This is a genomic window from Kitasatospora sp. NPDC036993, assembly GCF_055607525.1.
In genome coordinates this window covers 132910-188863 of sequence record NZ_JBVJRP010000016.1, presented here as the reverse complement: position 1 = coordinate 188863, position 55954 = coordinate 132910, and the positions used below count along the sequence as shown (strand labels likewise).

Genomic DNA, 55954 nt, shown 5'->3' with positions numbered 1-55954 from the left:
CAAGCTCCGGAGTGCCACCTCGTAGAAGCCAATGTAGATATCGGCGCGGCCTCCCATTGTGGAGCACACGCTACGGTAGGCCTCCATCCGGCCGTCGGGGACATCCTCCAGCCTGATATAGGGGGGATTGCCGACGACGAAGTCCGCACGGTGCTCGGCATCAGGCTGGAGAAGGAAATCGCCCTGTTTCACCCAGCACGAGGCAACCTTCCGAGCCTCAGTACGCCCCCAGCCGTCACCCTGGAGCCGTTGTTCGACGACTCCTCGACTCTCGGCCACGTTACGCCCGAGCAGGTCGAACGCCTGGACGGCATGCACCGCGTCGGTGATCGGACGGCCGTGGGCTCTACATGAGGCACTGATCCGTGAAGCGATCACGCCGAGGAACGCCCCTGCACCACAAGCAGGCTCGACGACCTTCAGCTGCGCGAGGTCCTTGTCCGGCGTGTAGCCGAGCAGATCGAGGATGAGCTCGACGACCCAACGGCGGGTGAAGACCTCTCCGTGCTCGACTGCTTCCGCGGGAACCTCAGGCAGTACCTGCTTGTCAATGTCGAAGAGCGCCAGAGTTGCCACGACTCGACCCTACAGCGGGCGTCTCGGCGACCGCCTTAAGCCCGACCACGATCAATTAACGTTGAGCATCGAGGCCGTCACTTTTTGTGCTCACCTGCCTCGAACCAAGGCCACCTGCCGCGTGCTACAGGCGAAGGTGGTCAATCGGGCGGCAGGCGGTTCGACGTTGTCCCAGCAGCTGTCGCCCGTCGTGCGTCCGGATGCCCGGTGCCATGCCATCCCGCAGCGCATCCAGGACGCGGATCGCATAGACCTCGGCCATGCGGTCGGAGACCCCGGCCGGGGTCAGCCAGTCGACTTCGACCGACTCGTCCGAGACCTGCTCCGCCCCACTCTCCGGCCGACAGCGGAATACGAGAGCGACGATCCCTCGGCTCACGTTCTTGTAGACACCGGTCAGCCGCTCCACGCCGACGTTGATGCCGGTCTCCTCGTAGACCTCGCGGCGCACGCCGTCCTCGACGGTTTCGTCCAGCTCCAGCACTCCACCCGGAGGCTCCCAGGTCCCGTTGTCAGCCCGGCAAATTGCCAGCACCCGGCCGTCCTCGCGCACCACCACCCCCGCGACGGACACCGAGTGGAGCGGCAGCGGCATCCCCACCTCCCGTGGATCTCGCCTCCCGGTATCGCCGGTCACGTGGCCGGCCTTGAACGGCTGCCGAGGGTGGGACGAAGCACGTCCAGGACATGGGTCCAGTTGTACTCGTCGCGTGCTCCGCCGGACTTGGGCCGGTGGGGAACGGAGTCACCGAGCAGGACGCCCATCGAGCGCAGTCGGGCCAGGCTCTCCGAATAGGCCGGGTGGGCCGCCAGGGCGGAGTTGACATAGGGCTGGACGACGACGGGAATGCCCAACCCGTACGTCTCGCAGAGGATGCCCAACGCCAGCGTGTCAGCGATTCCGAGGGCCCACTTGTTGATGGTGTTGAAGGTGGCGGAGACGACCGCGACGGCATCGGCCTCCGGCAGTGGCCGGGAACTGCCGGGCGCACGCCAGGCCGAGCGGATCGGATAGCCGGTATGGGCCTCTATGGCTTCTTGATCCAGGAAACGGAGTGCGTTGGGAGTGGCGATCACCCCGACCTTCCATCCCTCCGCGTGGGCGGCAGTGATCAGTTCGCTCACGCCGTCAGCGATTCCCGAGGCACAGACGATGACATAGAGGAACGGATCATGATGCCCGGTCAAACCTGAACTCCTGTTCCAAGGAACGCATCCCGCCACTTGTACGCGCAGCTGCGGGAGCGGGGGCTGGGTGATCTGCTGGACAACTCTGCAATGATCGTCAGCGAGTTGGTCACCAACTCCTTCAAGACGGGCTGCCAGACCCGCATGCTCGTCGCCGTCCGCCGTCCGCCGTCCGTCCGGACCGTCCGCATCCTTGCCGGTGACGGCTCCCGCTCGATGCCCGTGATGGTCCAAGCGCATCGCCGCCGGGCCGGCGGCGCAGACGGGAGCCGCTCTGCCCCCTTCGCTGCCCCTGGCGTCACCAGGCCTCCGCTCCGTCACGCAGATACCGTGCTCGGCCGTCTGCGATTGCCCTGACAGCGGCGTCCAGCCGGTTCCGCTGGCGAAGCCGCAGTCGGTTGGCGACCTCCGATACGGGGAGGAAGACGGCCTCGGACAGTTCGTCGTCGTGTGGGCGAACCCTCGCGGCCCGAGCGGGTGAGAGGGTTCCCGCGTCGAAGATGAACGCGATCTGGTCGTCCCAGGGGCCGTGCGGCGCAACCCAGTCCACCACCAACAGGCGATGGATCCTGATCTCCAGGCCCAGTTCCTCGCGCAGTTCCCGCACTGCGGCCTCGTCCGGTGGCTCGTTGGCCTCAGCCATCCCGCCGGGGAGGTCCCAGCCCTCCTTGTAGGTAGGGTTGACGGTCAGGATGCGACCGGCCCGGTCACGCAGGATCACGTCCGCTGAGACACGCTTACGGGCTTGCCTGGCATTGCCCTCGGCAAGGTGGGCGTTCCAGGCTTCGGTATCGGTGGAAACGGGCCTCACGTTGAACCTCCCCGGGGCAACGGGACGATGTCAGCGAGCAAGAGCTGCCGGGCTCTGCACGCCTCGTCGAATCGTGCCAGGTACTCACCGACCGGGCCGTAGTCGCGGTGCCTCCCGAGGAATTCACGGAAGGCATCCAGCTCGGCTCACCCACGGCCACTGGGGCGTCACGCTCCTCCCGTTCAGGAAGATCGTCCATGCCGACCTGACGACGCCCGCACCGATCAAGCCCTCCCCCAGAACCCTTCCCGTCCGCCAAGCAGGCCCGCTTGATCCACGGATCGGCACAGCACGGATGGCCGCTGGGCCCGCCGGGTCGGCGGGCCCAGCGGCCAGGTCACGCAAACACCCTGCCCGCACCACGATGGGGGCCTTCGCCGTTTGTCACAGCAGCTGTCGCCCGTCGTGGGTCCGGATACTCGGTGCCGTGTCGTCCCGCAGCGCGGCCCGGAATCTCACGCTCGCGCCACCGGACGGGCCAGATCGAGCAGCATCACATCGTGCCGAGCCGCGCCCTCCCACGGTATCGCCGACCCGACGCGCGTGTAGCCCCACGCCCGGTAGGACGCCTGGGCCGCAGTCGCCTCCGGTCGGGCATTCAGCATCACCCGGGCGTTGTCGATTCCGTCGATGAGGACGCGATGCATGCGAGTGGCGATCCCCTGGCGGCACCACCGGGGCCGGACTGCCAGCTCGAAAAGACCGAACGTTCGCCTTCCGTCCTCATCCCTGAGATCTCCGGGCACTGGATCGACCAGGGTGTCCCACCATCCGGTGTTGGCCGACAGCGGGTAGCCGTACGCCATGCCCACAGCGGAGTCACCGTCGAAGGCGATCACGGCCCGGAACCCCCGCCGACGCACCTGCGACCGGAACCGACGAAACGCCCGCTCCACGTCGCTCGGCCCCTCGCCGTACGGAGGCTCCGCGAACGCCTCCGCGAACACTTCCTTCAACTGGCCTTCCAGCTCGGCCGTCTGCCTGCCATCCAAGAGCCGAATCACCGGCACCCGGCCGTCCTCGCGCACCACCACCCCCGCGACGGACTCCGAGTGGAGCGGCGGCGGCATCCCCACCTCCTGTGGGTCTCGCCTCGCGGTATCGCTGGTCACACAGCCGGCTTCGAACGGCTGCCGAGGGTAGGACGAAGCACGTCGAGGACATGGATCCAATTGAAGCTCCTCAACGCAGCAGACCGAGGAACGGGATCGTTCATCCGAGCGGAACCTGGGCGAACGACTGCCACTCGTACATCCGCTCATCGCGGCCGAGGACGATGAGCTCGGCGGACGCGACGCGAGCGGTCGCCGGGTAGGAGGTGACTCCCGCCAGAGCGTCGATGGCGGGCTGAGCGACTCCCGTGGCGTTGGAGTAGGCGACGGAGACGTGCGGCCGGAACCCGTCCGCCGCCTCCGGGACCTGCGGCCAGACGTCGGCAATGGCGGCGCGGATGGCCGAACGGACAGCGCGGACCGGATCGGCGGGAGCAACGGTGAGCAGCAGAGCCTCGGGGGTGACCATCGCGGGACCGAGAGCAAGCTCGAAGGCGGGGATCTCGGCCAGCCGGCGGCCGACGGCGTCGGCGATGGCTCGGGCGTCGTCCTCCTCCACCTCGTCGACGAAGCCCAGGCCTTGCATGGTGAGGTGGAGCCAACGGTCAGGGACCGGATCGAGGCCGGGCACATCCGCCAGAGCCCGGCGGTAGTCGGCTGCGAGGCGGTGGAGGTCGCGTGCGCCGTCGAAGGTGAGGTGCCAGGTGTAGAAACGGCGGCCCTCGGCCCAGCCAGGCCGCCACCACCAGTGGTTCGCCATCCGTTCGGGGGTGTCAGTCATGGTCGTTGATCCAAGCACTGGTTGCGGTCCCCGGGGAGAGGGCGCGTGCGGCTTCGCGAACGGCGGTCTGAACCGCATCCTGGAGACGCAGACCGGCGGCGCTGTCTCCCATGGGGGAGGCAGCGGTGTCGCGTGCGAGGTCGCGCAGGCGTCGGCGGACGGGAGCAGTGCGGTGTTCGATCGGCATGGCCAGCACCGGGGCGATGGCATCGAGGACGCCCTCAGGGTCGCGGGCGAGTAGGTTCGCACCGGCCCGGGTGATGTGCAGCTGGGCCTCCGTGCCGTAGGCGCGCACGCGCTGCTGCTGAAGTGCGGCGAGTCCACGGTCAGCGTGGCTGAGGGCGTCACGGGCGGACCCGGCACGCAGGTACACCGCCGCACTGTAGTTCGCGTGACGCCCGGTCTGGCAGCTGAAGAGTCCGCCGACCTGGTCGTTGAGCACGCTGGAGCGGTCGAGGGATGCCGCGTCCTCGGCATCACCGATCGCGATCAATGCCTGGGCGCGGGCACCGGCCTCCGCCCAGGCATCGGCAAGCTGGCACTGGAGAAGAACGGCAACCGTCCCAGCGGCCCGGTAGTCGACACCGCGCTGGGCCTGCTGGACGGCCTGACGGAACTCGCCGTCCCAGAAGGCGAGTTTGCTGCGGGTGGAGCAGACCCACGCGTGCAGGGCGAGGTCGTCGGCGTTGTCGGCGCACAGCAGGGCGGCGCGCGCGTGGGTCTCGGCCTGGGCACGGTGTCCGAAGTCGCTGGTCATCCAGGCGAGCATCGCGAAGAGGTAGCCGGCGATGGTGAACAATTCGCGTCGCTGCTGCGGGCGTTGGTGCCCGTAAAGCAGGTCCCAGACGCGGTTGAGCTGGAGCTTGGTCTGCCGGAAGACACACAGTGGATCGTCGGCCATCAGATACGCGGCCGCGAGGTACTGGGTGTCGGCGGTGAACTGTTCGAGGGCGACGGGCCCACAGTTGGTGACCTCCGCCCATTGCGCCCACTGCGCGGATTCCCGAGCGGCGGCCCGGACGAGGTCCGCGCCCGTGAGTTCGGCCGGCGGTTCCGGCGGCGGCGCCGGCTGTGCGGCCTGGCGAGCGACGATGGCGGCCGTAGGGGTGGGCTCGGCTTGGTGACGCAGGATCCGCAGATCGGATTCGGTGAAGGACTGACGATCGTCCAGGTCGAGAAGATCGTTCGCCGTCGCCCCGTAGAGGTCCGCGAGGACGGTGAGCACACGCGGGGTGACCCGGCGTCCGGACGGCGCCGGCCACTTCTCCCACTTGCCGAGCAGGGAGGCATCGGCGCTGGGGCCTGCGTCACCGGCGAGGTCATTGAACCGGTCGGCGGCCTCTTGAGTCGTCCAGCCGTGTGCATGCCGCCATGCCTCGCGAGGCCGCACGCCGAAACGGGCGCGCATCTCGGCGGCGATGACGGAGACGGGGGCGTTGGTGGCGATGAGCGCCGAGCGAACAGCATCGCGATCCTGCTTGGAGCCCGGCTTGGGACGTGGGGGCATTCTGGCCTCCCGAAGGTGCGGGGTGCATGGGCGTGATCACCTCACGGTAGCGACCCGTTCACGCCATAGGGGTCACAGCGCGCGATTCCGATAAGCCGCGCTGTCCGGAACCAGGTCGGATCTCCGCCGCTCGGGCAGGTCAGGAAGGTAGCTGCATGTCCGGAATTGTCGGACGCTGCCGCCCGTGACCAGGGTGACTCGTGAGCGGGACCGTAGAACCTGCCAACGACGAGCACTCTCCAGGCAGGCCATGATGACGCCCGATCTCGCTCACCCGGTCCCGTACTCCCCCGAAGCGGGACGGCACCTCCCCCGGCGACCGGGAGACGCTGCGGAAACCTGTCGTCCCCGCACGTTCGTCGCGCGCCTCGACTCCCGCACCGAGTCCACGCCCCTGGCCCGCTACCTGCTCCGGGCCTACCTCGCCGGGCTGCCCTCCGGCGACCGCTACCGCGACACCGCCGAACTCCTCCTCACCGAACTCTTCGCCAACGCCGTCCAGCACTCCGACGCCCCCGACGACTGCCACATCGAGATCCACATGTCCCTGGCCGACTCCCGCCTGCGGCTGGAGGTCCACGACGCCGACACCAACCACCCCGTCCTCCGCACCCCGACCCCCGCCGACGAGCACGGGCGCGGCCTCTTCCTCGTCGACGAACTCGCCGAACGCTGGGGCTGCGCCCACCGTCCCGGCGGCATCGGCAAGTTCATCTGGGCCCTCATCGCCCCCGTCCCCGCCTCCACCCTCGCCTGAAAGCCACCCCACCCATGAACCTCGCCACCCTGGCCCGGCACGCCCTCTCGCGCGGCCGCACCCCCGCCGACACCTACGCGCTCCTCGCCCGCCGCACCCGCAAGCCCCTCCCCTCGGCCCGCGCCGTCTGCCTCGCCCTCACCATCCCCCTCGCCGAGACCACCCGCCGCCTCACCGACTGCTACCACGCCCTCCTCGCCGACCCCCGCCCGAACTCCGAGACCGACACCGGCGAACTCCTCGAAGCCCTCGGCGTCTTCGACGTCCCCAAGTCCCTCACCGACACCGAACTCACCATCGTCGACCACCTCCTCACCGCCATCGACGCCCACGGCAGCCTCCGCCCCGGCCACCACCACGGCCTCCACCGCTGGTTCACCACCGGCAACCTCACCACCGCCTACCTCTCCCTCACCACCACCCACCCCCTCCCCCGCACCGGCAACCCCACCACCTACTGGACCACCCTCACCACCGCCGGCGAACTCCTCACCACCACCCCCAACCCCGACCCCCGCACCACCTACGCCCTCACCCACTGCCGCACCCAAGCCGCCAAGCACCAGAAGTCGACCCCGCCGACTTCCAGCGCGCCCATCCCGTAGCCGGGGTGCGTCAGTGCCCTACTTACAGCGGCGCCACAGGGCGGCCAGGTCATGCGGACGGGTTCGGGCTCCCTGCCCGCACACGCCGACGGCCCGGTTCCCCCGCACGGGGGAACCGGGCCGTTCGTGACACCGGGATGCCGGTCAGATCTGGATGCCGGCCATCCGCTTCCACTCGTACGCGCCGGTCTTCACCTTGAGGCCCAGCTCGCCCTCGAAGTCCTCGTGCAGGGTCAGCCCGGCGAGTTCGGCGGCGCGCTTGCCCACGGCGTAGCTGGGGGCCACCTGGTCGCCCCAGGCGCCGTCCGCCCCGACCACAACGATCCGGGTGGCCACGGAGCCGACGTACTCGACGACGGCGTCGCCGCCCCCGTGCTGCCGGGCGAAGCTGGTCAGGTGCTTGGCGATGCGCTTGGCACGGCGCTCGGCACGGGCGTCCGGCGCGGCGGCGGTGACGGTCTCTGCGCTGCTCATGCCCCGCATGCTACCCACCGGTAGAGCCGCTGGCGACGGGAGCGCCCTGTGCACCGGGCCACATACTGGGAAGGTGACCTTCAACGGCTGGCCGGCCGAGGCGCTCGACTTCTACGAGCACCTGGAAGCCGACAACTCGAAGACCTTCTGGCAGGCCCACAAGGAGCAGTACGACGACGCCGTACGGGCCCCGATGGAGCTGCTGCTCGCCGAGCTGGAGCCGGAGTTCGGGCCGGGGAGGATCTTCCGCCCCAACCGCGACGTTCGCTTCAGTGCCGACAAGTCCCCGTACAAGACGCACATCGGCGCGCACCTGGAGGCCGGCGGCTACATCCAGCTCTCCGCCGACGGCCTGGCCTGCGGCAACGGCATGTACCAGCTCGCCCCCGACCAGCTGGACCGCTACCGGGCCGCCGTCGCCGAGGACGTCGGCGGCGCCGAGCTGGAGCGGGTGATCGCCCGGGTGGAGCGGGCCGGCCCGCGGGTGGCCGGCCGGGACTCCCTCAAGTCGGCCCCGCGCGGCTACCCCAGGGACCACCCCAGGATCGGGCTGCTGCGCCACAAGGGCCTGGTGGCCTGGCAGGAGTGGGAGCCGGAGAAGTGGCTGGGCACCCGCGCCGCCCGCACCCGGATCACCGGCTTCCTGCGCGCCTCCCAGCCGCTCAGGGACTGGCTGGACGACCACGTCGGCCCCTCCGAGCTGCCCGCCCGGTAGAGCCCGCCGGCGCCCGGAACGCGGAAGAGCCCCGGTCCGCCTGGACCGGGGCTCTTCGCGTAAGCCTCTACTTGACGAACGGGTCGACCGCGCAGACCACCATCAGCAGCGACAGGTAGGTGATCGACCAGTGGAACAGCCGCATCTCCTTGAGCTTCGCGCCCACGATGCCCGCCTTGGCCCGCCCGTACAGCGCGTGCGCCTCGCGCAGCCAGAACCCGCCGAGCAGCACCGCGGCGACGGGGTACAGCCAGCTCATGTGCCCCACCGGCCAGAGCGCCAGCGAGACCGCCACCATCACCCAGGAGTAGATGACGACCTGCTTGCCGACCGCCACGTTGCCCTTGACCACCGGCAGCATCGGCACGCCGGCCCGCTCGTAGTCGTCGCGGACCTTCATCGACAGCACCCAGGTGTGCGGCGGCGTCCAGAAGAACACCACCAGGAACAGCAGCACCGCGGCCCAGGACACCGTGTTGGTCACCGAGGACCAGCCGACCAGCACCGGCATGCAGCCGGCGATGCCGCCCCAGACGATGTTCTGCGAGGTGCGCCGCTTGAGCCCCAGCGTGTAGACGAACACGTAGAACAGCAGCGCGCCCAGCGCCAGCCAGGCGGACAGCCAGTTGACCCCGAAGCCCAGCAGCAGGGTCGAGACGACCGCGAGCACGATGCCGAACACCAGCGCCTCGCGCGGCGACACCATCCCGGTGACGATCGGCCGGCGCTCGGTGCGCGACATGACCGCGTCGATGTCCCGGTCGATGTACATGTTGAGGGCGTTGGCGCCGCCCGCCGAGAGGTAGCCGCCGACGACGACCTTCAGCACCAGCAGCATGTTCGGCACGCCCTGCTGGGCCAGGAACATCACCGGCACGGTGCTCATCAGCAGCAGCTCGATGATCCGCGGCTTGGTCAGTGCGACGAACGCGCCGACACGGGCCCCGAGCGGCCGGTGCGCAGGAGTCGCCCCGGTGACCCCGGCGGGACGGGTTTCGACGGCGGTCACTAACACCCCAACTGAAGATGAATCCTCGCAGGCGTCCACAGGAACGAAGGGTCCCGAATCGTCCGCTCTGCGCGTACCACGACACCATAGACGTTCCATATATCCCATCCGGCTCCGGGGTCCCCCGGCGAGGCGGAACGCACACCCCCGGGTGAACCGGGTCGGACGAGGCCCCGAACGGCTCCGGCCGGGCCCGGCTAGCCCGTCCTGGCCACCGGAGCGGCGCGATGCCGCAAATCGGGAGAGTCTGGACAAAAGCGGCCAGACAGCCCTAGCGGGAATCACCCTGCGGAAATGCCGGTTGTCTCAGCACGGAGGGTGAGCCGCGGCCCGGACGGTAGGCTCGCACGCAGAAGCGGGATCTACCCTCCGTGACCGGCACCACCCAGCGTCGGGACCACAGCGCCGTGGCCGACCCGGTCCCCATTCACGGGGTCACTCTTCACAACGGAAGGAGCCCTGAGACAGGGTGAGCACTGCGCCGACGAACGCATTCGAGTGGACCGATCTGGATGAGCGCACGGTTGACACTGCGCGGGTCCTGGCCATGGACGCCGTCCAGAAGGTCGGCAACGGACACCCCGGGACGGCCATGTCGCTGGCCCCGGCGGCGTACCTGATCTTCCAGCGGTTCCTGCGCCACGACCCGACGGACCCGTCCTGGGTCGGACGCGACCGCTTCGTCCTCTCCCCCGGGCACACCAGCCTGACGCTCTACACCCAGCTCTACTTCTCCGGCTACGGCCTGGAGCTGGACGACCTCAAGGCCTTCCGGGTCGGCGGCAGCCGCACCCCCGGCCACCCCGAGCACGGCCACACCGCCGGCGTGGAGACCACCACCGGGCCGCTCGGCCAGGGCATCGCCAACGCGGTCGGCATGGCGATGGCCGCCCGCTACGAGCGCGGCCTGTTCGACCCGGAGGCCCCGGCCGGCGAGTCTCCCTTCGACCACACCATCTGGGCCATCGTCTCCGACGGCGACCTGGAGGAGGGCATCTCCGCCGAGGCATCGTCGCTGGCCGGCCACCAGAAGCTGGGCAACCTGGTCGCCCTCTACGACGACAACCACATCTCGATCGAGGGCGACACCGAGACCGCCTTCTCCGAGGACGTCCTCAAGCGCTACGAGGCGTACGGCTGGCACGTCCAGCGGGTGACCCCGAAGTCCAACGGCGACATCGACGTGGCCGCCCTGGCCGAGGCGCTGGCCGCGGCCAAGGCCGAGACCGCCCGCCCGTCGATCATCTCGATGCGCACGATCATCGCCTGGCCGGCCCCGGACGCCCAGAACACCGCCAAGGCGCACGGCTCCGCGCTCGGCGCCGCCGAGATCGCCGCCACCAAGAAGGTCCTGGGCTTCGACCCGGAGAAGACCTTCGAGGTCAGTGACCAGGTCATCGAGCACGCCCGGCTGGTCATCAAGCGCGGCAAGGCCGCCCGCGACCAGTGGCAGCAGGGCTTCGACGCCTGGCGCGCCGCCGCCCCGCAGCGCGCCGCCGAGTTCGACCGGATCCGGGCCGGCGAGCTGCCCGAGGGCTGGAAGAAGGCCGTTCCCGCCTTCCCGGCCGGCAAGGACGTCGCCACCCGCAAGGCCTCCGGCGACACCCTCAAGGCGCTCGGCGCGGTGATCCCCGAGCTGTGGGGCGGCTCGGCCGACCTCGCGGAGTCGAACCTCACCACCATCGACGAGGACAGCTCCTTCCTCCCCGAGGGCAACCCGCTGAAGTCTGCGAGCCCGTACGGCCGCACGATCCACTTCGGCATCCGCGAGCACGCCATGGGCTCGACCATGAACGGCATCGCCCTGCACGGCGGGACCCGGGTGTACGGCGGCACCTTCCTGGTGTTCGCCGACTACATGCGCCCGGCCGTCCGCCTGGCCGCGCTGATGAAGCTGCCGGTCACCTACGTGTGGACGCACGACTCGATCGGCCTCGGCGAGGACGGCCCGACCCACCAGCCGGTCGAGCACATGGCGTCGCTGCGCGCCATCCCCGGCCTGTCCATGGTCCGCCCGGCCGACGCCAACGAGACCGCCGTCGCCTGGCGCACCGTCATCGAGCGCCAGACCAGCCACCCCGGCCCGGTCGGCCTGGCCCTGACCCGTCAGGGCGTCCCGACCTTCGACCGCGAGGTCTTCGGCTCCGCCGAGGGCACCGCGAAGGGCGGCTACATCCTGGCCGAGGCCTCCACCGGCGACCCGCAGCTGATCCTGCTCGGCACCGGCTCCGAGGTCCAGCTGGCCGTCCGGGCCCGCGAGGTGCTGGAGGCCGAGGGCATCGCCACCCGCGTGGTCTCGCTGCCGTCCTTCGAGTGGTTCCAGGAGCAGGACCAGGCCTACCGCGACAGCGTGCTGCCGCCGTCGGTCAAGGCCCGGGTGTCGGTCGAGGCCGGCATCGCCCAGGGCTGGCGCGAACTGGTCGGCGACCACGGCCGGATCGTCTCGCTGGAGCACTTCGGTGCCTCCGCCGACTACAAGGTGCTCTTCGAGGAGTTCGGCATCACCGCCGAGCGCGTGGTGGCCGAGGCCCACAACGCCCTGCGCTCCCTCGAAGCCGTCAACCGCTAGCGGCACCCGGCCGGGGCCGCCGACCGCACATCGGCGCCCCGGCCCCTTCGACTACCCCACGAAGCAGAAGAACAAGGGACTGAAGCACCATGACTGACGCACTGAAGCGCCTCAGCGACGAAGGCGTTGCGATCTGGCTGGACGACCTCAGCCGCACCCGGCTGAACTCCGGCAACCTGGCCGAACTGGTGCAGAACAAGCACGTGGTGGGCGTCACCACCAACCCGACCATCTTCCAGAAGGCCATCGCCGGCGCCGGCGACGACTCCTACGACGGCCAGCTGCGCGACCTCGCCGTCCGCAAGGTCACCACCGACGAGGCGATCCGCATGATCACCACCTCGGACGTGCGCGACGCGGCCGACGTGCTGCGCCCGGTCTACGACGCCTCCAACGGCCGCGACGGCCGGGTCTCCATCGAGGTCGACCCGCGCCTGGCGCACGAGACCGCCGCCACCGTGGCCGAGGCCAAGCAGCTGTGGTGGCTGGTCGACCGCCCGAACGTCTTCATCAAGATCCCCGCCACCAAGGCCGGCCTGCCCGCGATCGGCGAGGTCATCGGCCGGGGCATCAGCGTCAACGTCACGCTGATCTTCTCGCTGGAGCGCTACAAGGCCGTCATCGACGCCTACCTGACCGGCCTGGAGGCCGCCAAGGCCAAGGGCCTGGACCTCTCGCAGATCGAGTCGGTCGCCTCCTTCTTCGTCTCCCGCGTGGACAGCGAGATCGACAAGCGCCTGGACAAGATCGGCGGCGGGGCCAGGGACCTGCGCTCCAAGGCCGCGCTGGCCAACGCCCGCCTCGCCTACCAGGCGTACGAGGAGGTCTTCGGCAGCGTCGACGGCAGGACCGCGGGCAGCTCCCGCTGGCTCGCCCTGGAGGCCGCCGGCGCCAAGCCGCAGCGCCCGCTGTGGGCCTCCACCGGCGTCAAGGACCCGGCCCTGCCGGACACCCTGTACGTCACCGAGCTGGTCGCCCCCGGCACCGTCAACACGATGCCCGAGGCCACCCTGGACGCCACCGCCGACCACGGCGTGGTCACCGGCAACACCATCGTCCCCAACTACGCCGACGCCAAGGCCGTGCTGGACGCGATCGCCGCCGCCGGCGTGGACTACGACGACGTCGTCCAGCTCCTGGAGGACGAGGGCGTCGAGAAGTTCGAGCAGTCCTGGAACGAGCTGCTCGACACCGTCACCGCCTCGCTCGCCTCCTTCGCCGACGAGAAGTGACCCCTGCTCACAGCCAGCGCACGAAAGCGGAGCCCATCAAGTGAGCACTGATTTCCCCGAGCTGACGCCGGAGTCGGACGCGGACGACCTCCCGCCCGCCCCCGTCAACCCGCTCCGTGACCCCTCCGACCGACGGCTCCCGCGCATCGCGGGGCCGTCCGGTCTGGTCATCTTCGGGGTCACCGGCGACCTGTCCCGCAAGAAGCTGATGCCGGCCATCTACGACCTGGCCAACCGCGGTCTGCTTCCGCCGGGCTTCTCCCTCGTCGGCTTCGCCCGCCGCGAGTGGGACGACGAGGACTTCGCCAAGGAGGTCCACGACGCCGTCCGGGACCACGCCCGCACTCCCTTCCGGGAGGAGGTCTGGCAGCAACTCGCCAAGGGCATGCGGTTCGTCCACGGAACCTTCGACGACGACGACGCCTTCGACAAGCTGCGCGCCACCATCGAGGAGCTGGACAAGGCCCAGGGCACCGGCGGCAACTTCGCCTTCTACCTGTCCGTCCCGCCGAAGTTCTTCCCGACGGTCGTCCAGCAGCTCAAGAAGCACGGCCTGGCCGACCCCCCGCAGGGGTCCTGGCGCCGCGCCGTCATCGAGAAGCCCTTCGGTCACGACCTGGAGAGCGCTCAGGAGCTCAACAAGGTCGTCCACGAGGTCTTCCCCCGGGACGAGGTCTTCCGGATCGACCACTACCTGGGCAAGGAGACGGTCCAGAACATCCTGGCGCTGCGCTTCGCCAACCAGATGTTCGAGCCGATCTGGAACCGGTCGTACGTCGACCACGTGCAGATCACGATGGCCGAGGACATCGGCATCGGCGGCCGGGCCGGCTACTACGACGGCATCGGCTCCGCCCGTGACGTCATCCAGAACCACCTGCTCCAGCTGATGGCGCTCACCGCCATCGAGGAGCCCGCCTCCTTCCACCCGAAGGCGCTGGTGGCCGAGAAGCTCAAGGTGCTCAGCGCCGTCAAGCTCCCGGCCGACCTCGGCCGGCACACCGTGCGCGGCCAGTACGCCACCGGCTGGCAGGGCGGCGAGGAGGTCGTCGGCTACCTGGACGAGGACGGGATCGACCCCGCCTCCAAGACCGACACCTACGCGGCCATCAAGCTGGAGATCAACAACCGCCGCTGGGCGGGCGTCCCGTTCTACCTGCGCACCGGCAAGCGCCTGGGCCGCCGGGTCACCGAGATCGCGGTCGTCTTCCAGCGTGCCCCGTACCTGCCCTTCGACTCCTACGCGACCGAGGAGCTGGGGCAGAACGCCCTGGTCATCCGGGTCCAGCCGGACGAGGGCGTGACGGTGCGGTTCGGCTCCAAGGTGCCGGGCACCTCCTTCGAGGTCCGGGACGTCACGATGGACTTCGCCTACGGCGAGTCCTTCACCGAGTCCAGCCCGGAGGCGTACGAGCGGCTCATCCTCGACGTGCTGCTCGGCGACGCCAACCTGTTCCCGCGTCACCAGGAGGTCGAACTCTCCTGGCAGATCCTCGACCCGATCGAGAAGTACTGGGACACCCACGGCAAGCCCGCCCAGTACGCGGCGGGGACCTGGGGCCCGGTCGAGGCGGACGAGATGCTCGCACGAGACGGCAGGAGCTGGCGCCGCCCATGAAGATCGACCTCACCAACACGACGTCCAGCAAGATCAACGGCGCGCTCATGGAGGCCCGCCGGGCCCGGGGCTCCGGCGCCGCCGGCATGGTGCTCACCCTGGTGATCGTGACCGACGAGGGCAGCGCCTACGACGCCCTCAAGGCCGCCAACGACGCCTCCCGCGAGCACCCGATGCGCACCCTCGCGGTGATCAAGCGCGCCGGACGCTCGCCCCGGGCCCGCGCCGAGACCCGGCTGGACGCCGAGATCCTGGTCGGCTCGGACGCCGGGTCCGGCGAAACGGTTGTCCTGCGGATGCACGGCGAACTCGCCGCGCACGCCCAGTCGGTGGTCCTGCCGCTGCTGCTGCCGGACGCCCCGACCGTCGTCTGGTGGCCGGACAAGGCGCCGCTGCACCCGGCGCAGGACCCGCTGGGCTCGCTCGCCCAGCGCCGGATCACCGACGCCGTCACCGCCGAGTCCCCGGTGGGCCAGCTCGCCCAGCGCGCCCAGAGCTACTCCCCCGGCGACACCGACCTGGCCTGGACCCGGATCACCGGCTGGCGCTCGATGCTGGCCGCCGCGCTGGACCAGCGGCCGTCCACGGTCGTCTCCGCGGCGGTCGAGGGCGAGTCCTACAACCCCAGCGTCGAGCTGCTCGGCCTCTGGCTGACCAACCGGCTCCAGGTGCCGGTCGAGCGGGTCGTCACCGGCGGCCCCGGCATCACCGCGGTGCACCTGCGCACCAAGGACGGGGACATCACCCTGGACCGCCCGGACGGCCTGATGGGCACCCTGTCCATGCCCGGCTCGCCGGACCGCCAGGTGGCGCTCAAGCGGCGCGAGACCTCGGAGCTGATCGCCGAGGAGCTGCGCCGGCTGGACCCGGACGACATCTACGCGACGGCGGTGCGCACGCCCGTCGACCGGCTGCACGAGCCGGTCAACGACGAGACCGCGGCGGCCGAGAAGATCGCCCGGGAGGTCGCCGAGGAGGCCGTCGAGGAAGCCGCCGAGGCGGCCGTGGCCAACCCGGACCGGGTGACCGCCGAGGCGGGCGTGAAGAAGCCCGCCAGGAAGGCCGCGGCCAAGCGCACCGGCAAGGAAGGCGCATGACCAACGCGACCCCGCAGCTGGTCGTCCACCGGGACAAGGAGCTGATGGCCCAGGCCGCGGCGGCCCGGCTGATCACCCGGATCGTGGACGCCCAGGCCGCCCGCGGCATCGCCTCGGTGGTGCTCACCGGCGGCCGCAACGGCAACGCCCTGCTGGCCGCGATCGCCGCCTCCCCGGCGCGCGACGCGGTCGACTGGGGCCGGCTGGACCTCTGGTGGGGCGACGAGCGCTTCGTGCCCGCCGCCGACCCGGACCGCAACGCCGTCCAGGCCCGCGCCGAACTGCTGGACGCCGTCCCGCTCGACCCGGCGCGGGTGCACGAGATGCCCGCCGCGGACGGGGTGGACGGCTCGGGCGTGGAGGCCGCCGCGGCCCGCTACGCCGAGGAGCTGGCGGAGGCGGCCGGCCCGGGCGAGCGCAACGGCGTCCCGGCCTTCGACGTGCTGCTGCTCGGCGTCGGCCCGGACACCCACGTCGCCTCGCTCTTCCCCGAGCACCCGGGCGTGCGGGAGACCGAGCTGACCGTGGTCGGCGTGCGCGGGGCCCCCAAGCCCCCGCCGACCCGGATCTCGCTCACCCTCCCGGCGATCCGCTCGGCCCGCGAGGTCTGGCTGCTGGCCGCCGGCGAGGACAAGGCGGGCGCGGTCGCGCTGGCCCTGTCCGGCCCCGGCGAGATCCAGGCGCCCGCCTCCGGCGCGTACGGCCTCAGCCGCACCCTGTGGCTGCTGGACCGCGCCGCCGCGGAGCGGATCCCGCCGCAGCTCTACCCGCCGGCCTCGGCCTGACCGGCCCCGGCAGCGCCGAAGGGCGCCACCGTCACTCGACGGTGGCGCCCTTCTCGCTGTTCTGCCGGGGCGGGCCCGGGACCCTTCCGCTCAGATCTCACCGCGGAGCTTCGCCAGCGCCTCGGCCAGGATCGCCTCGCCGTCGGCGTCGGTGCGCCGCTCACGCACGTAGGCGAGGTGGGTCTTGTACGGCTCGTTGCGCGAGGGCGCCGGCGGGTTGTGCTGGTCCTGCCCGGCCGGGAAGCCACAGCGCGGGCAGTCCCACGTCTCCGGGATCGCCGCCTCGGCGGCGAAGCTGGGACGGGTCTCGTGCTTGTTCGCGCACCAGAAGGAGATCCGGTTGCGCGGAGCGGACTCGCCGCGCTCCGCCTCGCCCATCGGGCCGGCCCCGACCCTGCTGCCACGGATGGCATTGCCACTTGCCACGGTCTGACTCCCTGCGTACTGGTGCGCCGACCCGCCGCGGTGCGCGTCGGTGGCGAAAGTCGTCCTAGTGTAAGCAGGTGTTAAGCATCCGCCACCATCGCCTCCGCACCCGACCGTCCCAGGATAGGCGCTCGGGCGACGGGGCGTCAGGGATACGTCAGCTCTGGTACTTCAGCACCAGGCCCAGGACGATGATGCTGGCGAACCAGCCCAGGCCGACCACGATGGTGATGCGGTCCAGGTTGCGCTCGGCCACCGCCGAGCCGCCGCCGGTGGACATCGCGCCACCGCCGAACATGTCGGACAGGCCGCCGCCCTTCCCCTTGTGCAGCAGCACCAGCAGGATCATCAGCAGACTGAAGATGATCAGGGCAATCGAGAACCCGAGAACCACGACGGGACCAACTCTCTCGTATCTTCGGCGAAGGGGCCGGGCCGCGTACGGCGGTCCGGCCCCAAAGCGTACGTTGCGGCGGCGGCGTTAGCCTACTGCCTGCTCACGGTAGCGCACGATCTTGACGAACTCGTCGGCGTCCAGCGAGGCACCGCCGACCAGGCCGCCGTCGATGTCGGGCTTGGCCATCAGACCGGCCGCGCTCGACGACTTCACCGAACCGCCGTACAGCACGCGGACCTTGCCGGCCAGCTCGGCGTCGTACAGCTCGGCGATCCGGGCTCGGATGGCGGCGCAGACCTCCTGCGCGTCCTCCGGGGTGGCCACCTCGCCGGTGCCGATCGCCCAGACCGGCTCGTAGGCGACCACGATCGACTCGGCCTGGTGAGCCGGGACGCCGTCCAGGCCGCCGTCCAGCTGCGCCAGGGTGTGCTCGACGTGGGTGCCCGCCTTGCGGATCTCCAGCGGCTCACCGACGCACAGGATCGGGGTGACCCCGGCGCGGTAGGCGGCCTTCACCTTGGCGTTGACGATCTCCTCGTCCTCACCGTGGTACTGGCGGCGCTCGGAGTGCCCGATCACCGCGTAGGTGCACTGGAGCTTGGCCAGCATCGGTCCCGAGACCTCGCCGGTGTAGGCCCCGCCGTCGTGCTGCGAGATGTCCTGCGAGCCGTACTTGATCTTCAGCTTGTCGCCGGAGACCAGGGTCTGCACCGAGCGCAGGTCGGTGAACGGCACCAGGACGGCGACCTCGACGGCCTCGTAGTCCTTGTCGGCCAGCGCGAACGCCAGCTTCTGGGTGTGCTGGATGGCCTCGAGGTGGTTGAGGTTCATCTTCCAGTTGCCCGCCATCAGCGGGAGACGGTCGGTCATGTGTTTCAGTCCTCCAGAGCGGCGAGTCCGGGGAGGGTCTTGCCCTCCAGGTATTCGAGGCTGGCACCGCCGCCGGTCGAGATGTGTCCGAAGGCGTTCTCGTCGAAGCCCAGGATGCGGACGGCCGCGGCGGAGTCGCCGCCGCCGACGACGGTGAACGCGTCGCTGTCGAGCAGGGCCTTCGCGACGGCGCTGGTGCCGCCCGCGTAGTCCGGGTGCTCGAAGACGCCCATCGGGCCGTTCCAGAACACCGTGCCGGCGTCGGCCAGCTTGGCCGCGTACAGCTCGCGGGTCTTCGGGCCGATGTCCAGGCCCTCCTGGTCGGCCGGGATGGCGTCGGCGGCGACGGTCGAGAAGTCGGCCGGAGCCTTGGTCTTGAGGTCCGGGAACTCCGTGGAGACCAGGACGTCCGTCGGCAGCACGAACTCGACGCCGCGCTGCTCGGCCCGGGCCAGGTACTCCTGGACGGTCGGGACCTGGTCCTCCTGGAGCAGCGAGATGCCGACCTCGTGGCCCTTGGCCTTGAGGAAGGTGTACGCCATGCCGCCGCCGATCAGGATCCGGTCGGCCTTCTCCAGCAGGTTGTCGATCACACCGAGCTTGTCGGAGACCTTGGCGCCGCCGAGCACCACCACGTACGGACGGGCGACGTCCTCGGTGAGCTTCTTCAGCACGCCGACCTCGGTGGCGATCAGGTCGCCCGCGGCGTGCGGCAGCAGGGCCGGCAGGTCGTAGACCGAGGCGTGCTTGCGGTGCACGGCGCCGAAGCCGTCGCCCACGTACAGGTCGGCCAGCGCGGCCAGCTGCTCGGCGAAGGCCTTGCGCTCGGCGTCGTCCTTGCTGGTCTCGCCCGCGTTGAAGCGCAGGTTCTCCAGCAGCGCGACCTCGCCGTTCGCCAGCGCGGCGACGGTGGCCCTGGCGCTGTCACCGACGGTGTCGGTGGCGAAGGCGACGTTCCTGCCGAGGATCTCGCCGAGGCGCTCGGCCGCCGGGGCGAGCGAGAACCGCGGGTCCGGGGCGCCCTTGGGGCGGCCGAGGTGCGAGGCGACGACCACCTTCGCGCCGGCCGCGGCCAGCTTGGCGATGGTCGGCGCGACGGCGCGGATGCGGCCGTCGTCGGTGATCGTGCTGCCGTCCAGCGGCACGTTCAGGTCGGCGCGCACGAAGACGCGCTTGCCTTCGACACCGGCTTCGAGGAGCTCTTCGATGGTCTTCACGGGGATTCGGATTCTCCTGGGGAGATGGTTGATGCGCAGTGAGGCGGCACGGCGCAGGGGCCGCCTGAGAAGTCCTTGAGCGCGGAACGAGGGCCCGGTCGGCACCGTACGCCGGCCGGGCCCTCGTCCCTACATCACGTCAGCTCCCGCGAGGTCAGAGCCGCCCACCGACGAGGGTGACCAGGTCGACCACGCGGTTCGAGTAGCCCCACTCGTTGTCGTACCAGCCGAGCACCTTGACCTGGTTGCCCTGGACCATGGTGAGCTGGCTGTCGAAGATGCAGGACGCCGGGTCGTTGACGATGTCCGAGGAGACGATCGGGTCCTCGGTGTAGGCCAGGATGCCCTTGAGCGGGCCCTCCTGAGCGGCCTTCTGGAAGGCCGCGTTGACCTCGTCCTTGGTGACCTCGCGCTCCAGGGTGACGACCAGGTCGGTGATGGAGCCGGTCGGGACCGGGACGCGCAGCGAGGTGCCGTCCAGCTTGCCCTTCAGCTCCGGCAGGACCAGGGCGGTCGCCTTGGCGGCACCGGTCGAGGTCGGGATGATGTTCTGCGAGGCCGCACGAGCACGGCGCAGGTCCTTGTGCGGGAAGTCCAGGGTCACCTGGTCGTTGGTGAACGCGTGGACGGTGGTCATCAGACCCTTGACGATGCCGAAGCTCTCGTTCAGCACCTTGGCCATCGGCGCCACACAGTTGGTGGTGCAGGAGGCGTTGGAGATGATGTGGTGGTTGGCCGCGTCGTACTTCTCGTCGTTGACGCCCAGCACGATGGTGACGTCCTCGTCGCTGGCGGGCGCCGAGATGATGACCTTCTTCGCGCCGGCGGCGAGGTGCTTCTTCGCGGCCTCGGCCTTGGTGAAGATGCCGGTGGACTCGACGACGATGTCGGCGCCCAGGGCGGCCCACGGAAGGTTCGCGGGGTCACGCTCGGCGGTCACCTTGAAGGTGTGGCCGTCGACGGTGATGCTGTCCTCGGTGTGCGAGACCTCGCCCGGGAAGGTACCCAGGGTGGTGTCGTACTTGAGCAGGTGAGCCAGGGTCTTCGTGTCGGTGAGGTCGTTGACACCGACGACCTCGATGTCCGCGCCCTGAGCCTTGACCGCGCGGAAGAAGTTGCGGCCGATGCGGCCGAAGCCGTTGATGCCTACCCGGATCGTCACGAACCGATCTCCTCGTTAGGTACGCCGGGGCGGAGCCCCGACGGGGATGAGATTTGGGAAGTCCCCGACCGCCTATGACCCTACCCCTCCCGGGCACGGGACGGCACATCGCGCCGCGTGCTGAGACCGGGCGTGGCGCGGTCGAAAGCCGACTTCAGGCCGTCCGGCCTTGCTCGGCCGGGCAGTTGGTCCCGGGCCAGTGGTCTCTACCAATTCGGGAGTGTCGGCGGGTCCGGAAGCCCGCCCGGAGGACCGTCCGCGGGTGCCCCCGGAGACGGCCGCGGCCGGTGCCCCGTCATCGGGACACCGGCCGCGTTTCGGTCACTGAGCGTGATCGTCAGTTCATCGCCATCTCGTCGGTGAGGCTGGCCTCGGTGCTCGGCAGGCCGAGTTCGGAGGCGCGCTTGTCGGCCATCGCCAGCAGCCGGCGGATCCGGCCGGCCACCGCGTCCTTGGTCAGCGGCGGATCGGCGAGCGCGCCCAGCTCCTCCAGCGAGGCCTGCTTGTGCTGCATCCGCAGCTGGCCGGCCGCCGCCAGGTGCTCGGGCACCTCGTCGCCGAGGATCTCCAGCGCGCGCTGCACCCGGGCACCGGCCGCCACCGCGGCGCGGGCCGAGCGGCGCAGGTTGGCGTCGTCGAAGTTGGCGAGCCGGTTGGCGGTGGCGCGCACCTCGCGCCGCATCCGGCGCTCCTCCCAGGCGAGCACCGACTCGTGGGCGCCGAGCCTGGTCAGCAGGGCGCCGATCGCGTCGCCGTCGCGGATGACCACCCGGTCCACGCCGCGCACCTCGCGGGCCTTGGCCGGGATGCCGAGCCGACGGGCGGCGCCGACCAGGGCGAGGGCGGCCTCGGAACCGGGGCAGGTGATCTCCAGCGAGGACGAACGGCCCGGCTCGGTGAGCGAACCGTGCGCCAGGAAGGCCCCGCGCCAGGCGGCCTCCGCGTCGCAGGTGGCCCCGGAGACGACCGCCGGCGGCAGCCCCCGGATCGGACGTCCGCGGCCGTCCACGAGTCCGGTCTGGCGGGCGAGCAGCTCGCCGTCCTTGACCACCCGGACCACGAAGCGGCTGCCGCGACGCAGCCCGCCGGGGGCCATCACCACGAGGTCCGAGGAGTGCCCGAAGATCTCCAGCAGGTCCTTGCGCAGCCGTCGTGCCGCCGCCCCGGTGTCCAGCTCCGCCTCGATCACGATGCGGCCGCTCACGATGTGCAGTCCGCCCGCGAACCGCAGGATCGCCGACACCTCCGCCTTGCGACAGCAGGCCCGGGTGACCGGGAGCCGGCTGATCTCGTCCTTCACCGCTGGAGTCATCGCCATGGCCCGATCCTTCCATGTGTCCGGAAAATCCGGTCGTACGCTGCCGCCAACAGCTCGGGGTCGTGTCGCGGCGTCCCGTCGGTGCGGGCCACCGAGCCGAGCACCAGAGCGGCGCCCATCCGCTCGGCGGCCTTCTCCAGGCCGTCCAGGTCGGCCTGGCCGAAGGCCCCGCCGGTGACGGCGCGCTCGTCCACCAGGATCGCATCCACCGCGAGGTCCGGAGCGTGGTCGGCGATGACCTCCAGGTGACGCTGCGGGGTGAAGCCCTCGGTCTCCCCGGGCTGGGGGGCCAGGTTCAGGGTGAGCAGGCGGCGGGCGCGGGTCCCGGTGAGCGCCTGGGCCAGCTCGGGCACCAGCAGGTGCGGCAGCACGCTGGTGAACCAGGAGCCGGGGCCGAGCACCACCCAGTCCGCCTCCCGGACGGCGGTGACCGCCTCGGGGACGGCCGGCGGCCCGTCCGGCAGCAGCCGGATCGACTGCACGGTGCCCGGGGTCACCGCGACGTCGGCCTGGCCGCGCACCGCCGTGACCTCGGCGGGGCGGGCCGGGTCGTGGCCGCGCACGGTCGCCTCGATGTCCAGCGGCACCGCCGACATCGGCAGCACCCGGCCCTGGACGTTGAGCAGCCGGCCGACCCAGTCCAGCGCCGCCACCGGGTCGCCCAGCTTCTCCCAGAGCGCGACGATCAGCAGGTTGCCGACCGCGTGGCCGCCGAGTTCGCCGGTGCCGGTGAAGCGCTGCTGGATGACCTCGGACCAGGTGCGGCCCCAGTCGTCGTCCCCGCACAGCGCGGCCAGCGCCTTGCGCAGGTCGCCCGGGGGCAGCACACCCAGCTCGGTGCGCAGCCGTCCGCTGGAGCCGCCGTCGTCGGCGACGGTGACCACGGCGGTGAGGTCGCTGGTGAGCCGGCGCAGCGCGGACAGCGAGGCCGACAGGCCCTGCCCGCCACCGAGCGCGGTGATCCTCGGGGCCGGATTGGTCCGGGCGGGACTACTGCGCGGACGGCTCGGCGCCGTGGGCCGGGCCGGGCTGAACGCCCGGTCACCGGTCCTGCTCTGCGGCTGCCGCCCGGGCACGTATCCCGCCACACATCACCTCGCGTTCCTCGGCCCGCCGACCGCTCCGCCGACGGGCCCGGCAGGGAGGCGGCGGTTACTCCCGTCCCATGTCACGGTGGACGAGCACCGTCTCGACTCCGTCGGCGATGAGACGCTTGGTCAGACGCTCGGACATGGCGACGCTGCGGTGCTTGCCACCGGTGCAGCCTACGGCAAGCGTCATGTAGCGCTTCCCCTCGCGTCGGTATCCCTCGGTGATGATGCGCAGCAGCTGGGCGTAGCCGTCCAGGAACTCGTTGGCTCCGGGCTGCTGGAAGACGTAGTCGGCGACGTCCGCGTCGGTGCCGGTGCGGGCGCGCAGTTCGGGCACCCAGTGCGGGTTGGGCAGGAAGCGGCAGTCCACCACGAGGTCGGCGTCGACCGGCAGGCCGTACTTGAAGCCGAAGGACATCACGGTGGCGCGCAGCTCGGGCTCGTCGTGGTCGGCGAACTGGGCGTCCAGCTTGGCGCGCAGCTGGTGCACGTTGAGGTTGGAGGTGTCGATCACCAGGTCGGCCTCGCCGCGCAGGTCGCGCAGCAGGTCGCGCTCCAGGGCGATGCCGTCCACGATCCGGCCGTCGGCCTGGAGCGGGTGCGGGCGGCGGACGCTCTCGAAGCGGCGCACCAGCGCCTCGTCGGAGGAGTCCAGGAAGACGACCCGCAGCCGGACGCCGCGCTTCTCCAGCTCGTCCAGCGAGGTGAGCAGGTCGTCGAAGAACTGCCGGCCGCGGACGTCCACGACCACGCCGATCCGGGCGACGTTGCCCTGGGACCGGGCTCCCAGGTCGACCATGGTCGGGATCAGGGCCGGCGGCAGGTTGTCCACCACGAACCAGCCGAGGTCTTCAAGGCACTTGGCGGCGGTGGAGCGGCCGGCTCCGGACATGCCGGAGATGATCACCAGCTCCGGCGCGTTCTCGGCCACGTCTGACACGGTCACTTCGGTTCCCCGCTCTCGGTCTTTCTGCTGGGGAGAACGCGCACGGCGCGGCCGCCCTTCCCCGGCCCGGGCAGGCGGGCGGGGCCGGGGCGCACCGGCTGACGGGCGGCGTCGGCCGTCATGGCGTCTCCTGGGATGGTGCGGTCCGGTGCGCTGCTGCCACCGGCTCGGCGGCCTGCTCGGCCCCGTCCTCGATGATCTCGCCGGTCGCGGTGTTGACCGCGGGTGCGGCGGGTGTACGGGACGACAACGCCGCCGCAACGGTCTGCGCGGTGCGGCGTCCGATGCCGGGTACCTCGCAGAGCTCGTCGATGGTGGCGGCCCTGAGCTTCTTCAGCGAGCCGAAGTGCTTGAGCAGCGCCTGGCGGCGAGTCTCGCCGAGGCCCGGGACGGAGTCCAGTTCCCCGGCGGTGAGTCGCTTGGAACGCTTGTTGCGCTGATAGCTGATCGCGAAGCGGTGCGCCTCGTCGCGGACCCGCTGGAGCAGGTAGAGGCCCTCGCTGGAGCGCGGCAGCACCACCGGGTCGTCCTCGCCGGGCAGCCAGACCTCCTCCAGGCGCTTGGCCAGGCCGCACAGCGCGACGTCGTCGATGCCGAGTTCGTCCAGGGCCCGTCTGGCGGCGGCGACCTGGGGCTGTCCGCCGTCGACGACCAGCAGCTGGGGCGGGTAGGCGAAGCGCTTGGGGCGGCCCTCGTCGTCCCGGCCGACGGGGCCGGTGTCCGTGCCGGTGTCCGTACCGCTGCCGGGCTCGTCCTCCTCGGGGACGGCCCACTCGCCGGTCTGCTCGCGCTCCCTGAGGTAGCGGCGGAAGCGCCGGCTGATCACCTCGTGCATCGAGCGGACGTCGTCCTGGCCCTCGAAGCCCTTGATCTGGAAGCGCCGGTACTCGCTCTTGCGGGCCAGGCCGTCCTCGAAGACGACCATGGAGGCGACCACGTCCTCGCCCTGGAGGTGGGAGATGTCGTAGCACTCGATGCGCAGCGGGACGGAGTCCAGTTCCAGCGCGTCGGCGATCTCCTGGAGGGCGCGGCTGCGGGTGGTGAGGTCGGAGGCGCGCTTGGTCTTGTGCAGCGCCAGCGCCTGCTGGGCGTTGCGCTGCACGGTGGCCATCAGGTCCTTCTTGTCGCCGCGCTGGGGGATGCGCAGGTCGACCTGGCTGCCGCGCAGGCCGCCGAGCCACTCGCGCACCGGCTCCGCCGGGTCGGGCAGGGCGGGCACGAGGACCTCGCGCGGGACGGACTCGCCGCCGCCGTAGAGCTGCTGGAGGGCGTGCTCGACCAGGCCGGCGGTGTCCACGTCCTCGACCTTGTCGGTGACCCAGCCGCGCTGGCCGCGCACCCGGCCGCCGCGGACGTGGAAGATCTGCACGGCGGCCTCGAGTTCGTCCTCGGCGAGGGCCAGCAGGTCGGCGTCGGTGGCGTCGGCGAGCACGATGGCGTTCTTCTCCATCGCGCGCTTGAGGGCGCCGATGTCGTCCCGCAGCCGGGCCGCCTTCTCGTACTCCAGCTCGGCCGCGGCCTCCTGCATCTCCGTCTCCAGCCGGCGCAGGTAGTTGCCGGTGCGCCCGGCCATGAAGTCGCAGAAGTCCTCGGCGAGCGCGCGGTGTTCGTCCGCCGAGACCTTGCCGACGCAGGGCGCGGCGCACTTGCCGATGTAGCCGAGCAGGCAGGGCCGGCCGACCTGGCGGGCGCGCTTGAAGACGCCGTTGGAGCAGGTGCGGACGGGGAAGACGCGCAGCAGCAGGTCGACCGTCTCGCGGATCGCCCAGGCGTGTCCGTACGGGCCGAAGTAGCGCACGCCCTTCTTGTGCGCCCCGCGCATCACCTGGACCCTCGGGTACTCCTCGTCGAGGGTGACGGCGAGTTCCGGATAGCTCTTGTCGTCGCGGTACTTGACGTTGAACCGGGGGTCGTACTCCTTGATCCAGGAGTACTCCAGCTGGAGGGCCTCGACCTCGGTGCCGACCACGGTCCACTCCACCGAGGCGGCGGTGGTGACCATGGTCGCGGTGCGCGGGTGCAGGCCCGCCAGGTCCTGGAAGTAGGACGACAGGCGCGGCCGCAGGCTCTTGGCCTTGCCGACGTAGATGACCCGGCCGTGGGCGTCGCGGAACCTGTAGACACCGGGGGAGGTCGGGATCGCACCGGGCGCGGGGCGGTAGGTGCTCGGGTCAGCCATGAGTCCACCGTACCGAGTGGGGCCGGGGCCGCGGGGAGGAGATCGTCAGGGGGGACCGTGGAGGTCGGGAGGCGGTCAACTGCGTCAGCTCGGGGTCACCTTGAGGTTGCCGCCCTCGACCGTGACGGTGTAGGCGGGCAGCGGGGAGGGGGCCGGGCCGTCCTGCACGGCGCCGTCCGCGACGGCGAACCGGCTGCCGTGGCAGGGGCACTGGATCTGGGCGTTCTTCACCTGGTCCACGATGCAGCCGGCGTGGGTGCACTTGGCGCTGAACGCCTTGTACTGGCCGGCGGCGGGCTGGGTCACCACGATCTTCTGCTCGCGGAAGACCTTGCCGCCGCCCTCGGGCACGGCCGAGGCCGGACCGAGGTCCACCGGGCCCTTGGCGGCGCCGCTGCCGCCGGAGGCGGAGGAGCCGCATCCGGTGACCGCCACCGTGCCGCCGGCCGCCAGCACGGCCGCGGCTCCGCAGAGCAGGGTGCGGCGGGAGGCGGTGGGGCTGCTCTCGGGGGCCTCGGACATCGGTGTGCTCCTACGGTGTGCTGCTGCTGCGAGGGACCACGGAAGTCTATGCCGCACGCACCCCGCCGCTCCCTGGCCACCCGCACGGTGGCGGGGGCGTCGGGAGCGGCGGGGTAGGCGCGCGGGGCTACTTCTTCGCGGCGGCCGCGCGCTTGCGCGGTGCCTTCTTCGCCGGGGCGGCCACCGGGGCGTCCGCGAAGCCACCCGGAAGGATGTCCCGCAGGAACTTGCCGGTGTGGCTCTCCGAGACGGCGGCGATCTGCTCCGGGGTGCCCTCGGCGACCACGCTGCCGCCGCCGGAGCCGCCCTCGGGGCCCATGTCGACGACCCAGTCGGCGGTCTTGATCACATCGAGGTTGTGCTCGATGACGATCACCGTGTTGCCCTTCTCCACCAGCCCGCTGAGCACCTTGATCAGCTTGCTGATGTCCTCGAAGTGCAGACCGGTGGTGGGCTCGTCCAGCACGTAGACCGTCCGCCCGGTGGAGCGCTTCTGGAGCTCCGAGGCGAGCTTGACGCGCTGCGCCTCGCCACCGGAGAGGGTGGGCGCGGACTGGCCGAGCCGGACGTAGCCGAGGCCGACGTCGTTGAGCGTCCGCAGGTGCCGGGCGATCGCCGGGACGGCCTCGAAGAAGGCCAGCGCCTCCTCGATCGGCATGTCCAGCACCTCGGCGATGGACTTGCCCTTGTAGTGCACCTCCAGCGTCTCCCGGTTGTACCGGGCGCCGTGGCAGACCTCGCACGGCACGTAGACGTCCGGCAGGAAGTTCATCTCGATCTTGATGGTGCCGTCGCCGGAGCAGTTCTCGCAGCGGCCGCCCTTGACGTTGAAGGAGAACCGGCCGGGCAGGTAGCCGCGGACCTTGGCCTCCTGCGTCTCCGCGAAGAGCCGGCGGACGTGGTCGAACACCCCGGTGTAGGTGGCCGGGTTGGAGCGCGGCGTGCGGCCGATCGGCGACTGGTCGACGTGCACCACCTTGTCCACCAGGTCGGTGCCGGTGATCCGGGTGTGCCGGCCCGGCACGCTGCGGGCGCCGTTCAGCTCCCGGGCGAGGTGGGTGTACAGGATGTCGTTGACCAGCGTCGACTTGCCGGAGCCGGAGACGCCGGTGATCGCGGTGAAGGTGCCGAGCGGGAAACCGACCGTGACGTCCTTGAGGTTGTGCTCGCGGGCTCCGTGGACGGTCAGCTGGCGCTTCTTGTCCCGCTCGCGGCGGGTGTCCGGGATCGGGATGGACCGCTTGCCGGAGAGGTACTGGCCGGTCAGCGACTCCTTGTTGGTGAGCAGCTGCTTCAGCGAGCCGGAGTGCACCACCTTGCCGCCGTGCTCGCCGGCGCCCGGGCCGATGTCGACCACCCAGTCCGCGGTCTTGATGGTGTCCTCGTCGTGCTCGACCACGATCAGGGTGTTGCCGATGTCGCGCAGCCGCACCAGCGTCTCGATCAGCCGGTGGTTGTCCCGCTGGTGCAGGCCGATCGACGGCTCGTCCAGCACGTACAGCACGCCGACCAGGCCGGAGCCGATCTGGGTGGCCAGCCGGATGCGCTGGGCCTCGCCGCCGGACAGGGTGCCGGCCGCGCGGTCGAGCGAGAGGTAGTCCAGGCCGACGTCGACCAGGAAGCGCAGCCGCTCGTTGACCTCCTTGAGGACCCGCTCGGCGATCTGCTTGTCCCGGGCGTTGAGCTTCATCGCGCCCAGGAACTCGGAGCAGTCGCTGATCGACATCGAGGAGACGTCGGCGATCGACCTGTCCTCGACGGTGACCGCGAGCACCACCGGCTTGAGCCTGGTACCCCGGCACGTCGGGCAGGGCACCTCGCGCATGTAGCCCTCGAAGCGCTCGCGGCTGCTGTCGCTCTCCGCCTCGGTGTGCCGGCGCTGGATGAACGGGATCGCGCCCTCGAAGCCGGTGCTGTACGAGCGTTCGCGGCCGAAGCGGTTGCGGTAGCGGACCTCCACCTGGTGCTTGTGCCCGTACAGCAGCGCCTTCCTGGCGCGGGCGGGCAGCCCGGCCCAGGGGATGTCGGTGCGGAAGCCGAGCTCCCCGGCCAGCGCGTCGATCAGGCGCTGGAAGTACTCCTTGGCGTGCCCGGCGGACCACGGGTGGATCGCGCCCTCGTCCAGCGAGCGCTCCGGGTCGGGGACGACCAGCTCGGCGTCGACCTCCATCCGGTTGCCCAGGCCCGAGCAGTCCGGGCAGGCGCCGAACGGCGAGTTGAAGGAGAACGAGCGCGGCTCCAGCTCCTCGAACGACACGTCGTCGTACGGGCAGTAGAGGTGCTCGGAGTACATCCGCTCGCGCTCGGGGTCGTCCTCGGGGAGGTCGACGAAGTCGAGCACGACCATGCCGCCGGAGAGCCGCAGGGCCGTCTCCACCGAGTCGGTGAGCCGCCGCTTGGCGCTGTCCTTGACGGTCAGGCGGTCGATCACCACCTCGACGGTGTGCTTCTCCTGCTTCTTGAGCTTCGGCGGCTCGGCGAGCTGGATCGTCTCGCCGTCGACGCGGGCGCGGGAGTAGCCCTTGGACTGGAGGTCGGCGAAGAGGTCGACGAACTCGCCCTTGCGCTCGCGCACCACCGGGCTCAGCACCTGGAAGCGGGTGCCCTCGGCGAGCTCCAGCACCTTGTCCACGATCGCCTGCGGGGACTGCTTGGCGATCGGGCGGCCGCAGTGCGGACAGTGGGGCTTGCCGATCCGGGCGAACAGCAGGCGCAGGTAGTCGTAGACCTCGGTGATGGTGCCGACGGTCGAACGGGGGTTGCGGTTGGTGGACTTCTGGTCGATCGAGACGGCCGGGGAGAGGCCTTCGATGAAGTCGACGTCGGGCTTGTCCATCTGCCCGAGGAACTGGCGGGCGTACGAGGACAGCGACTCCACGTAGCGGCGCTGGCCCTCGGCGAAGATCGTGTCGAAGGCGAGCGAGGACTTGCCGGAGCCGGAGAGGCCCGTGAAGACGATGAGGGAGTCGCGGGGCAGGTCGAGCGAAACGTTCTTGAGGTTGTGCTCGCGAGCACCGCGGACGATGAGGCGGTCGGCCACTGCTTCTGGCGCCTTTCTCCGGGGCGAGAGGGCTTGCGTCGGGATGTGCTGCTTCTTCCAGGATGCGGCAGCCAGCCTATAGCTCAGACGTTCGAATATCGACCTTGTCCAGCCGGGCCCACCCGAACGAGTGAAGCCGACCTCCGGACCGTCCGTACCCGGACCGAAAAAGGCCCTGCTCAGGGCCGGGATTCGGCGATAGCGTCACCTGGTCAACGAGCGAAGCCCCGGGCGGGCAACGCCCCGCCCCCACCGAAGGCAGATGTGATGACCGACCCGCAGTCCGCCGCCACCCGGTCCCTGGCCCAGGTCGAGGAGAGCACCCGGCACCTGCTGCACACCGTGGCCGAACTGAAGCCCGCGGCCCTCGCCGAGCCCTCCGCGCTGCCCGGCTGGACCCGCGGCCACGTGCTGGCCCACCTCGCCCGCAACGCCGACTCCCTGGTCAACCTGCTCACCGGAGCCCGCACCGGCACCGACATCCCGCAGTACACGAGCGGCGAGGCCCGCGACCGGGACATCGAGCGCGACGCGCCCCGCCCGCTGGAGGTCCAGCTCGACGACCTGCGCGCGTCGCACGAGCGCTTCGCCGAGGCCGCCGCGCTGCTGGCCCCCGAGGACTGGGCGGCGTCCGTCAGGCACCGCTTCGGCTACGTCTTCCCGGCCCACGGGATCCCGGCCAAGCGCGTGGTGGAGCTGGAGTTCCACCACGTCGACCTCGACGCCGGCTACACCCCCGCGCACTGGCCGGAGTCCTTCGCCGTCGCCCAGTTCCGCAGGCTCGCCGCGAACCTGGCCGACGACGCCGGGCTGCCCGCCGTCTCCCTCGCGGCCGAGGACACCGGGGACCGCGCCGTGATCGGCTCGGGCACCCCGGCCCTGACCGTCGAGGGCCCCGTCCGCGCCCTCACCGCCTGGCTCTCCGGCCGCTCCGACGGCACCGGTCTGCGCCGCACCCCCGACACCGCCCTCCCCCCGCTTCCCCCGATGGGCTGACGGCGCGAGGATGATCCCAGGAGCCACTGGAGAGGGAGCGAACGGATGACGTACCACGGAGCGGTCAAGGTCGGCGGACCGCCGGACGTACGGGAGCTGGCCCACCTGATCATCACCAAGGTGGCGGTCGGCCCGTACGACAACAACGCCTACCTGCTGCGCTGCCGGGCCACCGACGAGCAACTGCTGATCGACGCCGCCGCGGACGCCCCGGCACTGCTGGAGACCGTCGGCGACGAACTGGGCACCGTGGTCACCACCCACCGGCACCACGACCACTGGGGCGCGCTGGCCGAGGTGGTCGCCACCACCGGCGCCCGCACCGCGGCCGGCGAGCACGACGCCGAGGGCATCGAGGTCCCCACCGAGCTGCTGCTCGCGGACGGGGACACGCTGCGGGTCGGCGAGGTCGGGCTCACCGTCCGGCACCTGGTCGGCCACACCCCCGGCGCGATCGTGCTCGTCTACGACGACCCGCAGGGCCACCCCCACGTCTTCACCGGCGACTGCCTCTTCCCCGGCGGCGTGGGCAACACCTGGGGCGACCCGGAGGCCTTCAGGACGCTCTACCGCGACGTCACCGAGAAGGTCTTCGACGTCCTGCCGGACGAGGCCTGGGTCTACCCCGGCCACGGCAACGACACCACTCTCGGGGCGGAGCGCCCGCACCTGGCGGAGTGGCGCGAGCGCGGCTGGTAGCCCGCCCCGCCGAACGGCCGAGGTCCCCGCGACCGGATGGCGGTCACGGGGGCCTCGGCGCGTGCGCGGCGGGTCAGGCGTCGAGCTTCTCGCGCTCGGCCTGCTCGGCCTGCTTCGAGGCCCGCAGGCTGGTGAAGGTGGTGATCGCCAGCACGACCACGATGAAGCCCAGCGAGAACGGGATGCCGATCTCCGGGGCCCACGTCGCGCCCGCCTCGTGCGCCGCGTGCAGCACCAGCTTCACGCCGATGAAGCCGAGGATCACCGACAGGCCGTACGACAGGTGGACCAGCTTCTTCAGCAGGCCGCCGATCAGGAAGTACAGCTGGCGCAGGCCCATCAGGGCGAAGGCGTTGGCGGTGAAGACGATGTACGGGTCCTGGGTCAGGCCGAAGATGGCCGGGATCGAGTCCAGCGCGAACAGCACGTCCGTGGTGCCGATCGCCAGCATCACGATCAGCATCGGGGTGATCAGCCGGCGGCCGTTCTCCCGGACGAACAGCCTGGTGCCGCGGTAGTCCTCGGTGGCCGGGAAGCGCCGCGTGATCGACTTGAGCACGCGGTTCTCCTCGAACTCCTCGTCCTCCTCCTCGGCGCGGGCCTCCTTGACCAGCTTCCAGGCCGTCCAGATCAGGAAGCCGCCGAAGATGAAGAACACCCAGGAGAACTCGGAGACCAGCGCGGCACCGCCGGCGATGAACACCGCCCGGAGCACCAGCGCGATGATCACACCGAACATCAGCACACGCTGCTGGTAGATCCTGGGCACCGCGAACTTGCCCATGATCAGGATGAACACGAAGAGGTTGTCGACACTGAGCGACTTCTCGGTGATGTAGCCGGCGAAGAACTCGCCCGCCGGCTTCCCCCCGGAGTGCCACCAGAGGAAGCCGCCGAAGAGCACCGCCAGGGCGACCCAGACGGCCGTCCAGATCCCGGCCTCCTTGATCGAGACCTCGTGCGGCTTGCGCCCTCCGATGAAGAAGTCCGCCACGATCAGTGCGATCAGCACCAGGATCGTGGAAACCCACATGGTTACGGAAACGTCCACTACTGCTCCTCCGGCAGGTAGGCGAGACAGTCATCGTCACTGCCGGAGGTCTCTTCCGCCCATCGGGCCAGCGCCCCGGGGTGCCACGACGGGCACCCGTGATGACGGGGTCGGCTGTCGAGGAATACTCCCCTCCGCTGTCGTCGAGAGTAACAGGGAAGGCAAGGAAAGGTAAAGAAGGTAAAGAACCGTCAGAGGTACGGCTCGATCGCCGGCAGCAGGTCCTGGAAGGTCCGCCCCTTCGCGGGCGCGCCGATCGCCTGCATCTCCCAGCCGCCGTTGCCGTCCCTGACCACCTTGGCCATGATCTGCCCGGTGTGCGGCCCGCCGCCCGCCAGCTCGTAGCGCGCCAGCTCCAGCCCGGTGGTCTCGTCCAGCAGCCGGCAGTGCGCCCGCTCGACCTCGGCGAAGGTCTGCCCGGTGTACGAGCTCACCGTGAACACCACCTGGGTGATGTTCACGGGCACGTGCACCAGGTCGACCAGGATCGCCTCGTCGTCCTCGGCCCCCGAGCCGCCCTCCAGGTTGTCCCCGGTGTGCCGGACGGAGCCGTCGTTGCTCTCCAGGTGCGAGAAGAACACCACGTCGGACGGGGTCTTCTCGGCGTACAGCAGCGCCGAGGCGTCCAGGTCGATCTTCCGGGTACGGCTGCCGAACAGCCCGCGCTTGGGGGCGGCCTGCCAGCCGAGGCCCATCCGGACCACGGTCAGGGCGCTGCCCGGCCCCTTCTGGAGGCTGACCCGCTGCCCCTTGGCGAGGTTCACCGACACGACGTTGTCCTCTCTGCCGGCCGCACGGTCGCGCCGCGCGGCTCCACGATGGAACACCCCGTCGCCGTCCCCCGGCTGAGGCCCCCTCTGCGTACGGCCCGCCACCCCGTCCCGAGGGCACGATGCCGCAGGCCAGCCTAGGGCCTGCGAGGCCCCCGGCTCCCCAGGGTCTCCCCGTTTGTGGCAAGCCTGAGACACCTCCGGGCTTGACCGGTGTCATTCCGGCCAAGCCCGGCCGGCCCGCCGGGTGCGCCCCGGCGGGCCGGCTACGCCACCCCGGCCTCGCGCATCTGCCGCAGCTCCCTCTTCAGTTCCTTCACCTCGTCGCGCAGCCGGGCCGCGACCTCGAACTGGAGGTCGGCGGCTGCCGTGTGCATCCGGTCGGTCATCTCCTGGATCAGGTCCGCCAGTTCGGCGGCCGGCAGGGACTTGGCCGGCTTGCGGTCCGCGCCCAGCGACGGCACCGGCGCCTTGCCCTTGCCCTGGTTCCGGTAGCCGGTGGAGAGCAGCTCGTCGGTGTCCACGTCCTCGCGGGCGAGGGTGTCCAGGATGTCGCCGATCTTCTTGCGCAGCGGCTGCGGGTCGATCCCGTGCTTCTTGTTGTAGGCCTGCTGCACGACCCGGCGACGGTTGGTCTCGTCGATGGCCTTCTCCATCGACGGGGTGATCCTGTCCGCGTACATGTGGACCTGGCCGGAGACGTTGCGGGCGGCGCGGCCGATCGTCTGGATCAGCGAGGTGCCGGAGCGCAGGAAGCCCTCCTTGTCCGCGTCCAGGATCGCCACCAGCGACACCTCGGGCAGGTCGAGGCCCTCGCGCAGCAGGTTGATGCCGACCAGTACGTCGAACCGGCCCGCCCGCAGCTCGCGCAGCAGTTCCACCCGGCGCAGGGTGTCCACGTCGCTGTGCAGGTACCGGACCCTGATGTCCAGCCCGAGCATGTAGTCGGTGAGGTCCTCGGCCATCTTCTTGGTCAGCGTGGTGACCAGCACGCGCTCGTCCCGCTCGACCCGCCGGCGGACCTCGTGCACCAGGTCGTCGATCTGGCCCTCGGTCGGCTTGACGATCACCTCGGGGTCGATCAGGCCGGTCGGCCGGATGATCTGCTCGACCTGGCCGTCGCCGCGCGACAGCTCGTACGGGCCGGGCGTCGCCGAGAGGTAGACCGTCTGGTCGATCCGCTCCAGGAACTCCTCCCACTTCAGCGGGCGGTTGTCCATCGCGGACGGCAGCCGGAAGCCGTGCTCGACCAGCGTGCGCTTGCGCGAGGCGTCGCCCTCGTACATCGCGCCGATCTGCGGGACGGTGACGTGCGACTCGTCGATGACCAGGAGGAAGTCCTCCGGGAAGTAGTCGAGCAGGGTGTTCGGCGGGGAGCCGGGCTCGCGGCCGTCGAAGTGCATCGAGTAGTTCTCGACGCCCGAGCAGGTGCCGATCTGGCGCAGCATCTCGATGTCGTAGGTGGTGCGCATCCGCAGCCGCTGGGCCTCCAGCAGCTTGCCCTGCTTCTCCATCCGGGCGAGCGTCTGCTCCAGCTCCGTCTCGATGCCGGTGATCGCGCGCTCCATGCGCTCGGGGCCGGCCACGTAGTGCGAGGCGGGGAAGACGTAGACGGACTCGTCCTGGCTGATGATCTCGCCGGTGAGCGGGTGCAGCGTGTACAGCGCCTCGATCTCGTCGCCGAACATCTCGATCCGGACGGCGAGCTCCTCGTAGACCGGGAAGATCTCGATGGTGTCGCCGCGGACCCGGAAGGTGCCGCGGGTGAAGGCCACGTCGTTGCGGGCGTACTGGATGTCCACGAAGCGGCGCAGCAGCTCGTCCCGGTCGACCTCCTGGCCGATCCTGAGCGGCACCATCCGGTCCACGTACTCCTGCGGGGTGCCGAGGCCGTAGATGCAGGAGACGGAGGCGACCACGATCACGTCCCTGCGGGTGAGCAGCGAGTTGGTCGCCGAGTGGCGCAGCCGCTCGACCTCCTCGTTGATCGAGGAGTCCTTCTCGATGTAGGTGTCCGTCTGCGGGACGTACGCCTCCGGCTGGTAGTAGTCGTAGTACGAGACGAAGTACTCGACCGCGTTGTTCGGCAGCAGCTCGCGGAACTCGTTCGCCAGCTGCGCGGCCAGCGTCTTGTTCGGCGCCATGACCAGGGTGGGCCGTTGCAGCTTCTCGATCATCCACGCCGTGGTCGCCGACTTGCCGGTGCCGGTGGCACCGAGCAGCACGACGTCCTTCTCCCCTCCCCTGATCCGCCGTTCCAGCTCGGCGATCGCCGCCGGCTGGTCGCCGTTCGGCTGGAAGGGGCTGACGACCTCGAAGGGCGCCACGGACCGCTCAATACTCGTGATGGGACGCACCACTCCACGGTACGACCCACCACTGACAGGCGGGGCGGCTCCGGTCAGGCCGCGTGCGCCTCGAACCGGATGGCCGGCTCACGGGCGGGGTCGATCCGCACGGCGGAGTCGAAGGCGGCGGCAAGCCGCTCGATCAGCGGAAGTGTCGGATCGACCCCGCTCTCCTCGATGCTCTCGACCGTCTCCTCGTCCAGCCCGGCCCGCTCGGCGAGTTCGGCGACGGTCCAGCCGAGCGCGGACCGGCGGGCGTACACGGCCTCGGCCAGCGCCATCCGCCGCCCGGCCGCCCGGTACTCCTCGCTCTCGCGGTGCTCCGGCGGTACGACCCAGCGGGTGTGGTAGCCGCTGCTCATCGCTCCTCCTCGTCCCTGTCGTACACCTCGTGGTCGTCGGCCGGCGCGTGCTCGGCCTCGCATTCCTTCTGGGCGCGACGGGCCCGCTCGACCTCGTCGCTCTCGCGGTTCCTAGTCTTGCGGAAGACGGTCAGCAGCACAGCCCGTCGACCGGGGGCGAGCCAGTAGGTGATCCGCATCGGCCCGATCCGCAGCTCCCGCAGCGGTCCGCCGAGGTGGCTGGCCAGTGGGAAGGGCAGCAGTTCCCCGTCCTCGGCGAGACGGTCCGCGGCACGCTCGGCCGCCCGGTACTCCGCGAGTGCGCAGCTGCGCAGCCAGGTGCGCACTTCGGGCTCGATCTCGATCGTGTAGCCCACCCGCGCCCCGTCCATGGCTCCCCCTCTGTTCCGGGAGGGACAACGCCCGACCGGGAGCGCGGGTTACGGGCGGAACCTACTTGGCGCTGTCGCGGGCCAGGGCGACCAGGCGGGAGACGGCGCGCAGGTACTTCTTGCGGTAGCCGCCGCGCAGCATCTCCTCCGGGAACACCTCGTCGAAGGGGAGGCCGGAGGCGGTGATCGGCAGCTCGCGGTCGTACATCCGGTCCGCCAGCACGACCAGGCGCAGCGCGGTGGACTGGTCGTCGACCTGCTTGACGCCGCGCAGGCAGACCGCGGTGACGTCGTCCAGCAGCGCGCCGTAGCGGCTGGGGTGGACGGCGGAGAGGTGGGCGAGCAGGGTGTCGAAGTCGTCCAGCGAGGCGCCGGGGGTGCGGGCCGCGACGTCCTCGACGGCCTCGTCGGTGTACGGCGGCGGGGCGTCCGGCAGGCCGCGGTGGCGGTAGTCCTGGCCGTCGATCCGCATCGGGCGGAAGTGCGCGGACAGGCCCTGGATCTCGCGCAGGAAGTCGGCGGCGGCGAAGCGGCCCTCGCCGAGCTTCTCCGGCAGGGTGTTCGAGGTGGCGCACAGCTTGACGCCGTTGTCGACCAGCCGGCCGAGCAGGGTGGAGACCAGCACGGTGTCGCCCGGGTCGTCCAGCTCGAACTCGTCGATGCAGAGCAGCCGGTGCCCGGAGAGGGTCCGCACGGCCTGCTGGAAGCCAAGCGCGCCGACCAGGTTGGTCAGCTCGACGAAGGTGCCGAAGGCCTTGGGGCCGGGGGCGGCGTGCCAGAGGGAGGCGAGCAGATGGGTCTTGCCGACGCCGTACCCTCCGTCGAGGTAGACGCCGGCCGGGCCGCTGGGCGCGGGGGCGGAGCGGAGGAACCAGCTGCGCTTGGGCGCGGAACCGTTTCCTCCCGTGAGGGTGGCCGCGAACTGCTCCAGGACCTGGACGGCCTCGTACTGGCTCGGCTGGGTCGGGTCCGGGATGTACGTCCCGAAGCTCACCTCGGCGAACCGGGGCGGCGGGACCATCTCGGCGACGAGCCGCTCGGCGGGGACGACGGGGCGGCGGTCGGTGAGCGCGATCGGGGAGCCGGACGCGTGTGCGGCGGCTATCGGCTCGGTCGTGGTGGCGGAGTGGGAGGCTGCGGGCACATCAGTAGAGGGTACGCCTGCTCCGTACGCCGTCCGAACGACCCTCGGTCTCCGGTGGAAGACTGAGAACATGCAACAGTTGATCAGCCCGCCGGGTGAACGCTTCGACGATCCGGCCGCACTGGAATCGCTCGCCGCCGTCTACGCGTACCCCGAACAGGTGAATCAGGGGCGCCCGTGGCTGCGCGCCAACATGGTGTCCGGCCTGGACGGCGGGGCCAGGCTGGACGGGCTGTCCGAGGGGCTCTCCGGCGACGCGGACAAGCGGATCTTCGGGGTGCTGCGGGCGCTGTCCGACGTGGTACTGGTGGGTGCCGAGACCGTCCGCGCCGAGGGCTACCGGCCGGCCAGGGCGCGCCGGGAGTTCGCGGCGGCCCGGGCGGCCGCGGGGCAGGCACCGGCCCCGGCGATCGCCGTCGTGAGCCGCTCCCTTCGGCTGGACCTGACCGCGCCGCTGTTCACCGAGCCGCTGGTCAGGACGGTGGTGATCACCACCGAGGACGCCCCGGCGGAGCGCCGCGGGGCGGTCGCCGAGGTGGCCGACCTGGTGGTCGCCGGCACCGGCGCGGTGGACCTGCGGGCGGGTGTGGCGGCACTGGCCGAGCGGGGCTGGACCAGGCTGCTGACCGAAGGCGGCCCGCGCCTGCTGGGCCGGCTGGCGGGGGCCGGCCTGCTGGACGAGCTGTGCCTGTCGCTGGCCCCGCTGCTCACCGGCGGCGACGCGCCGCGCATCCTGCACGATGCGCGAATGCCGGACGTGCAGCGGATGCGACTGGTCTCATTGATCGAGCAGAAAGGATTCCTCTTCACCCGTTACCTGCGTCACCCCGGTTCGGATGACCCCGTGACCCCCCGATCGTGATGCCGTTATGCGATGCCGGGGCCCGGGGGCCGGCCACTGGAAGGGACTCACGTGTTCAAGACGGTACTGATGATCGAAAAGGCTCTCTCCGACGCGGACGTGGAGCTCGTCACCACGCTCCACGGCGATGAGGAGGTGTCCTTCGTCGTCCTGATGCAGCCGCGCGGCAAGCAGGACGAACTGCTGCGGGCGCTCGACGACGTCGCCCTCGGCCACCTCGACAAGGTGGTGCACGAGCACGACGAGTCCGAGAGCGGGCCGACCGTGGCCACCGAGTCGCTGGAGCACAGCCTGCGCCACCTGCGCTCGGCGAAGGCGGCGGCGGTGGGCGAACTGGTGGAGGAGAAGCCGCTGGAGCGGCTGCGCGCGGTCGTCGAGGAGCACCGGGCGGACGAGGTCGTGGTGCTCACCTCACCCCACTTCGTGGAGGAGTTCTTCCACCGCGACTGGGCCTCCCAGGCCCGGCACAAGGTGGGGGTCCCGGTGCTCAGGCTGTTCGCCAGCGACTCCTAGCCCGGCGCGCCGGTGGTGCAGAATCGTCCTTGCGGTCCGCCCGCGAGGACGATTCCCGCGTCGGCTCCCGAGCCGGCGCCCGCCGGGACCCGTCCGCCCGACCTGTCTGCCCCCGCCCGTACGGAGCCCCGCCTTGAACGACGCCGCGCACGACCTGCACGCCCCGCACTTCATCGGCATCGGCGGCGCCGGGATGTCCGGCCTGGCGAAGATCCTCGCCGTGCGCGGTGCCGGCGTCTCCGGCAGCGACTCCAAGGAGTCCGAGACCGTCCTCGCGCTGCGCGCCCTCGGCGCCACCGTGCACGTCGGCCACGCCGCCGAGCACGTGCCGGACGGCACCAGCAGCGTGGTCGTCTCCAGCGCCATCCGCGCCGACAACCCGGAGCTGGTCGCCGCCCACGAGCGCGGCATCCCCGTGGTGCACCGCTCCGACGCGCTGGCCGCCCTGATGGGCGGCCACCGGGCGCTGGCGGTGGCCGGCACCCACGGGAAGACCACCACGACCAGCATGCTCGCCGTCGCCCTCGGCGAGCTGGGCCTGGACCCGTCCTACGCGATCGGCGGCGACCTCGACGCGCCCGGCTCCAACGCCCACCACGGCACCGGTGAGATCTTCGTCGCCGAGGCGGACGAGAGCGACCGCAGCTTCCACAAGTACGCGCCCGAGGTTGCGATCGTGCTCAACGTGGAACTGGACCACCACGCCAACTACGCCTCGATCGAGGAGATCTACGAGTCCTTCGAGACCTTCGTCGGCCGGATCGTCCCCGGCGGCACCCTGGTGGTCTCGGCCGACCACGACGGCGCCCGCGAGCTCACCTCCAGGGTGGCGGGCCGCGAGGACCTGAACGTGGTGACGGTCGGCGCCGCCGAGGACGCCGACCTGCGGGTGCTGTCGGTGGTCGCCCACGGCATGACCAGCGAGGTCACGGTGCTGCTGGACGGCACCGAGCTGGCCTTCACCGTCTCGGTGCCCGGCCGCCACTACGCCCACAACGCGGTGTCCGCGCTGGCCGCCGGCGTCGCGCTGGGCGTCCCGGCCGCCGACCTGGCCAAGGCGCTCGGCGCCTACACCGGGGTGCGCCGCCGCCTCCAGCTCAAGGGCGAGGCCGCCGGGGTCCAGGTGATCGACTCCTACGCCCACCACCCCACCGAGATGACCGCCGACCTGGAGGCCGTCCGCGAGGGCCTGACCGGCGGGGGCCGGGTGCTGGTGGTCTTCCAGCCGCACCTGTTCAGCCGCACCCAGCAGCTCTCCGAGGAGATGGGCCTGGCCCTGGCGCTGGCCGACGCCTCGGTGGTGCTGGACATCTACCCGGCCCGCGAGGACCCGATCCCCGGCGTGACCAGCGAGCTGATCATCGACGCCGCCCGCCGGGCCGGCGCCGAGGTCACCGCCGAGCACTCCTTCGACGCCGCCCCCGCCCTGCTGGCCGGCCTCACCCGCCCGGGCGACCTGCTGCTGACCATGGGCGCGGGGGACGTCACCAACCTCGGGCCGGAAATCCTCAGGCACCTCGCGAACGTTGCCTCCAACGTCTGACCCACGTCCGTCCGACGTACGCCACGACCGGGAGCCGTGAGATGAGCTACGAGATCGAGAAGACCGAGGCCGAGTGGCGCGCCGAACTCAGCCCCGAGGAGTACCACGTGCTCCGCGAGGCGGGCACCGAGCGCCCGTTCACCGGTGAGTACACCGACACCAGGACCGTCGGCGTGTACGGCTGCCGGGCCTGCGGGGCCGAACTGTTCAGCTCCGAGACCAAGTTCGACAGCCACTGCGGCTGGCCGTCCTACTACGCGCCGCTGGCCGGGGACCGGGTCCAGTACATCGAGGACGACTCGCTCGGCATGCGCCGGGTCGAGGTGCGCTGCGCCCGCTGCGGCGGGCACCTCGGGCACGTCTTCGAGGGCGAGGGCTACGGCACGCCGACCGACCAGCGGTACTGCATCAACAGCGTCTCGCTGACGCTGAAGCCGGCCGAGTAGAACGGACGGCGGGAGGCCCGGACACCGCGCGGTGTCCGGGCCTCCGTGCTGCCGAAGGCCCGCCCCGCGAACCGTCCGGTGCCGCACCGGTGCTGCCCCGGGACCGGCCCGCGACCTCCCCGCGACCTCCCCGCGACCTGCCCGCGAACCGTCCGGCTATCCCGCGACCGGTTCGAAGCGGACCGGCAGGTGCATCAGGGCGCGGTGGAACGGGCCCGGGCGCCAGAGCAGGTCCTCGGCGGGAGTGGACAGTTCGAGGTCGCTGAGGCGGCTGCCCAGCTGCTCGATGGCGGTGATCGCGATCAGCAGGGCCGGGTCCCGGGCCGGGCAGGCGTGCGGGCCGGCCGCCCAGGCCAGGTGGGCGCTCTCCCCGCTGCGCAGCCCGCCGTCCTCCGCGGGCGGCGCCGCCTGGGAGTTGGCGGCCGCGTACGAGACCAGCAGCAGCGTGCCCGCCTTGATCTCCCGGCCGTGGAAGGTGATGTCGTACCGCGGGTAGTGGGCGGAGAGGTTGGCCATCGGCGGCTCGTGCCAGAGCACCTCGTCGATCGCCTGGTGGGCGGTCATCGCGCCGCCGAACAGCGAGCCGGCGTAGCGGGCGTCGGTGAGCAGGCGCAGCAGGGCGTTGCCGATCAGGTTGGTGGTCGGCTCGTGCCCGGCGATCAGGGTCAGGGTGATCTGCCGGATCACCTCGTCGTCGTCCAGCCCGACCGGGTGGGTGACGTACCAGGAGGCGAGGTCGTGCCGGGGGCGCTCACGGCGCTCGGCGACCATCGCGGTGACCACCGAGAGGAGCTTCCCGTACGCGGCGCCCGCCTGCGCGGTGGACTCGATCAGCCCGGTGATCGCGGCCACCACGTCGGCGCGCTGCTCCTGCGGCACACCGAACCAGGTGGTGAGCACGAAGGCGGGCAGCCGGCGGGCGTACGCGGCGATCAGGTCGGCGTGCCCGACGGCGGCGAACTCGTCGATCAGCCGGTGCGCGGTCTCGGCGACCTGGCGCTGGAGCCGGTGCGGTTCCAGCAGCGCCAGGGCGTCGGTGATCACCGCCCGGTAGCGCGCGTGCGTCGCGCCGTCGCTGAACAGCGCGGTCGGGCGGTAGCCGAGCACCGGGAGCAGCGGGGAGTCCGGCGGGACGGTCCGCTGCCAGGCCCTGGAGTCCTTGGAGAAGGTGTCGGTGTCGCGCAGCAGGTCCAGCGCGGCCTGGTAGTCGGTGACCAGCAGGGCCTCGACGCCGGGCGCGATCTCCACCGGGGCGACCGGGCCGTGCCGCCGCAGCCGCTCGTAGACCAGCTGGGGGTCGGCGGCGAAGACCGGGCCGTGGATCGGGGTCGGGCGGGACTCGACGGTCACGGCTGCTCCGGGATGGCGGGGGTGTCGGGGGTGTCGGAGGTGTCTGGGGTGCCAGGGGCCCCAGGGGCGTCAGGGGCGTCAGGGGCTGCGGGCAGGACGTCCAGGACGTGCTCGGCCAGCGCGATCAGCGCGTCCAGGCTGCTGTCGCGCTGCCGGGCGTCGCAGAGCAGCAACGGGGTGGTGGCGTGCAGGTCCAGGTGGGTGCGCAGCACCTCGACCGGGTGGTCCGGTGCGTCCGGGAAGCGGTTGACGGCGACGGCGTACGGCAGGCCCTGCTCCTCGACCATGTCCATGATCTCGAAGGAGTCGGCCAGCCGCCGGGTGTCGGCGAGCACCAGGGCACCCAGAGCGCCGCGGGCGATGTCCTGCCAGAGCGGGAAGAAGCGGCGCTGGCCGGGGGTGCCGAACATGTAGAGCACCACGTTGCCGGGCAGGGTGAGCCGGCCGAAGTCGACGGCGACGGTGGTGGTGGTCTTCTCGGGCAGGCCCACCAGGTCGTCCACCGGCCGGCCGGTCTCGGTCATCGCCTCCTCGGTGTGCAGGGTGGCGATCTCGGAGAGGGTGCGGATGAGGGTGGTCTTGCCGACCCCGAACGGGCCGGCCACCACCAGCTTCATCAGCGTCTGGTCCTGGTCGGGCAGGTAGCCCACCCGGCTCGGCCGGTCCGCCTGATCTGTCTGGTCTTCCGGGTCCGGCCGGGCGGCCGGGTCACCGGAGCGCACGGAGTCCAACGAGGAGCCTCTCGACGAGGGAGCGGTCGGTCTGCTGGGCGCGCGGGACCGGCGCGCGGGCGTGCAGGCAGCCCGCCTCGACCAGGTCGGCCGCGAGGAAGACGGTGGCGCTGACCGGCAGGCGCAGGTGCGCGGCGGCCTCCACGACGGTCAGCGCGCCGGGGCGCAGCAGTTCCCAGAGCCGGCGGTGTTCGGGTTCGAGCGCGTCCGGCGGGTCGGCGCGGTCGGCGAACAGCACGGTCAGCCGCTCGAAGCCCTTGGTGCCGGGACGGCTGCGGCCGCCGGTGGCCAGGTAGGCGGGCACCATCCGCCTGCGGGGGACGGCGGTCATGACCGCTCGTCGTCGTCCTGCCGCCGGGCCGGGCTCGCGAGTGCCCGGCCCAGGGCGGCGACCTGTACCTGCATCTGGTAGGCCACGTTGCCGAGTTGGGCGTCCGGCGCGGTGAACACGGCGAGCGAGGTGTTCTCCCCCGCGGGCACCACGATGGCGTAGCCGAGATCGGACTCCACCACGGTCTGGGCCAGCCGGGGCCGCTCGGCGTCGGTGAACGCGGTGGTGAAGGCCCGGGCGGCGGCGTGCACGGTCGCGGTCATCGCGGCGACCCGCTCGGCCGAGGCTCGCTCCAGGCCGTCCGAGGCGCCTTCGACCAGGCCGTCCCCGGTGGCGATGACCGCGTGCAGCACTCCGGGGAGCTCCAGCAGCGGGGTCAGCACCCACGAGATCTCGTCGGTGGCGGTCGGGCTGGGCGTGCTGCTCACTGCTCGGCTCCTTCTGGGGTCGGACCGGTGCTCTGCTCACCGGGTTCGCGGCCGGCGGTGGTGTCGCCGGGGGTGCCGGCGCTGTCGGCGGCCCTGGCCACGGCGGCCCGGCCGGAGTCGGTGCCCCGTTGCAGCGCCTGCCAGTGGGCGGCGGCCTGCTCGGGGGTGCGCCCGGCTCCGGGGGCGGGCGCGCGGGCGGGTTCAGCGGCAGCGGGCTCCCCCGCGGTCAGCGGACGGCGGCGGCGCCGGGTGGGCAGGCCGGTGCCGTCGTCGGCCGCGGGTGCGTCGTTCGCGGGCGCGTGGTTCGCGGGTGCTTCGATGCTGGGCGCTGCGGCCCGCCGGCCGTCCCCGAGCGGACCGTCCCCGGCCGGAGCTTCCTCCGCCGGAGCCGGATCGGGCACCACCCTGATGGCCGGTGCCGGGTGCGGTCCCGGCTGGTTGTGCCGGTCGGCGAGCTGCGGCCCGTCCTGCTCGTCGGCGTCGCGCATCGGCGGAACGGCGGCGACGGTGGGTGCCGGGGCCGGGCCGGCGCCGGCCCGCAGCGGCAGCGGGGTGAGCACCGAGAGCGGCTGCGCGTCGTCCACGACGGTCACCAGCGCGGCCGGGATGCGCAGGATGGTCCGCATGCCGCCGTACGGCGAGGGCTCGATGTGACAGGAGAAGCCGTACTGGCGGGCCAGCTTGCCGATCACCGCGAAGCCGGTCTTGGGCGGGTTGCCGAGTTCGGTGAGCAGCACGTCCGGCGGGCCGGCCAGCAGTCGGCGGGCCCGGCGCAGCTGGTCCTCGTCCATCCCGATGCCGCTGTCGTCGATGATCACCAGCGCGCCGCGGCCGCCCTGCTGGACGGTGACCGGGACGTCGGTCTCCGGGTGGGAGTAGGCGGTGGCGTTGGCGAGCAGTTCGGCGATGGTGACGGCGATCGGCTCGGCGGCCCTGGCGACCACGGCCAGGCGCTGCTCCCGCAGGTGGTTGGCGACCTTGACCCGGGAGTAGCCGGGCACCCGGGAGAGCGCGCCGACGACCACCTCGGCGAGCGGCGAGTCGGTGCGGGCCAGGCCGGGCCAGGCCTCGCAGAGCACCGCGACGGTCTGGATCCGGCGCAGCGCGACCTCGTTGCGGAAGTCGACCTCCAGCAGCCTGGGGTCGTCGTTCTCGTGCTGGAGCTGCTGGACCAGGCTCTGGATCTGGTACAGCAGGGTCTGGATCCGGGAGGTGGCGCCGCGCATGGTGGCGCGGGCGGCGGCGTCCACCCGCTCGCGTTCGTCGGCGAGGGCGGCGTGCGCGGCGTCCAGCACGGACTGGAGCGCCCGGACGGCCTCGGGGCCGACTGCCTGCGGGTCGAGCGGGCCGACCATCGGGGCGTTGGTGTGGGTGAGCCGGACGGCGGTGGCGGCGACCCGTTCCTGGGCGAGGTGGCCGATCTCGGCGAGCAGTGCGGCGGACCGTGCCTCGGCGGCGGCCAGGGCGCGGTCCGCCTCCTCGGCCCGGACGGTCGCGGCGGCGCCCTGCTGGACGGCGTCCCGGACGGTGTCCTGCGCCTGCCGGGCCGCCTCCTGCGACTCGCGGACGCTGTCCTCGGCGGCCCGGGTGCGCTCCTCCGCCCTCCCGGCGTCCTCGGCGGAGCGCCGGACGGCCTCCTGCGCCTCGCGCAGCTGCTGCTCGGCGCGGGCGAGCCTGCCCTCGGCGGTCCGGGCGCGTTCCTCGCCGTGGCCGAGTGCGGTCTCGGCGGCCGTGGCCCGGGCGACGGCCCCGGCCCGGCCGCGGGCGAGCACGCCCGTGGCCACGGCGGCGACCAGCGCCAGGACGATCAGCGCGATCTGCGTCATCGAAGTCCTCGGGGGTGCTTGCGGATCGGGCCGGACGGGAAGGCCGGGAAGGCCGGGCTGCCGGACGGGGAGCCCGGGCGGGGTCAGTTCCGGGCGGTGCGCGGGGGGCGGGCCCGGTCCTCGGCCAGCTCCCTGGCCACCAGGGCGACCTGGCCCATGGCCTCCAGGACGCCCGGGGCCGCCGAGCCGTCCAGGTGCCGGTACTCGGCCGCGATGGTGAGCACCAGCCGCTCGGGCAGGCCGAGTTCGGGGTGGCGCCGCTCGGCGATCACCCGCCGGGCGGCGTCCAGCGCGGGTATCCCGGCGGCCTGCAGGGCGTGTGCGCGCTCGCGGACGTACGCGAGGTAGCCGATGTGCTCCCGGACGCCGGCCCGGTCGAGCACCGGGCCGTGGCCCGGTACGAAGATCTCCGCGCCGGTGGCCAGGGCCCGCTCGCAGGCGCCGATGACGTTCTCCAGCGGTCCTGCCCAGTGCGAGGGGTGGTCGCCGGGCTGCTCGGGCGTCGAGGAGAAGATCACGTCGCCGGTGAACACCGCGCGCTGGTGCGGGAGGTGGACCATCAGGTCGCCGCCGGTGTGGGCGGCGGGCAGGCTGGTGATCTGCACCGGGTACCGGCCGACGGTCAGCTCCAGCTCACCGGTGAAGACGGTGTCCGGGCGCACCGCCTCGGCGGTGGACCAGTCGAACACTCCGAAGTGCTCCCGCAGGTAGCCGCCGAGCGGCGAGTCCGGATCGCTGGTGGTGACCAGCGCGTGCTGCTGCTGGGGGGTGGGCTCCCAGTGGATGTGCTCCAGGGCCTCGCGGGTGGCGATCACCTCGGCGTCCGGCAGCACCCCGGCGCCCCACAGGTGGTCCCCGTTGGCGTGGGTGACGACCACCCGGTCGACCTCGACCCCGGCGGGCAGCAGCCGCCGGCTGGCGGCGAGGAACTCCCCGGCCAGCGAGGGGTCGTACGGTGTGTCGATCCAGAGCGCCGTGGTCTCCGAAGCCAGCAGTCCGCAGTTGGCCAGGCCCCATCCCCGCTTCGGCGGGAGCCACACGTACAGGTCCTCGGCAATCGCGCTCACGTTCGCACGGTTGATCGTCATGTGCGCGATTATGCCCATGATGTGTCAGGGGTGGAGCAAAACTCTTACGGTTCAAGCCACTTCGCGTCTTCAGAAGCCCGGGATATCCCAATTCATCCCGAGTGGTCTGGACCACATCTGGCCGAACCGGCCCGTCCCCCCGCAGCGCGGAGGCACCCGCGCTGCCCCCTCGGACCAGCGCCGACCCTCGGCGCGACAGCGCCACGGGGGTCGGCGGGGTGTGGCGGGGTCGGCAGGGTGCGGAGGGGTCGGCAGGGTGCGGCGGACCCCGCCGGCGACGGCGAGGCGTCAGGCTTCCCGACCCGCGGGCCGCTCCAGCCGCTTGATCCCCTTGCGCTCCCCCGCGCAGCGCTCGTAGCCCAGCCAGGCGTTGATCGCCAGCATCGGCCCGTTGGTCGTGTCGTTGCTGGTGTACGCGTGCCGGTAGCCCGCCGCCACGGCGAGCCGCAGCGACTCCAGCTTGGCCGACTTGGTCAGCCCCAGGCCGCGGAACTCCCGGCGGCAGGCGGTGAACGCGGACCAGTAGCGGTCCGCCCCGTCGGTCTGCGCCATGCTGAACGCGGCCGGCTCGCCGTCCACCACGGCGACGACGCTCAGCGCCAGGTCCCGGTCCGGGCGGGTCCAGTCGCCGCGCAGCCAGTCCTCGTACTCCAGGGCGTCCATCGGCACCTCGCTGCCCGGCTCGTCCAGGACGGCGTCCGCCTCGACCAGGAACACCGGGTGCGGGTCGGCCGCCCAGTCGGCGGCCGGGCGCAGCTCGACGCCCGCCGGCAGTACCGGCGCCGGTGGCAGCGGCAGCGTCAGATCCCGTCCGGCGAACTGCATGGCGCGCCCGAGCCGGTAGCCACTGGCGGTGGCGAAGGCCAGCGAGGCGGGCTCGTCGTCCATCCAGGTGTGCAGCTCGGTCACCCCGTGCCCGGTCAGGTGCCGCTCGGCCGCGGCCAGCAGCGCGGTGGCCGCCCCACGCCGCCGGAAAGCGGGCAGCACGCTGCCGTTGGCGTAGCCGACGCCCTCGGTCGTCGTGCCGAGCACCACGCCGCAGCGCACCGCGCCGAGCACCCGGCCGTCCAGCTCGGCGACGAAGGTGCGGAAGTGTTCCTCGGGGCTGGGCTGGGCGTTCTGCCAGGCCAGGGCCTCGGCGGAGAGCACCAAGTGCTCGCGCTCGGCCCGGTGGGCCGCCGCCACGGCGCCGGCGTCCTCGGGGCGGAAGTCACGGATCGTCAGGGAGATCGAAGGAGTCATGGATTCCCACGCTAGCCGCGCCCGCCCGTCCCGCGCCCCCCATTTTTCCCGCCGCCGGGGCGCCCCACCTGCGGGGACGGCCGAGACTCGGGACCAAAGTCCCTGATCGCCGGGCCGACAAGCTCAAATAATGCTCTGAGAAGACCGGGTGAGGCTTGGCAGCCACCCCGCCCGGGGACATCCTCAGCAACACGGCCACGCGGTCCTGGCGACGACGCCCGCACCGGTCGACGGCCCTTCTCACCCGGCCCTCCGAAGGGGGCGAACCGATGACCACTCCTGCCCCTGACCTGCCCGGCTCCGCCACCGCGAGCCCGAGCGCCGCGCCCCCGGGAACGGCACCCCGGGGAAGCACGCCCGCCGGAACCGCGGCCCCGAGAACCGCGGCCCCGAAATCGGCGTCCACAGGAACCATGCCCCCGGAAACCACGACCCGCCTGGGCGTCGGCCTCGGCTGGCGCAGCGAGATCGACACCGTGGTCGAGCGCCAGCCCGGCCTGGACTGGGTCGAGGTGGTCGCCGAGAACATCTGCGCCGACCACCTGCCCGACTCGCTGACCGTCCTGCGCGAACGCGGCGTCACCGTCGTCCCGCACGGCGTCGGCCTCGGCCTCGGCGGCGCGGACCTGCCCGACCCGGGCCGCCTCGCCCGGCTCGCCGACGCCGCCCTGGCGCTCGGCTCCCCGCTGGTCACCGAGCACCTGGCGTTCGTCCGGGCCGGCGGCCTGGAGGCCGGCCACCTGCTGCCCGTCCCCCGTACCCGGGACTCGCTGCGGGTGATCGCCGAGAACGTCCGGATCGCCCAGGAACAGCTGCCGGTGCCGCTCGCCCTGGAGAACACGGCCGCCCAGCTCGCCTGGCCGGACGACGAGTTCAGCGAGGGCGAGTTCCTGGCCGAGCTGGTCGAGCGCACCGGCGTCCGGCTGCTGATCGACGTCGCCAACCTGCACACCAACCGGGTCAACCTCGGCCTCGACCCGGCCGCCGAACTCGACCGCCTGCCGCTGGAGGCGCTCGCCTACGTGCACGTCGCGGGCGGCAGGCTGGTCGACGGCGTCTGGCACGACACCCACGCCCACCCCGTCACCGAACCGGTCCTGGAGATACTGGCCGAACTCTGCGCACGGACCGCCCCGCCAGGCGTCCTGCTGGAGCGGGACGCCAACTTCCCGCCGCCCAGCGAGCTGACCGGCGAACTGGACGCCATCCGCCGGGTCCTGGAGGGGAGCACCCGGCGATGACCGACCCGACCACGATCCAGGAGGCCACCGACCGGGACCTCGCCACCGACCGGGACCTCGCCGCCGCCCGGCAGCGGCTGGCCCGGCGCCAGGAGGAGCTGCTGGCCGCCCTGGTGGCCGGCGGGCCCGTCCCGCCCGGCTTCGACGAACGCCAGGTCCGCGCCCAGTCCACCGGCCTGGCCGCCAAGCGGCGGAGCACCACCGCCAAGGTGGCCCCCGACCTGCCCCGTATGCTCGGGGCGCAGTACGGGCCGCTCTTCCTCGGCTACGCCCGCTCCCACCCGCAGACCGGCGGCTACCGCTCCGACGCCCGGGCCTTCGCGCAGTGGGTGCTCACCGACGGCGGCCCGCTCGCCGACGACCACCGCCGGGCCCTGGAGCAGTGGCTCCACCCGGCACCCGTACCACCGCCCGGCCCGCTCGCGCGCCTGCGCCGGGCCCTGCGCCGCCAGAGCGTGCCTGACACGCCCTGACAGCCGGCGGCCGGGGGCCACCAGCCTCTGGCGAACCATCACCACTTCGGGGGGAACCGCCCATGTGGCGCAACAGCTACTTCATCGTCCCGGCCGTCCTGCTGGTGACCGCCGCCCTGTACGCCTCGCGGACCCGGCAGCACATCGGCCGGGTCCGGTACGCCAAGGGCCTGCCCGGCCGCGGCCTGCCGCTGCTCGACACCGCGTTCCTGTCCGGCGGTCCCGGGCGGGTGTTCGACACCGCCCTGGTCCGGATGCACCTCAGCGAGCAGGCCGTGATCAGCCGCTCCGGCCTGGTCACACTCACCGGCGCCAAGCCGTACGACGCCGTCGACAAGGCGGTCCAGGACGCCGTCGGCCCGACCGGGAGCCGCGAGATCGGCCCGCTGCGCCACGCCGTGATGCGCTCCGCCGCCGTCCAGGAGATCGGCGACAGGCTCGCCGACCGCGGCCTGCTGCGCCGCCCCGAGCGGCTGCGGCGGGCCCGCACCGCCCGCCGGCTGCTCTGGCTCGCGCTGCTCGTCGTGGTGGCCTCCGCGGTGGCCTCCGTACTGATCGACGACGGCGTCATCGGCCACGACCGCCCGAACCTCTGGATCCCGGGCCTCCTGGCGGCCGGGGGCCTCGTCGCGCTGCTCGCCACCCCGCAGATCAGGAGCCGGATCACCCCGGCGGGAGCGCGCCAGCTCTCCCTGATGCAGGGCGGGCCGTGGAAGCCCGACTCCGGGGTGTCGCCCAAGCTGGCCGGCGGGGCGCTGCTGGGCGCGCTCGCGCTCGGCGGGCTGGCCGCGGCCGGGCTGGACGACCAGGAGCTGGAGGCCACGATGCTGGCCGCGTCGGCCGAGGACGAGGCCGTGCGGCACGCGGCCGCCGCGAACGCCGCGTCGTCGTCGTCCTCCTCGTCGTCGTCCTCCTCGTCCTCCTCGTGCTCCTCCGGCTCCGACGGCGGCAGCACCTCCTGGTGCGGTTCCTCGGACTCCGGCTCCTCCGGCTGCGGCTCCTCGTCGTCGAGCTGCGGCTCCTCGTCCTCCTCCAGCTGCGGGTCCTCCTCGTCCAGCTGCGGTTCGTCGTCCTCCTCCAGCTGCGGATCGAGCTGCGGCGGCGGCTGCGGCTCCTGACCCCGGCCCCGGCGGCCGGCCGGGCGATCGGCGGGGACGGGGTGCGCGGCCCGGCGGTCGCCGAGGGACCGGCCGCCGTCGGGCCGCGCGCGGGGACGCACCGCCCGGCCGAGGAGGCTCCACCGCACGGCCGCGCCCCCACTGACGCCCCGCCGGACGTCACAGTTCGGTATCGCGGACCGGGAATGCGTTCCGCGCGCCCTCGCCGCAGGCATACAACATGCCCATGTGGTTGCTGTTCCTCATACCGGCCTGTGTCGCGGCGGTGCTGTCCTGCCTCCGACTGGTCCGGATGACCGCCACCGCCGACGCCCTCACCGACCCGACCGGCCTGCGGCCCCCCGAAGCCGTCGGCATCGGCCTGTACGAGACCGCCTACCTGGCCGGCGGCCCGGACCGGGTGGTCGAACTCGCCCTCGTCCTGATGGCCGGCCGGGGCCGGCTGCACCTGGCGCACACCGGCTGGACCACCGTGGTCGACCCCAGGGGCCGCAGCCGGCTGGAGCGGGCGGTCATCGCCACCGTCGGCCCCGGGGGCCAGTGCCGCACCGACGAGCTGCGCCGGGCGATGGCCGAGCACCCCACCGTGCTGGAGATCGGCGCCCGGCTCGCGCTGGCGGGCCTGGCCACGCCCGCGATGGTGCAGCGCACCACCGTGGTGGTGGTCCGGCAGGTGCGCCACGCGCTGCTGCTGTCGCTGGTCCTGCTGGCCGCCTCGCTGGCCCTGAGCGGCTTCACCGGCGGCGACACCCTCGCCCCGCTCGCCTGGTTCTCGCTGCCGCTGATGCTCACCTCCGGCACCCTGCTGATGGCCCGGGTCGACGTCTACCCGTACACCCGTTGGGCCTCCCCGACCGGCCAGGAGGTACTGCGCGAGGTCCGCCCGGCCCGCCAGCGCGGCCTCGCCGACGACGAGGAGCGCGAACTGCTCACCGCCGTCGCCATGAACGGCCCCGCCGTCCTCCCCGACGCCCGCCTCCGCGCCGCCCTGCGCCCCCACCGGACCTGAAATCCGGCTGCGCCCACCCCGCGACCAGGGCAGACTCCCCCCATGGACGAACCCTCCCCGGCCGGACCGGCCCTCGGCAAGCACGGCCTCGCGACGCTGGAGCGCGCCCGCCTCGAGGGCCGCCCGGTGCGGCTGCGCCGCTCGATCCCCGGCGCGGACCGGCTGGAAGGCTTCGTCCTCGGCACCGGCCCGGTCTGGACCCTGCTCGCCAACTGCGTCGACCACCGCCCCGACGGCTGGACCGCCGTCCGCACCACCGACCTGCACCGGGTCCGCGACCGCGGCGGCGAGGAGAGCCTGACCGTACGGGCGCTGCGCCGCCGAGGCCTGTGGCCGCTCCGCCCGCCCGGCGCCCGCCTGCCGCTGGACGACCTGCCGGGCCTGCTGACCGCCGCCTGCGCCGAGTACGGCCTGATCGCCCTGCACACCGAGCACCGCGACCCCGCCGTCTGCCGGGTCGGCACGGTCACCGCGCTGCGCCCCGCCTCGCTGCGGCTGCACGAGGTCGACCCCGAGGCACGCTGGCACGCGGAGCCGACGAAGTTCCGCTTCAAGGACGTCACCCGGGTCGACCTCGGCGACCACTACACCTCCGTGCTGCGCGAGTTCGCCGGACCACGGCCACGGCACCCCGCCGGAACGCAGGAGGCCGGTTCCCCCTCGGGGGAACCGGCCTCCTGACACCGCGCGGTCGCTCAGGCCAGGCCGTTCAGCAGCTCGCTCACCGGCTTGCGGCGGCCGGTGAAGAACGGCACCTCCTCGCGGACGTGCAGCCGGGCCCGGGAGGGGCGCAGGTCGCGCATCAGGTCGACGATCCGGTGCAGCTCGTCCGCCTCGAAGGCGAGCAGCCACTCGTAGTCGCCGAGCGCGAACGAGGCCACCGTGTTGGCCCGCACGTCCGGGTAGCCGCGCGCCATCTGGCCGTGCTCGGCGAGCATCGCGCGCCGCTCGGCGTCCGGCAGCAGGTACCACTCGTAGGAGCGGACGAACGGGTACACGCAGACGTAGTCGCGCGGGCGCTCGTCGGCCAGGAACGCCGGGATGTGCGACTTGTTGAACTCGGCCGGGCGGTGCAGCGCCATGTTCGACCAGACCGGCTCCAGCAGCCGGCCGAGGCCGGTGCGGCGGAAGCGGTTGTACGCCTCCTGGAGGTCGTCCGAGTCGGCGGCGTGCCACCAGACCAGGATGTCGGCGTCCGCGCGCAGACCGGAGACGTCGTACGTGCCGCGCACGGTCACGTCCTTGGCGTCCAGCTGCGCGAACAGCTCGTCCACCTCGGCGGCGAGGGCGGTGCGGTCCTCGGGCAGGGCGCCCTTAAGCTTGAACACCGACCACATGGTGTAGCGGATGACCTGGTTCAGGTCGCGCGCCTTCTTCTTCTCGGGCTGCTGCTCCCGCTCAACGCTCTCAGTCATGCGCCCATTGTCCTCTCCGTGGAACCTTCCCCGGTCTCCGGGGTCAACAGTCTGTCGACGGCCGCCGCGGCGGCGGCGGCCGACCCGATGCACGCCGGAATGCCCACCCCGTCGTACGCGGCGCCGCACAGCGCCAGCGCGCCCACCCGCCCGGCCGCCGCCCGCACCCGGGCCACCCGGTCCAGGTGCCCCACCGGGTACTGCGGCAGACCGGCCGCGAAGCGGGACACGAAGGTGTCGTACGGCCGGGCGGTCAGCCCGATCGCCTCCTCCAGGTCCGCCAGCGACCGCGCCACCAGCTCCTCGTCCGGCAGCCCCAGCGCCTCCTCCTCGCGGTGCCGGCCCAGCGAGGTGCGCAGCAGGAACGCGTCCGGCGCGGAGCGCTCCAGCCACCCCCACTTGTTGGAGGAGAAGGTCGAGGCCTTGATCCGCCGGCCGTCCACCGGCGGCACCAGGAAGCCGCTGCCGCTCGGCGGCTCGGCCAGGTCGGCGCGGCGGAAGGCCAGGGTCACCAGGGCCATGCCCGCGTACTCGACGGTGTCCAGCTCGGTGGCGGCCGCCGGGGCGTCCTCGCGCAGCAGCCGGGCCGCGGCGGGGGCCGGGACGGCCAGCACCACGGCGTCCGCGTGCAGCACCTCGCCGCCGGTCACCACCCGCCAGCCGTCGGGGGTTCGGCGCAGTTCGTCCACCGGGGCGTCGGTGCGCAGGTCCACGCCCGCCTCGACGCAGGCCGCGGCGACCGCGCCGGGCAGGGTGCCGAGACCGCCGCGCAGCCCCTGGAACACCGGGGTTCCGGCCGCCTTCGGCCGGGAGGCCAGCTCGTGCACCCCCTCGACCAGCGAGCCGCCGCCGCGCGCGATCGGCAGCAGCTGCGGCACGGCGGCGCGCAGCGAGATCTCGTCGGCGCGGCCGGCGTAGACGCCGCCCAGCAGCGGCTCGACCAGCCGGTCCACGACTTCCCGGCCCAGCCGGTCGGCGACGTAGCGGCCGATCGGGGCGTCCTCGCCGATCTCGGCGGACTCCTCGTGCCTGGCCCGCTCCAGCCCCTCGGCGGTCAGCACCCCGGAGGCGGCCAGCGCCTCCAGGTCACCGGGAACGCCCATCACCTGCCCGCCGGGCAGCGGCCGCAGGGCGCCGCGGGTCCAGATCGCGGCCTTCGCGGTGGTCGGCGGCTCCAGTTCCCGCGCCAGCCCGACCGCCCGCGCCAGCTCCACCGCCTCCGGCCGCCGGGCCAGCACCGACTCGGCCCCGAGGTCCACCCTGACCCCGCCGACCTCTCCGCCCCACAGCTTCCCGCCGACCCGCCCGGACGCCTCCAGCAGCGTCACCCGCGCCCGCGCCGGCCCTCCGGCCGCCCCGCTCAGGAAGGCGGCCGCGGCCAGTCCCGCGATACCGCCACCGACGACGACGACCTGTGCATCCGACATGCTCCGCAGTCTCGCAGGTCTTTACACGGATGCCTCAATCCGCTGCACGCCCGAGGTCGATCGTGATCGGGAACGGCACCGGCCGCTCCAGCGTGCCCCGGAAAATCCCGGCAGGCGCGTACGAAGCGGTCGCCTCGTCCAGCTCGTAGACGTGCACAGCCGCGCAGTCGTCCTCTTCCTCCTCGACGATCCAGTAGTGCGGGATGCCCGCCTCGGCGTACTTCCGGACCTTGACCGTCCGGTCGCGGTGTGCGGACTCCGGCGAGACGACCTCGATGACGAGCAGGACCTCGTCGGGAGTGAACTGCGTGCGCCTGCCCTCGAAGTCCGCCCTGACCACGAGGACGTCCGGCTCGGGGCGGTTCCGCTTGTCGAGCTTGATCGACATCTCCCGGCCGACCCTGACACCTTCCGGAACCTGGGCACTCAGCGCGATCTTGAGGTTGTCGACGACTTCGCCGTGCCACCAACGCTGCGGGGACATCATGAAGACCAGTGCTCCATCGATCAGTTCGGTGTGCCGCGGCGCCTGCGGCAGGTGGTCGAGGTCGTCCGCAAACCAGCCCTCGTCCCTGGGCGCGTACATCCAGTCCGGCAGCTCGCTCATGCCCCTACGGTAGCGAGTTCGGGAGCGCGGCGGCCCCCACCTATTCTGTGTGCTATGGAACCGATCGTGGTGAGTGCGTGTCTGGCCGGGATCCCCTGCCGGTACGACGGGCGGGCGAAGACCTCCGACGGCGCCGTGCGCCTGGTCGAGGACGGGCGGGCCGTGGTGGTGTGCCCGGAGGGTGCGGGCGGGCTGCCGACACCGCGGCCGCCGGCGGAGATCGTGGGCGGGGACGGCGCGGACGTGCTGGACGGGCGGGCCCGCGTGGTGGACGCGACCGGCGCGGACTGCACCGAGGAGTTCCTGGCCGGCGCCCGGGCGGCGCTCGCCGCCGCCGAGCGGGCGGGGGCGAGGCGGGCTCTGCTGATGGCGCGCAGCCCGTCCTGCGGCTGCGGCCGGGTGTACGACGGGACGTTCACCGGGGAGCTGCGTCCCGGTGACGGGGTGACGGCGGCGCTGCTGCGCCGGGCCGGGATCGAGGTCTCGGCCGGGTAGCGGGGCCCAGGGCCCACCGGGGACGGGGGCCCGCACCCGGGGGGGGGCGTGCGTTGTTCTCTTTGAAGAAGAGGACGAGGAGGCGGCGTGCGTTCTGGTCCATGGACAGTCGTACCACGTCGCC

56 protein-coding genes (1 of these 56 cut by a window edge) are annotated in these 55954 nt (G+C 72.1%); 20 read left to right on the top strand and 36 right to left on the bottom strand.

Annotated elements, in window-relative coordinates; all coding sequences use genetic code 11:
- The 7 genes from ACZ7C5_RS29705 to ACZ7C5_RS29675 all read right to left on the bottom strand — a co-directional run.
- On the bottom strand, positions 1 to 576 hold the 5' end (the start) of the coding sequence (locus ACZ7C5_RS29705; protein WP_401089979.1) for an Eco57I restriction-modification methylase domain-containing protein. It extends 1101 nt beyond the left edge of the window; the window shows 576 of its 1677 coding nt (coding positions 1-576); the start codon lies at positions 574 to 576; its stop codon lies beyond the left edge, outside the window.
- Positions 577 to 700: 124 nt separating this feature from the next.
- Positions 701 to 1171 carry an NUDIX hydrolase gene (locus tag ACZ7C5_RS29700; protein ID WP_401089977.1) on the bottom strand — a complete coding sequence of 157 codons (471 nt, stop codon included), beginning with the start codon at positions 1169 to 1171 and terminating at the stop codon, positions 701 to 703.
- Positions 1172 to 1209: 38 nt separating this feature from the next.
- Positions 1210 to 1764 carry a flavoprotein gene (locus ACZ7C5_RS29695; RefSeq protein ID WP_401089975.1) on the bottom strand — a complete coding sequence of 185 codons (555 nt, stop codon included), beginning with the start codon at positions 1762 to 1764 and terminating at the stop codon, positions 1210 to 1212.
- Between the two features lie 298 nt (positions 1765 to 2062).
- Complete coding sequence (locus ACZ7C5_RS29690; RefSeq protein ID WP_401089973.1) at positions 2063 to 2575, bottom strand: NUDIX domain-containing protein; 513 nt, start codon at positions 2573 to 2575, stop codon at positions 2063 to 2065.
- A 455-nt stretch (positions 2576 to 3030) separates the two neighbouring features.
- Positions 3031 to 3645, bottom strand: coding sequence for a GNAT family N-acetyltransferase (locus tag ACZ7C5_RS29685; protein ID WP_470323803.1), 615 nt, complete (start codon positions 3643 to 3645; stop codon positions 3031 to 3033).
- Positions 3646 to 3787: 142 nt separating this feature from the next.
- Positions 3788 to 4408, bottom strand: a complete 621-nt coding sequence (locus ACZ7C5_RS29680; RefSeq protein ID WP_401089969.1) for a 2'-5' RNA ligase family protein — start codon at positions 4406 to 4408, stop codon at positions 3788 to 3790.
- Entirely contained in the window at positions 4401 to 5915 is a 1515-nt protein-coding gene (locus ACZ7C5_RS29675) for an XRE family transcriptional regulator (RefSeq protein WP_401089967.1), read from the bottom strand. The genes ACZ7C5_RS29680 and ACZ7C5_RS29675 overlap by 8 nt, the downstream gene beginning before the upstream one ends.
- A gap of 250 nt (positions 5916 to 6165) precedes the next feature.
- On the opposite strand from ACZ7C5_RS29675, the gene ACZ7C5_RS29670 reads away from it, so the two are divergent.
- Positions 6166 to 6672, top strand: coding sequence for an ATP-binding protein (locus ACZ7C5_RS29670; RefSeq protein ID WP_401089965.1), 507 nt, complete (start codon positions 6166 to 6168; stop codon positions 6670 to 6672).
- 14 nt (positions 6673 to 6686) lie between these two features.
- On the top strand, positions 6687 to 7277 hold the full coding sequence (locus tag ACZ7C5_RS29665) for a hypothetical protein (RefSeq protein ID WP_470323802.1): 591 nt from the start codon (positions 6687 to 6689) through the stop codon (positions 7275 to 7277).
- Positions 7278 to 7421: 144 nt separating this feature from the next.
- On the opposite strand, the gene ACZ7C5_RS29660 is transcribed toward ACZ7C5_RS29665, so the two are convergent.
- The gene (locus ACZ7C5_RS29660) at positions 7422 to 7751 is read right to left on the bottom strand and encodes a hypothetical protein (RefSeq protein WP_470323801.1); all 330 of its coding nucleotides are present in this window, start codon (positions 7749 to 7751) and stop codon (positions 7422 to 7424) included.
- Between the two features lie 73 nt (positions 7752 to 7824).
- Between ACZ7C5_RS29660 and ACZ7C5_RS29655 the strand changes: the two genes are divergently transcribed.
- Positions 7825 to 8466 carry a DUF2461 domain-containing protein gene (locus ACZ7C5_RS29655; RefSeq protein ID WP_401089961.1) on the top strand — a complete coding sequence of 214 codons (642 nt, stop codon included), beginning with the start codon at positions 7825 to 7827 and terminating at the stop codon, positions 8464 to 8466.
- Positions 8467 to 8533: 67 nt separating this feature from the next.
- Here ACZ7C5_RS29655 and ACZ7C5_RS29650 read toward each other — a convergent pair whose 3' ends face one another.
- Complete coding sequence (locus tag ACZ7C5_RS29650; RefSeq protein ID WP_401089959.1) at positions 8534 to 9481, bottom strand: heme o synthase; 948 nt, start codon at positions 9479 to 9481, stop codon at positions 8534 to 8536.
- Positions 9482 to 9944: 463 nt separating this feature from the next.
- Between ACZ7C5_RS29650 and tkt the strand changes: the two genes are divergently transcribed.
- The 5 genes from tkt (at position 9945) to pgl (ending at position 16776) form a co-directional block, all read left to right on the top strand.
- On the top strand, positions 9945 to 12044 hold the full coding sequence (gene tkt / locus ACZ7C5_RS29645; RefSeq protein WP_470323800.1) for a transketolase: 2100 nt from the start codon (positions 9945 to 9947) through the stop codon (positions 12042 to 12044).
- Between the two features lie 89 nt (positions 12045 to 12133).
- Positions 12134 to 13276, top strand: a complete 1143-nt coding sequence (gene tal, locus ACZ7C5_RS29640; protein WP_401089956.1) for a transaldolase — start codon at positions 12134 to 12136, stop codon at positions 13274 to 13276.
- Between the two features lie 61 nt (positions 13277 to 13337).
- A complete protein-coding gene (zwf, locus tag ACZ7C5_RS29635; protein WP_401090020.1) occupies positions 13338 to 14894 on the top strand; it encodes a glucose-6-phosphate dehydrogenase in 1557 nt (518 codons plus the stop codon).
- Entirely contained in the window at positions 14891 to 15991 is a 1101-nt protein-coding gene (gene opcA / locus ACZ7C5_RS29630) for a glucose-6-phosphate dehydrogenase assembly protein OpcA (protein ID WP_401089954.1), read from the top strand. Before zwf ends, opcA begins: the two co-directional genes overlap by 4 nt.
- Complete coding sequence (gene pgl / locus ACZ7C5_RS29625) at positions 15988 to 16776, top strand: 6-phosphogluconolactonase (protein WP_401089952.1); 789 nt, start codon at positions 15988 to 15990, stop codon at positions 16774 to 16776. The genes opcA and pgl overlap by 4 nt, the downstream gene beginning before the upstream one ends.
- 90 nt (positions 16777 to 16866) lie before the next feature.
- Here pgl and ACZ7C5_RS29620 read toward each other — a convergent pair whose 3' ends face one another.
- The 11 genes from ACZ7C5_RS29620 to uvrA form a co-directional block, all read right to left on the bottom strand.
- Positions 16867 to 17154, bottom strand: coding sequence for an RNA polymerase-binding protein RbpA (locus tag ACZ7C5_RS29620; RefSeq protein WP_223245297.1), 288 nt, complete (start codon positions 17152 to 17154; stop codon positions 16867 to 16869).
- Between the two features lie 205 nt (positions 17155 to 17359).
- The gene (gene secG, locus ACZ7C5_RS29615; protein WP_350521388.1) at positions 17360 to 17596 is read right to left on the bottom strand and encodes a preprotein translocase subunit SecG; all 237 of its coding nucleotides are present in this window, start codon (positions 17594 to 17596) and stop codon (positions 17360 to 17362) included.
- 87 nt (positions 17597 to 17683) lie between these two features.
- Positions 17684 to 18469 carry a triose-phosphate isomerase gene (gene tpiA / locus ACZ7C5_RS29610; protein WP_188300554.1) on the bottom strand — a complete coding sequence of 262 codons (786 nt, stop codon included), beginning with the start codon at positions 18467 to 18469 and terminating at the stop codon, positions 17684 to 17686.
- Between the two features lie 5 nt (positions 18470 to 18474).
- Positions 18475 to 19686: a phosphoglycerate kinase gene (locus tag ACZ7C5_RS29605; RefSeq protein ID WP_470323799.1), complete on the bottom strand. Its 1212-nt coding sequence runs from the start codon at positions 19684 to 19686 to the stop codon at positions 18475 to 18477.
- Positions 19687 to 19840: 154 nt separating this feature from the next.
- Positions 19841 to 20848, bottom strand: a complete 1008-nt coding sequence (gap, locus tag ACZ7C5_RS29600) for a type I glyceraldehyde-3-phosphate dehydrogenase (protein ID WP_188300556.1) — start codon at positions 20846 to 20848, stop codon at positions 19841 to 19843.
- Positions 20849 to 21185: 337 nt separating this feature from the next.
- Positions 21186 to 22166, bottom strand: coding sequence for a DNA-binding protein WhiA (gene whiA / locus ACZ7C5_RS29595; protein WP_097235854.1), 981 nt, complete (start codon positions 22164 to 22166; stop codon positions 21186 to 21188).
- Positions 22157 to 23254 carry a gluconeogenesis factor YvcK family protein gene (locus tag ACZ7C5_RS29590; protein WP_188300557.1) on the bottom strand — a complete coding sequence of 366 codons (1098 nt, stop codon included), beginning with the start codon at positions 23252 to 23254 and terminating at the stop codon, positions 22157 to 22159. The genes whiA and ACZ7C5_RS29590 overlap by 10 nt, the downstream gene beginning before the upstream one ends.
- Positions 23255 to 23318: 64 nt before the next feature.
- Complete coding sequence (rapZ, locus tag ACZ7C5_RS29585; RefSeq protein ID WP_401089947.1) at positions 23319 to 24203, bottom strand: RNase adapter RapZ; 885 nt, start codon at positions 24201 to 24203, stop codon at positions 23319 to 23321.
- Between the two features lie 118 nt (positions 24204 to 24321).
- Positions 24322 to 26382 carry an excinuclease ABC subunit UvrC gene (uvrC, locus tag ACZ7C5_RS29580; protein WP_401089945.1) on the bottom strand — a complete coding sequence of 687 codons (2061 nt, stop codon included), beginning with the start codon at positions 26380 to 26382 and terminating at the stop codon, positions 24322 to 24324.
- 84 nt (positions 26383 to 26466) lie between these two features.
- Entirely contained in the window at positions 26467 to 26904 is a 438-nt protein-coding gene (locus ACZ7C5_RS29575; RefSeq protein ID WP_401089943.1) for a Rieske (2Fe-2S) protein, read from the bottom strand.
- Positions 26905 to 27031: 127 nt separating this feature from the next.
- Positions 27032 to 29944 (bottom strand): excinuclease ABC subunit UvrA, encoded by a 2913-nt coding sequence (uvrA, locus tag ACZ7C5_RS29570; protein WP_470323798.1) that lies wholly within the window; start codon positions 29942 to 29944, stop codon positions 27032 to 27034.
- 267 nt (positions 29945 to 30211) lie between these two features.
- Here uvrA and ACZ7C5_RS29565 point away from each other — a divergent pair, with 267 nt between their 5' ends.
- Together ACZ7C5_RS29565 and ACZ7C5_RS29560 are read left to right on the top strand one after the other, a co-directional pair.
- Positions 30212 to 30940: a maleylpyruvate isomerase family mycothiol-dependent enzyme gene (locus ACZ7C5_RS29565; protein ID WP_470323797.1), complete on the top strand. Its 729-nt coding sequence runs from the start codon at positions 30212 to 30214 to the stop codon at positions 30938 to 30940.
- 45 nt (positions 30941 to 30985) lie between these two features.
- Positions 30986 to 31639, top strand: coding sequence for an MBL fold metallo-hydrolase (locus tag ACZ7C5_RS29560; protein WP_401089937.1), 654 nt, complete (start codon positions 30986 to 30988; stop codon positions 31637 to 31639).
- Between the two features lie 73 nt (positions 31640 to 31712).
- Here ACZ7C5_RS29560 and ACZ7C5_RS29555 read toward each other — a convergent pair whose 3' ends face one another.
- From ACZ7C5_RS29555 to zapE, 6 genes are all read right to left on the bottom strand, one after another.
- Complete coding sequence (locus tag ACZ7C5_RS29555) at positions 31713 to 32690, bottom strand: TerC family protein (protein WP_470323796.1); 978 nt, start codon at positions 32688 to 32690, stop codon at positions 31713 to 31715.
- A gap of 191 nt (positions 32691 to 32881) precedes the next feature.
- On the bottom strand, positions 32882 to 33460 hold the full coding sequence (locus ACZ7C5_RS29550) for a TerD family protein (protein WP_188297008.1): 579 nt from the start codon (positions 33458 to 33460) through the stop codon (positions 32882 to 32884).
- Between the two features lie 266 nt (positions 33461 to 33726).
- Positions 33727 to 35817: an excinuclease ABC subunit UvrB gene (gene uvrB, locus ACZ7C5_RS29545; protein WP_188297009.1), complete on the bottom strand. Its 2091-nt coding sequence runs from the start codon at positions 35815 to 35817 to the stop codon at positions 33727 to 33729.
- A 44-nt stretch (positions 35818 to 35861) separates the two neighbouring features.
- Positions 35862 to 36170 (bottom strand): helix-turn-helix domain-containing protein, encoded by a 309-nt coding sequence (locus ACZ7C5_RS29540; RefSeq protein WP_401089934.1) that lies wholly within the window; start codon positions 36168 to 36170, stop codon positions 35862 to 35864.
- Positions 36167 to 36541: a type II toxin-antitoxin system RelE/ParE family toxin gene (locus ACZ7C5_RS29535; RefSeq protein WP_401089932.1), complete on the bottom strand. Its 375-nt coding sequence runs from the start codon at positions 36539 to 36541 to the stop codon at positions 36167 to 36169. Before ACZ7C5_RS29535 ends, ACZ7C5_RS29540 begins: the two co-directional genes overlap by 4 nt.
- A 61-nt stretch (positions 36542 to 36602) precedes the next feature.
- Positions 36603 to 37646 carry a cell division protein ZapE gene (zapE, locus tag ACZ7C5_RS29530; RefSeq protein WP_470323813.1) on the bottom strand — a complete coding sequence of 348 codons (1044 nt, stop codon included), beginning with the start codon at positions 37644 to 37646 and terminating at the stop codon, positions 36603 to 36605.
- A gap of 109 nt (positions 37647 to 37755) precedes the next feature.
- Between zapE and ACZ7C5_RS29525 the strand changes: the two genes are divergently transcribed.
- The 4 genes from ACZ7C5_RS29525 to msrB all read left to right on the top strand — a co-directional run bounded on the left by ACZ7C5_RS29525 (position 37756) and on the right by msrB (position 41049).
- Positions 37756 to 38547 (top strand): pyrimidine reductase family protein, encoded by a 792-nt coding sequence (locus ACZ7C5_RS29525; RefSeq protein ID WP_470323795.1) that lies wholly within the window; start codon positions 37756 to 37758, stop codon positions 38545 to 38547.
- Between the two features lie 51 nt (positions 38548 to 38598).
- The gene (locus ACZ7C5_RS29520) at positions 38599 to 39060 is read left to right on the top strand and encodes an indole-3-glycerol phosphate synthase (protein WP_188297012.1); all 462 of its coding nucleotides are present in this window, start codon (positions 38599 to 38601) and stop codon (positions 39058 to 39060) included.
- A 133-nt stretch (positions 39061 to 39193) separates the two neighbouring features.
- Complete coding sequence (gene murC, locus ACZ7C5_RS29515; protein WP_401089928.1) at positions 39194 to 40603, top strand: UDP-N-acetylmuramate--L-alanine ligase; 1410 nt, start codon at positions 39194 to 39196, stop codon at positions 40601 to 40603.
- A gap of 41 nt (positions 40604 to 40644) precedes the next feature.
- Positions 40645 to 41049, top strand: a complete 405-nt coding sequence (msrB, locus tag ACZ7C5_RS29510; protein WP_188297013.1) for a peptide-methionine (R)-S-oxide reductase MsrB — start codon at positions 40645 to 40647, stop codon at positions 41047 to 41049.
- 156 nt (positions 41050 to 41205) lie between these two features.
- On the opposite strand, the gene ACZ7C5_RS29505 is transcribed toward msrB, so the two are convergent.
- The 7 genes from ACZ7C5_RS29505 to ACZ7C5_RS29475 form a co-directional block, all read right to left on the bottom strand.
- Positions 41206 to 42399 carry a cytochrome P450 gene (locus ACZ7C5_RS29505; RefSeq protein WP_401089925.1) on the bottom strand — a complete coding sequence of 398 codons (1194 nt, stop codon included), beginning with the start codon at positions 42397 to 42399 and terminating at the stop codon, positions 41206 to 41208.
- Entirely contained in the window at positions 42396 to 43016 is a 621-nt protein-coding gene (locus ACZ7C5_RS29500; RefSeq protein WP_470323812.1) for a GTP-binding protein, read from the bottom strand. The genes ACZ7C5_RS29505 and ACZ7C5_RS29500 overlap by 4 nt, the downstream gene beginning before the upstream one ends.
- 91 nt (positions 43017 to 43107) lie before the next feature.
- Positions 43108 to 43461, bottom strand: coding sequence for a DUF742 domain-containing protein (locus tag ACZ7C5_RS29495; RefSeq protein WP_401089923.1), 354 nt, complete (start codon positions 43459 to 43461; stop codon positions 43108 to 43110).
- The gene (locus ACZ7C5_RS29490; protein WP_188297015.1) at positions 43458 to 43889 is read right to left on the bottom strand and encodes a roadblock/LC7 domain-containing protein; all 432 of its coding nucleotides are present in this window, start codon (positions 43887 to 43889) and stop codon (positions 43458 to 43460) included. The genes ACZ7C5_RS29495 and ACZ7C5_RS29490 overlap by 4 nt, the downstream gene beginning before the upstream one ends.
- Complete coding sequence (locus ACZ7C5_RS29485; protein WP_401089921.1) at positions 43886 to 45715, bottom strand: ATP-binding protein; 1830 nt, start codon at positions 45713 to 45715, stop codon at positions 43886 to 43888. Before ACZ7C5_RS29485 ends, ACZ7C5_RS29490 begins: the two co-directional genes overlap by 4 nt.
- A gap of 83 nt (positions 45716 to 45798) precedes the next feature.
- Positions 45799 to 46803: an MBL fold metallo-hydrolase gene (locus ACZ7C5_RS29480; protein WP_401089919.1), complete on the bottom strand. Its 1005-nt coding sequence runs from the start codon at positions 46801 to 46803 to the stop codon at positions 45799 to 45801.
- 288 nt (positions 46804 to 47091) lie between these two features.
- Positions 47092 to 48045 (bottom strand): GNAT family N-acetyltransferase, encoded by a 954-nt coding sequence (locus tag ACZ7C5_RS29475; RefSeq protein WP_470323794.1) that lies wholly within the window; start codon positions 48043 to 48045, stop codon positions 47092 to 47094.
- A gap of 413 nt (positions 48046 to 48458) precedes the next feature.
- Between ACZ7C5_RS29475 and ACZ7C5_RS29470 the strand changes: the two genes are divergently transcribed.
- The 5 genes from ACZ7C5_RS29470 to ACZ7C5_RS29450 all read left to right on the top strand — a co-directional run bounded on the left by ACZ7C5_RS29470 (position 48459) and on the right by ACZ7C5_RS29450 (position 52567).
- Positions 48459 to 49286: an MbnB/TglH/ChrH family RiPP precursor modification enzyme gene (locus tag ACZ7C5_RS29470; protein WP_470323793.1), complete on the top strand. Its 828-nt coding sequence runs from the start codon at positions 48459 to 48461 to the stop codon at positions 49284 to 49286.
- Complete coding sequence (locus ACZ7C5_RS29465) at positions 49283 to 49759, top strand: SCO6045 C-terminal-like domain-containing protein (RefSeq protein WP_401089913.1); 477 nt, start codon at positions 49283 to 49285, stop codon at positions 49757 to 49759. Before ACZ7C5_RS29470 ends, ACZ7C5_RS29465 begins: the two co-directional genes overlap by 4 nt.
- Before the next feature lie 62 nt (positions 49760 to 49821).
- Positions 49822 to 50877 (top strand): TIGR04222 domain-containing membrane protein, encoded by a 1056-nt coding sequence (locus tag ACZ7C5_RS29460; RefSeq protein ID WP_470323792.1) that lies wholly within the window; start codon positions 49822 to 49824, stop codon positions 50875 to 50877.
- A gap of 226 nt (positions 50878 to 51103) precedes the next feature.
- Entirely contained in the window at positions 51104 to 51886 is a 783-nt protein-coding gene (locus tag ACZ7C5_RS29455; protein ID WP_188299259.1) for a TIGR04222 domain-containing membrane protein, read from the top strand.
- A 42-nt stretch (positions 51887 to 51928) separates the two neighbouring features.
- Complete coding sequence (locus ACZ7C5_RS29450) at positions 51929 to 52567, top strand: hypothetical protein (RefSeq protein ID WP_470323791.1); 639 nt, start codon at positions 51929 to 51931, stop codon at positions 52565 to 52567.
- A 14-nt stretch (positions 52568 to 52581) separates the two neighbouring features.
- On the opposite strand, the gene hemQ is transcribed toward ACZ7C5_RS29450, so the two are convergent.
- Genes hemQ through ACZ7C5_RS29435 form a run of 3 tightly spaced genes read right to left on the bottom strand, consistent with a single transcriptional unit; the run spans position 52582 to position 55335 of the window.
- A complete protein-coding gene (gene hemQ, locus ACZ7C5_RS29445) occupies positions 52582 to 53301 on the bottom strand; it encodes a hydrogen peroxide-dependent heme synthase (RefSeq protein WP_401089907.1) in 720 nt (239 codons plus the stop codon).
- Complete coding sequence (gene hemG / locus ACZ7C5_RS29440; RefSeq protein ID WP_401089905.1) at positions 53298 to 54728, bottom strand: protoporphyrinogen oxidase; 1431 nt, start codon at positions 54726 to 54728, stop codon at positions 53298 to 53300. The genes hemQ and hemG overlap by 4 nt, the downstream gene beginning before the upstream one ends.
- A 34-nt stretch (positions 54729 to 54762) precedes the next feature.
- Positions 54763 to 55335 (bottom strand): Uma2 family endonuclease, encoded by a 573-nt coding sequence (locus ACZ7C5_RS29435; RefSeq protein ID WP_401089903.1) that lies wholly within the window; start codon positions 55333 to 55335, stop codon positions 54763 to 54765.
- Positions 55336 to 55389: 54 nt separating this feature from the next.
- Between ACZ7C5_RS29435 and ACZ7C5_RS29430 the strand changes: the two genes are divergently transcribed.
- Complete coding sequence (locus ACZ7C5_RS29430) at positions 55390 to 55830, top strand: 2-thiouracil desulfurase family protein (protein WP_401089901.1); 441 nt, start codon at positions 55390 to 55392, stop codon at positions 55828 to 55830.
- Positions 55831 to 55954 lie beyond the last annotated feature (124 nt).

Bases quoted from the DNA above. Each gene is read 5' to 3' on its own strand.
- ACZ7C5_RS29700 (WP_401089977.1), bottom strand. From the start codon at position 1,171: ATGCCGCTGCCGCTCCACTCGGTGTCCGTCGCGGGGGTGGTGGTGCGC.
- ACZ7C5_RS29685 (WP_470323803.1), bottom strand. From the start codon at position 3,645: ATGCCGCCGCCGCTCCACTCGGAGTCCGTCGCGGGGGTGGTGGTGCGC.
- ACZ7C5_RS29680 (WP_401089969.1), bottom strand. From the start codon at position 4,408: ATGACTGACACCCCCGAACGGATGGCGAACCACTGGTGGTGGCGGCCT.
- ACZ7C5_RS29675 (WP_401089967.1), bottom strand. From the start codon at position 5,915: ATGCCCCCACGTCCCAAGCCGGGCTCCAAGCAGGATCGCGATGCTGTT.
- ACZ7C5_RS29670 (WP_401089965.1), top strand. From the start codon at position 6,166: ATGATGACGCCCGATCTCGCTCACCCGGTCCCGTACTCCCCCGAAGCG.
- ACZ7C5_RS29665 (WP_470323802.1), top strand. From the start codon at position 6,687: ATGAACCTCGCCACCCTGGCCCGGCACGCCCTCTCGCGCGGCCGCACC.
- ACZ7C5_RS29660 (WP_470323801.1), bottom strand. From the start codon at position 7,751: ATGAGCAGCGCAGAGACCGTCACCGCCGCCGCGCCGGACGCCCGTGCC.
- tal (WP_401089956.1), top strand. From the start codon at position 12,134: ATGACTGACGCACTGAAGCGCCTCAGCGACGAAGGCGTTGCGATCTGG.
- opcA (WP_401089954.1), top strand. From the start codon at position 14,891: ATGAAGATCGACCTCACCAACACGACGTCCAGCAAGATCAACGGCGCG.
- pgl (WP_401089952.1), top strand. From the start codon at position 15,988: ATGACCAACGCGACCCCGCAGCTGGTCGTCCACCGGGACAAGGAGCTG.
- ACZ7C5_RS29620 (WP_223245297.1), bottom strand. From the start codon at position 17,154: ATGGGCGAGGCGGAGCGCGGCGAGTCCGCTCCGCGCAACCGGATCTCC.
- tpiA (WP_188300554.1), bottom strand. From the start codon at position 18,469: ATGACCGACCGTCTCCCGCTGATGGCGGGCAACTGGAAGATGAACCTC.
- whiA (WP_097235854.1), bottom strand. From the start codon at position 22,166: ATGGCGATGACTCCAGCGGTGAAGGACGAGATCAGCCGGCTCCCGGTC.
- uvrC (WP_401089945.1), bottom strand. From the start codon at position 26,382: ATGGCTGACCCGAGCACCTACCGCCCCGCGCCCGGTGCGATCCCGACC.
- ACZ7C5_RS29575 (WP_401089943.1), bottom strand. From the start codon at position 26,904: ATGTCCGAGGCCCCCGAGAGCAGCCCCACCGCCTCCCGCCGCACCCTG.
- ACZ7C5_RS29565 (WP_470323797.1), top strand. From the start codon at position 30,212: ATGACCGACCCGCAGTCCGCCGCCACCCGGTCCCTGGCCCAGGTCGAG.
- ACZ7C5_RS29560 (WP_401089937.1), top strand. From the start codon at position 30,986: ATGACGTACCACGGAGCGGTCAAGGTCGGCGGACCGCCGGACGTACGG.
- ACZ7C5_RS29540 (WP_401089934.1), bottom strand. From the start codon at position 36,170: ATGAGCAGCGGCTACCACACCCGCTGGGTCGTACCGCCGGAGCACCGC.
- ACZ7C5_RS29535 (WP_401089932.1), bottom strand. From the start codon at position 36,541: ATGGACGGGGCGCGGGTGGGCTACACGATCGAGATCGAGCCCGAAGTG.
- ACZ7C5_RS29525 (WP_470323795.1), top strand. From the start codon at position 37,756: ATGCAACAGTTGATCAGCCCGCCGGGTGAACGCTTCGACGATCCGGCC.
- msrB (WP_188297013.1), top strand. From the start codon at position 40,645: ATGAGCTACGAGATCGAGAAGACCGAGGCCGAGTGGCGCGCCGAACTC.
- ACZ7C5_RS29500 (WP_470323812.1), bottom strand. From the start codon at position 43,016: ATGAAGCTGGTGGTGGCCGGCCCGTTCGGGGTCGGCAAGACCACCCTC.
- ACZ7C5_RS29495 (WP_401089923.1), bottom strand. From the start codon at position 43,461: ATGACCGCCGTCCCCCGCAGGCGGATGGTGCCCGCCTACCTGGCCACC.
- ACZ7C5_RS29485 (WP_401089921.1), bottom strand. From the start codon at position 45,715: ATGACGCAGATCGCGCTGATCGTCCTGGCGCTGGTCGCCGCCGTGGCC.
- ACZ7C5_RS29480 (WP_401089919.1), bottom strand. From the start codon at position 46,803: ATGACGATCAACCGTGCGAACGTGAGCGCGATTGCCGAGGACCTGTAC.
- ACZ7C5_RS29475 (WP_470323794.1), bottom strand. From the start codon at position 48,045: ATGACTCCTTCGATCTCCCTGACGATCCGTGACTTCCGCCCCGAGGAC.
- ACZ7C5_RS29470 (WP_470323793.1), top strand. From the start codon at position 48,459: ATGCCCCCGGAAACCACGACCCGCCTGGGCGTCGGCCTCGGCTGGCGC.
- ACZ7C5_RS29465 (WP_401089913.1), top strand. From the start codon at position 49,283: ATGACCGACCCGACCACGATCCAGGAGGCCACCGACCGGGACCTCGCC.
- ACZ7C5_RS29460 (WP_470323792.1), top strand. From the start codon at position 49,822: ATGTGGCGCAACAGCTACTTCATCGTCCCGGCCGTCCTGCTGGTGACC.
- ACZ7C5_RS29455 (WP_188299259.1), top strand. From the start codon at position 51,104: ATGTGGTTGCTGTTCCTCATACCGGCCTGTGTCGCGGCGGTGCTGTCC.
- ACZ7C5_RS29450 (WP_470323791.1), top strand. From the start codon at position 51,929: ATGGACGAACCCTCCCCGGCCGGACCGGCCCTCGGCAAGCACGGCCTC.
- hemQ (WP_401089907.1), bottom strand. From the start codon at position 53,301: ATGACTGAGAGCGTTGAGCGGGAGCAGCAGCCCGAGAAGAAGAAGGCG.
- hemG (WP_401089905.1), bottom strand. From the start codon at position 54,728: ATGTCGGATGCACAGGTCGTCGTCGTCGGTGGCGGTATCGCGGGACTG.
- ACZ7C5_RS29435 (WP_401089903.1), bottom strand. From the start codon at position 55,335: ATGAGCGAGCTGCCGGACTGGATGTACGCGCCCAGGGACGAGGGCTGG.
- ACZ7C5_RS29430 (WP_401089901.1), top strand. From the start codon at position 55,390: ATGGAACCGATCGTGGTGAGTGCGTGTCTGGCCGGGATCCCCTGCCGG.